The organism is Niveispirillum sp. KHB5.9, from assembly GCF_048066115.1.
GTDB lineage: Bacteria > Pseudomonadota > Alphaproteobacteria > Azospirillales > Azospirillaceae > Niveispirillum.
This window is the reverse complement of the sequence record NZ_JBLTYX010000016.1, coordinates 1-54,804: the sequence shown is the minus strand read 5'-3', so window position 1 is coordinate 54,804 and position 54,804 is coordinate 1. Positions and strand designations below refer to the sequence as shown.

Genomic DNA, 54,804 nt, shown 5'->3' with positions numbered 1-54,804 from the left:
TGCTGAAAATGACCCCCAGAAACATGCCGGGACCCAAGGGTGTGGCACCGGATGAGAGGTGCCTGTGGATGTCGGCGATATAGGGATGGCTGTGGGGGGCCAGGGCATTGGCGACCGCCAGGACAAGCACAAGACCCCAGCCCGAGCGGGCTTCCCGCACGTGCCCGGCCACCAGCAACGCCACACCGACCATTGCCAGCCCGACCAGGAAATAGGTGATCTTGGTGTAGAACAAGGCGATCAGCAGCAGCAGGGCCAGCAGAAGATCAGGCCAGACCCCGGTCCGGCGTCCGCGCGGCGGGATGAACAGGACCAGTGCAAGGATGCCGATCGCTCCCCACCCATAGCGGTTGTAGGCCACGGCGAAGGAATAGCTGTTGAGACGCTCCCCCATGTTGAATGGCATGATCGCCGGCAAGGCCGCGAACAGCACGAAGATCACGGCCGGGACCAGGGCCAATCTCCGCCCGGCGGCGAGCATTGCCGCCACCGACAGCATGGCGCAGGCGATGGTCTCGCCGACCACCATGGCGAACGGCGTCGGGCCGACCACGTGGTAACCCAGGGCGGTCAGCCAGAATGTGACCGGGCCGACCGGTTCGTGGAAATCGATATGCTGGATGCGTCCGTTCAGGACCTGCCAGCCACCCGCCAGGTTGAACAGGAAATCGGTAACGCCGAATTCCATGACGACACGCCCCGGTGCCAGCAGCAGCCATGCCGCCAGCGCGACGGGAAGTCCGGCCGCCAGGGTGAGGATGGCCCAGCCCGGTTCGCCGTCGCGCAGAAGATCGAGCGCCCGTTTCCCATCGCCCCGCGCCGCACGTGGCGCCTCCGCCGCATCCATTCAGCCCACCAAACCTGTGAAGGCCCGCATCCTAACCAGCCGACGGGATTTCCGCCATGCGGACGCCACCGGCGACTGTCAACCCTTCAGGTCCCGCAATCATAGCCGAGCTGTCGCATCCGCTGGCCGTGATCGGCGACGATGCGTGCGGCCTGTATCGCTGTCAGTTCATGGCGCCAGCCGCCGGCCATGCCCTGCCGGAAGAAGGGTGCGGTGGAACCCTCCTGCCGCTCCCTGAAACCATGCGTCTGTTCCTGTGCCTGCAACAGATCGAACCGCGTGGCATCGACGGCCGCATTCAGGCTGCTTGCATCATGGGTTATGCCCAGATGGTCCGCCGCCAACCGTAGCCCCCGTACAGGGTCGGACACCATGTCCTCGTACCGCAGCAGCAGGACGGGAATGTCCTTCTGCTCCAGCCAGGATCCGACATGGCCCGACCAATTGCCCAGGGGCTGTGCCAGTTGCCGCCGGTACTTTTCCTGCGGTGCCGACAGGGTCACGGTCGGATCGGCCATGATGGTGATGATATGGTCCGTCGTCTCACCGCGATGATGGGCAAAGGACATGGCGATGTCGCGCGGATCACGCACCATGTATACGGCACCCCGGCTGACCGAGGCGGGAAACACCGCCTCGCCGGCAGGCGTCCGCCAGTAGCGGTCATGAACCTTGCGCAGCTTCAGCCCGTCACCCGTTTCGGCGGCGATGGCCCGGTTCAAGGCAGGCTGCACGGCGATCTGTTCCTGCGGGAACAACTCACCCGCTTCCACCACGAGCAACTCGTCAATCTCGAACTGACTGGCCAGCCCGGCATCGTTGCCCAACCGGTTTATATCAACCGCCGCTCCGCCCCGCATCAGGCTCAGCAGCATCAGGCGCAACCAGGTATTTCCTGATTTCGGATACGAAACAATCCAGCCGATTGTCCCCGCCTCAGCCATCGGCCCCGTCCCGCCCCCCGCCCCCCACTGTCGAGGCCACAAGGTCGACCAGCAGGGATGGATCGACAATGCCTTCCGGCCGGACCATCTGGTAGATGGGAACCAGGGTCGCGAGCCGGGCCATATCCTGGAAAAGCCCGATCCGGCGATCCAGGCGGCGGCCCAGGCGGGCGCGATACACCAGTTCCTCGACCGGCGTGATGGCAGCGGGGCCGGCCAGCCGACGGATGACGGGTGCCTGCAGCCGCCGGTCGATGCCGAGACGGACAAGGGCGCCCAGCGGCTTGGTGGCCGCATCCGTGCCACGGGCGGCCAGGACACGCTTGGGGTGGTTGGGCCGCGCCGTCTGCAACCCGTCATGCGACAGGCCGAGCAATTCCGCCGCGTCGGGCCAGAGCCGGACACGCGGCGGACCGGGCGCGACAAATGCCCTGCCGCCATGGAAGCCGATCGCGCAGATGTCATCGCAGACGACCTCATGCCCGCGCAGCGACATGATGCCGGCCAATGTGGATTTCCCCCTGCCGGAGACGCCGGCCATGGCAACGGCGATATCGCCGACCATCACGCAGCTCGCATGCAGCGGCAGGATGCCGCGCTGATGCAGCACGGCACCGGCGACCGCGCCGAACAGGAAAGTTTCGATGACGCTTGTTTCGGCATCGCTGTCCTGGTCCAGGATCAGCTGGCATCCACCACGGACCAGGAAGCCCACGACATTGGGTATGCGGACCAGGACGGTCCCGTCGATCGCGATCTCCACGAAGGGGCTGGCCCAGACGGCATCGGGCAACCGGTCCGGCACCACGCCGCGCCGCAGCGTCAGATCCGGCACACCGTCTCCCGCCAATGCCGGCAGGGACGGCAGCGGCACCGACGTCCGCAGCCGGAAGCCATAGTACAAGCGGTCTTCGCCCTCGGCGGGCGGGGGGGGTGTCGATGGCGGATACATGGTGCCAGCCTTGCGCGCCTTACGGGTTGGCCGTAGGGTCAACCACTTGGATCAGGTCCAGACCCCGCAGTTCGTCCAGATAGAACAGGACGTCGGTGATGATCACGTCGGGGTCGCCCCGGTACCGGCGTCCCAACTCCCCGCAAAGCTGACGAACCGTCTGCGGCTGTTCCAGAAGTTTCCACAGCACCGACCCGATATCGTCAAGCCCGACATACTGGCCCCGGATCAACCCCATCACAATCACCTCGCCGTCGATCGCGGCCGTGATCTGCTCGGGATGCCACGCCACCATTGTGTCTGGCGTCAATGTCTGTGGATTCATCGCGGACAAGGGGTCTGCCTTCTGGGTTGGAACTTGACGCATGCCTTTGTATGTATCAGCAGGCGCTCACCGATGTATCCACATGTTTACGGCGAACCGCCGGTCGGCGAAAGCATTGCTTGGACAGGTCAGGAGCTGCACCGAGTGCGGGGCGATGGACGGGAAGGCCGCCAGCCGGTTGTGGTCGGGCGCGATGTCCCGCGAGGCGGTGCCGCCCAAGGCATGGAAGCGCAGGGCGCCGCCGGTGAAGACCCGCGGCCGGCGGTGCAGATAGAGGACAAGGGTCAGGACACGGGGATTGGGTCGGTTGTGCACCACAACGAACGTGTCGATATGCTGTTGGAAATGGGCCCCGTCGCCATGGGCCGCCATTTCAATTTCGACCTGGCTGGCTTTGAAGGGCGGCAGTCCGAACAGCGTCTCCAGCATGGGCTTGGCGGCCAGCGCGGCCGCCGCCACACGATCCTGGAACGGCCCCAGATGGTCCAGGACCGATACCTGCCGGATGGCCTCGTCCACCACCACCTCGCCGTTGTACAGGATCGAACCCGACCGGAACCGCCCCTCGTTCGCGATGGCATATTCCAGCAGATCGTCCGCCATCGCCGCAGGCAGCCAGTCCGTCTGCGTATGATGCGGCAACATCCGGCCCGTCCCGGCCGGCTGTTCCATTGCGGGAGAGGAGGAGGTCATGTGACGAACACCGAAATCGGTTGGTATTGGGGCATCTGCCGCCCGCCGGTGACCAGCCGGCCCTGGCACCGGCTCCAGGCATGCGCGATCATGTTCCCGTTCCCGTCTTTCGCCACACCGAAATGGACTTCGGTCGCATGGCCGCGACGGCGCAGCATGAGGGCGGCCGTCACCGCCTGCTGCAGGCAAACGGCCCGGAACGGCGCGATGGCGGCGGCACGGCATACCGCCTCCCCGACCAGGGGAACGACGGGTGCCGGCACGTTCCCCTCTTCCCCCGGCCCGGCCCCGTGCACCAACCGCAGGCCCAGCCAGTCCATGGCCACCCGGAAGGGCAGCAGGGCCAGCATGACACGGCTGACCGCCAGCAGGATGAACGCCTCGACGGCCAGCCGCCGTTCGGCCGCCGGCAGGGCCAGGCCGCGACGGAACCACCCGGCCCTCATGACACCCCGCCCTCTGATGAATGTTGCGCGTCGTACCGGACGGCAGCGGGATAGAGCCGGCGCCCTCCGGTGAAGTCCAGATAGCTGTCGTCTCCAAGGCGATAGGCTTCCCTGATCCAATGGGCCAGGGTCTGCTGCACCCGGATGCGGCTGTACGGCTTCGATGGTTCCAGGCGTATATGGACGAAGACCGCCGCCTCCAGTTCGGCCTGTTCCGGTTGGAAGGTGAAGCGATCGGAAGGCCCGCAATGGATCTCATACTCCGTGCAGCCGCGCTTGATGAACACCGTCACGTCGGTGCCCAGCCCGGAATGCCCGTCCACCGCTTCCCGGACCACGCGATGGGCGTCACGCGCCGCATCCAGCCCATGCACGTAGAAATAGCCGCCATAGAGACCGGACGTATGGGCGGTCCCGGCATCCAGCCCGCACTTGTACGTATATGGCAGATCGTGGCCGACATCGCGCAGGGCCACAAGCTCCCGCAGGTTGCGTGGCACCACCTTCACCTTGAAGCAGGTGGCGCAGCCGGCCGGCACCTGACGCTTGCCATAGACGTGATTGAACATGACGCCCATGTAGAAGCGGCAATGCCGGCTGGCATCACGATGTTCCCGGACCCAATCGGACGGCGTGCCATCGGTATCGGGACGCAGCCAGGTACCCTCATCCAGCGGACGCAGGGCGCCCACGGCCACGGCCTGTTGAAGGCTGTCAGCCACGGTACGGCCGGCAACGACACGGGTCAGCACATCCCCTGCATCGGTCATCGGAGGACGGCCCTTGCCCGGGGCGGTGCCGTTGTCGGCATGAAACGTCCCCTGTGCATCTCGTCAGGCTTCATCCTGGAAAGCATCGTCCGTGCGGACCACCACATCATGATCCATGCCGGAATATGGTACAATGGCCGGCGGGGTTGTGGCAAGTTGCGCCCCTGTTGCCGGAGGGGACGGGATTTCTGGTTCATGAGGGGGCGTGTAGTGACACCGGCCGCAGCCACGACCCGATGGGCGGGACGCAAGGTCCTGATCACCGGGGGCATGGGTTTCATCGGATCGACCCTGGCGCACCGGCTGGCCGATCTTGCCGCCAATGTCACGATCCTGGACAATCTGACGCCGTCCCATGGGGCCAACCCGCTCAACATCGCCGGGATCGAGGATCGTCTGCGCGTTGAAATCGCCGACCTGCGCCATGCCGGCCATCTCGATCATCTGGTCCGGGATTGCGAGATCATCTTCAATCTTGCCGGCCAAACCTCGCACCTGGAATCCATGGTCGATCCGTTCACCGACCTGGATATCAATTGTGCTGGGCAGTTGCGGTTGCTGGAGGCCTGCCGCCTCCACAATCCCGGCGTCAAACTGGTCTATTCCTCGACCCGCCAGATTTATGGTCGGCCCGACAGCCTGCCCGTTGATGAAAAGCATCCGCCACATCCCGTCGACATCAATGGCATCAACAAGATGGCGGCCGAATGGTATCATCGGCTCTATCATCGCGTGTACGGGTTGCGCACAATTGTGCTGCGCCTGACCAACACCTACGGCCCGCGCATGCGCATCAGGGATGCCCACCAGACCTTCCTTGGACTTTGGATAAGGCTGGTGCTGGAGGGTCATCCGCTGGCGGTCTGGGGCGGTGCGCAATTGCGTGACTTCACCTATGTCGATGATTGCGTCGATGCCCTGCTGATGGCGGCCGACAATCCGGCTGTGGAGGGCGGGGTCTTCAATATCGGCGGGGATCGGGCGATCAGTCTGGCCGAGCTGGCGGGTCTCCTGATCTCCGCCAACGGGTCCGGCAACCTCATGGAAGCCGATTTCCCCCCCGAGCAGGCCCGTATCCATATCGGCGACTACCAGGCTGACGACGGCGCGTTCCGTGCGGCGACGGGCTGGACCCCGTCGGTCCCGCTGGAGGTCGGGTTGCGGCGCAGCCTCGACTATTTCCGCAGCCACCATGCCGGATATGTCTGAGCGGGGGAGCACCATGGACCTGCCGATCCCGCAAACCGATCCAGGGGCCGCCTGCCAGGCGATGCGGGCGGAAATCGACAAGGCCATTGCCCGTGTGCTGACCAGCGGCCGCTACATTCTGGGCGAGGAGGTCGACGCCTTCGAACGGGAATTCGCCTCTTGGCTGGGAACGGACGGTGCCGTCGGCGTGGCCAGCGGCACCGACGCCCTGGTACTGGGCCTGAAAGCGCTGGGTGTCGGGGCCGGCGACTGGGTTGCGACGGTGTCCCATACGGCCGTGGCCACCGTCGCCGCCATTGAGCAGACCGGGGCACGGCCGGTCCTGGTCGATATCGACCGGGGGTATGGGATGGACATGGACCATCTGGATGCCACGCTGCGGCTGTTCCCGGTGAAGGTGGTGGTGCCGGTGCATCTTTATGGCCAGCCGGTGGCGCTGGACCGGTTGCAACAGTTCACCCGCGACCGCGGCATCGCGGTACTGGAGGATTGCAGCCAAGCTCACGGCGCCCGCTTCGCCGGCCGGCCGGTCGGGCGTTTCGGCGCGCTGGCCGCCTACAGCCTCTATCCCACGAAGAACCTGGGTGGCATCGGCGATGGCGGTGTGATCGCCATGGACGATGCCGGGCTGGCCCGAACGCTGCGTGCGTTGCGCCAGTATGGCTGGGACGAGACACGCAGCAGCCGCCAGCCCGGATACAACAGCCGTCTGGACGAGATCCAGGCAGCGATATTGCGGGTCAGACTGCCCCGGCTGGAAGCGGACAATACAAGACGGCGCGCCATCGCCGCCGCCTATGACGCGGGGTTGGTGGACGTACCCGGACTGGCCCTGCCCTGGCGTCGGCCGGAGACGGAACATGTGTTCCACCAATATGTCGTCGCCCATCCGGCACGCGACATGGTGCAGACACGATTGCGCGACCGGGGCGTGCTGACCAGCATACATTATCCCTGCCCGGTCCACAGTCAGCCGGCCTACCGGGACCGGGTTGCGCTGGGACCCGGCGGCCTGCCGGAAACCGAACGGGCCGCCGCCACCATCCTCTCGCTGCCGATGTTCCCACAGATGACGGATCCGCAGGTCTCCCGCGTGATCGCTGCGGTCACCGCCTGTTGCACGATGGCTTGATACCGTCGGTATGAAAGATTGCCCTTCGGTCGACCTTCATACCGACGGGGGCTGCCCGGGGCTGCGCAGTTGGGAGCGCACGACGAATTGTGGTTTGCCGCCCAGTGCCACCGCCAAACGGCCGACATATTCCCCGATCAGGCCAAGCATACAGAATTGTGCGGCGGCGAGGATCAGCAGCAGCGCGGGCAGCCCTCCGCCCACCAACGCCGTCAACAATCCCGCAATACCCGAGATCAGGCCCAGTACCATGCCGATACGCAGCGGCGCTGCGGAGAAATTGATGACTAGCGACACCCACAGCCGCGCCAGACGGCGCAATGTGTAGTTGGACCGGCCGGCCGCACGGGCATGATGTACGACGCGCAGCGTGCCGATACGGTTGGTGACCTGCAACAGCAGCCCGTCGACATGCGGATGCGGGCCGCGATAGGCCAGGATGGCCTGCACAGCGAAGGCTGACAGGCACCGGAAACTGGACAGGTACAGTCCGGCCGGCTTGTCCAGCAGCCGGTCGGCACACCAGTTGGCGAACCCGCTGCCTAGGTTCCGCCAGGGCGCATGCCGCTTCTGCGCGAAATGGGTGTAGATGATGTCGTGACCCGTCCGGCGGGCCTCCTCATGCAGCCGGACCACCTCCTCCGGTGGGTTCTGGAGGTCGTCATCCATGGTGATCACATGCTCGCCGCGCGCCTGGGCCAGCCCGGCCATCACCGCATTGTGCTCACCGAAATTGCGTGCCAGATCGATGATCGTCAGCGGCACCGGACAATACCGGGCCAGTGCCGTGCAGACGGCCAGCGACCCGTCGGAACTGCCGTCATTCACCAGGATGATTTCCAGGCCACCGGCAACCGGCAGCCCGGCCAGCGCCTCGACCAGCAACCCGATGGAAGCGGCCCCGTTATAGACGGGCACGACGATGGACAATCCGAACCGCTCGCTCACGGCTTCACCGCCACAGCCAGGATCGAGCTGCCCAGGGGAAAATCGCCACCATAGCGGATGATCCAGCGTTCAAGGTCCAACAGTCGCCGCAGGCAAAGGTCGATGATCGGGGGATATGGCCTGACATCGCTGGTCTTGGCGGACCCCGCCAAGCGCCAGAGTACCAGCAGCGGCAACAGGAAGGCATTCCAATAGGTGGCACGGCGCAGAAGCAGGCCAGATCGCGCCAGCAGCGCTGCAATGTCGCGGCGGATGAAGCGGCGGATATTATGCACTCTGTGGTCGTGGGTCGATTTCATCCATTCATAGGCTGGCAGGTTCAGGATGAGGACGCCGCCCGGCATCAGGGTGCGCGCGCTTTCGGCCAAGGCGACACCCGGATCGACGTTCCGGTGGCAGAGGACATCTGCCGACATGATGGCGGCCAGACTGGCATTAGCGAAGGGCAGATTGTTGACGGAGCCGCCGACCAGACAAGCCCCCTCCCGTCGCCTGGCGTGGTGCAGGGCGGCAGGCGCCATGTCCAGCCCGACGCACAGCCGGTCGGGCATGGCATCCCTCAGCCATTGCAACAGCCCGCCGGTGCCGCAGCCCGCGTCAAGCACCGGCCCCGGCGGCGGCCCGGCATCCCGCAAGGCCCATGTCATCAGGCTGCGGGCGCCAAAGAACCACCACATCCGATCCTCAACAGCCGCCAGCCGCGCATATTCGCCGTCTTCCACCTGATCCCCCGCCCGCCAGGCCGCGATAACAGCATAGAGGCGGCATTCACGCAAACCATGGAAAAGTTCTGCGCAATGCGGTTCGAGACGAATGGGAAAACGGATCAGGCCGGATGTCCGCTGGCGTGGCAAGGTCCGGAACAGACAGGGCGGAAGAGGGCACCATGATCCGCTAACGCCTTGTCGGAAAAGAGGATACAGGATATCCCGTGATGTCGGGAGGGACAGGGATGCAGCCTGTTGAATGACCGGTGCCGGAACGGCGGAAGGGTGTGGCATGGGGGACGGGACGGGGATGGAGAGGAAACGCAGCCCATCCCGCTGCCGGCGCTGCGCCGCCTGCTGACGCTGCTGTCCGCCTCCTATGGCCGGCGTGATCTGACGCTCATGCTGGGCCTGGGCGCCGCGGTTTCCCTGGCCGAAGGGGCGGGATTGCTGCTGCTGGTGCCCGTGCTGGATCTGGTAGGGGTCGGTGGGGCGACCTCTCCGTCTGCGGGCGCCCTGCTGACCGGCCTCGGGCTTTATCTGTTGCTGGTGACCGCTGCCGCCGGTCTGGTCGCGGCCCGCAGCATCCTCAGCCAGGACCAGCGCACGCGCTTCGTGGACCGGCTGCGCGGCACCCTGCATCAGGCCCTGCTGCGAAACTGGCTGCGCCACCGTGGCGGTATTGACCGCCTGGGGGTGCTTGGTGATCTACGGTCGGCAGGTGGCCTTGCGGCCATGGCGGTGCTGTTCGCCCGTGCCCGCCGCCAGGGCAGGGTGCTGCATCTCTGGGGACATTCCTGGGAACCTGAGGAACGGGATTTGTGGCAGGCGTTCGATGATATCATGGTCATGGCCGCCGACCTGGTGCCGGTCGATTGCCGCATGGTGAATGAAGGGGTTGCACGATGATCCGGTTCCTGGCCAAGGTTGCGGTCCAGCACCTGCTGGGGGCCATCCCCTTCGGACCCGGCCTTTACCAGCGCCTTCAGACCCGGGCGGTCCTGCGGACGTCCGATATCCTGCCCAATGTCGACAGCAAGCATGCCGTGGCGCTCAATCACCTGTCGCTGTTGCGCAATGTGGGGGGTGTGGCGGCGTCGGATGTGAAGGCCCATCTGGAGATCGGTGCCGGCTGGATGCCGGTGCTGCCGCTGACCTTCCGGCGCCACGGCATGGGACACCAGGTCCTGACCGACATTACCCGCCTGCTGTGTCATGATAGGGTGCCGGAGATCGCCCGCCGGCTGGCCGCCATCGATACGCAAGCCCTCAATCCCGATGTTGGCATGAGAGGTGGGGCCGATCCGCTGGCGGATGAGGACATGGTCTACCATGCGCCGGTCCAGGTGCCGTACGCGGTGCCGTCGGGTGCGTTCGACCTGGTGACCTGCATCCAGGTCCTTATCTATCCGCCACCGCCGGCGGTCCGGGCGATCCATGAGGAGGCGGCGCGCTGTCTGCGGCCGGGCGGCCTCTACCTGGCGACGATCCGGCTCGACGATCTCTACGCCCTGGCGGACCCCAAACTGTCGCGCTTCAATTTCCTGCGTTATTCAAGCGCCACCTGGAACCGCTGGTTCGACAACCGCTTCACCCCGCTGAACCGCCTGCGTCCCGGTGATCATGCGCGCCTGCTGGATGGGCTGCCGTTCGAACGGCTGGCATGGCGGATCAGCGGTGGCGGTCCGCGGGAACTGGAACAGCTGGCCCGTATCCGCCTCCATGCCGAATTCGCCCACTTGCCGCCCTCTGAACTGGCCGCCACCAACCTGACCTTCCTTCTGCGGCGGGTCTAGGCATGCGCATCCTGCTCTCCGCCTATTCCTGCGTCCGAAACCGGTGTGGGCCGGGGCTGGGCCACCGCCCTGGCCGATGCCGGTCACCAGATCGATATCCTGACCCAGGCCGGCAATCGTCCCGCGATAGAGGCGGAACTGGCCGTCAGGCCCCGCCCGCTTCTGCGGTTCCATTGGCATCAGCTGCCGCCGGCGGTCTGGCTCGTCACCGTGCCGTAGGAGTTGGCTATGGCCTGCACGGCGGTGGCCGGCGCCGTCTGATAGACGACGGGGTTCGAGACGACCTGGGTCACGGTGGTCGCGACCGATGCGGCGGGGGCCGGATTGACGCTCACAATCTGTTCGGCGACGCTGACGGCCTGGGTGGCGACGGTCGGGTTGCCGGTGGCCTGGGCCACCTGCACCGCGGTGCTTGCATAACCGGCCACCTGGGTCTGGGCGGTCTGGATGGCGATCGGGTTGACGAAGATACGGGCAGCGGTCGTCACCACGGTTTCCGTCTGGGTTGGCGCACTGGTCTGGACCGGTGTGCTGCGGACAATCTCCAGTGCGGCGGCACGCTGCGTGTTGCCGCCCGACAATGTCTGGATGAGCTCCTGCACGCGGCCGCCATTGCCGGTCTGTACCGCAGAGCGGAGTTGCACGGGCAGTGCTGCAATCGCGGCGGCAATGGAACCCGGCTGCTGGGCGAAAGCCGGCACCGGCACCGCGATGGCTGAAGCCATCAGGGCGGTCGTCAGCAGGAAGGTGCGGGCCAGACGCATGGCTTCAACCTTTGATAAATTCATTTTCAACCAATTTACGCTTTCAGCCATGGGCTCAAGCAAAGGGTTGGGTCCATGACGAAGGCTATGCATGGCGGTCAGAAGCGCCGTTCCAGCACCTTGATGATGTCGCCCGGCAGGATCGGCGTGCGTTCATTGGCACGGTATTCGACCTGCTTGCCATCGATCATGCGGACCAGGACAACCTCCTCGATACGGGCGCGGTAATCATAGCCGCCGGCCTGGGCAATGGCGCTCAGCACCGTCATGCCGGAATTGTACTGGAACTCACCGGGCTGCCGGACTTCTCCCATCACATGGAAGGGGCGGAAGGTCTGGACTCCACGGAGACATTGGGTGTCTGCACGAACCGGTTGCGGGAGAGATATTTCTCCACACGGACCGCCAGCTGCTTGCCCGTCAGGCCGGCGGAGGGGACGTTGCCGACCGGGGGCATATTGATGTTGCCGACGGGGTCCAGCGTGAAATCGCCGCTCAGCGACGGTTCGTTGAACACGGTCACGCGGACACGGTTGCCGGGTTCGAGCTGATAACCCTCGGTAGCGTTGATGGTGCTGCCGGGAGCCATCTCATCGGGGAAGCTTCCCACCGTCTGCTGGCAGCCGGCCAGGAACAGCTAAGTGACGGTCAGGCCAGCAAGGATGCTGAAATTCCTGCGGCGAGCGGGCATCAGGCACAAAATCCCAGGTTGACGAGATGGCGGGTTGATGGTGGCATCCGCCCGCCTGCAACCGCTCTATGCTGAAAGCCACCATACCGGGGTGGCGCCTGTCAAATCAATGAGGCATGGCACAGCAGGGCATACTCGGTCACGGAGTCCATTGATGCGTCCGGCATCCTGGGAGGATGATGCTTTCCAATCCCTGTGCGGATTGATCGGCTGTGAGCTGAAGGGGGCGGCCCCCCCGGAAATCACGGATACCTCTGCCCTTGTCCCCATGGCCCGCCGGCACCGGCTGCTGGATATTCTGGGCAGGGTTCCAGGCGCGTCGCCCGATGTGAAGGCGGCATTGCAATCACAGGTTCGGGCGGGGTTGCGGCAGGTGGCTGCCCTGGCCGCCATCATCAGGGCGGCGCAGAAGCGCGGGCTGCCGGTCATCGTCGTGAAGGGGGTGGCTCTTTCCATGCTGCTGCATGGCGACCCCTGCAGGCGGGCGGCGGGCGATATCGATCTGCTGGTGCCGCCCGGCCGGTTCATGGCGGCAGCTGAATTGCTCATGGAGCTGGGTTATACCCTGGACCCCGACGGCCCCCCGCTATCCGCCATGGAGGGGGGCAACCAGCATATCCGCGACCTGACCTTCATCGGCCATGGCCAGCGCATCGAGCTTCACCGCCGGCTGTACGAACTGAGCACAAGGCTGCCGGGCGATTTCGATATTCTGTGGTCGCACCGCAGCGACCTGACGGTGGGGCCGGTGACAATCCCGACGATCGGTCCAGTGCATCTCGCCCTTTATCTCCTGGTCCATGGCCATGGCCATGATTGGGAACGGCTGCGCTGGCTGCTGGATCTGGCCCTGCTGTTGCGGCAGCCCGGCTTGATGGAGATGTTGCAACAGCAGGCCCGGCAATACCGGGTCGAACGCGCCCACGGACAGGCACTGGCCCTGATCGGCCATCTGTTCGGACCGCTGCCGGCCTTTCCCGTGGCAGGCGCCGTTCCGGCCCGGCCGGTGCGGATGATGATGGTCTATGGCATGGGCATGGAACCGTCTCCCAAAACCACCACCTGGTTCATCCACCGTCTAGGGCATAAATGGCGGGATTACCGCCTGCATGACGGTCTTGGTGATTTCCTGTCGGCCATGTCGCGGGATTTGGGGACCAGTGTCGGGGATATGGCACTGTTCAAGCTTCCCCCCGGTTTGGCCTGGCTTTATCCGTTTCTGCGGCCCGTCGGTTTCCTGTGGCGCAACTTCCGGCCAGGCCGGCGAGAAAGACATCCTCCTTGACCGGTGTCGGGCTGGGTCATTGGTGATATGTACATTCATTAATATTGCCGGAATATGTTTTACGGGGAATCCAAAGAAACACTTGATGTTACTGGCGAGTGGTGCGCCCATTTGTTCATGATTTTTTATGGCTCACAGGAGTGAGATGGCGCATAAACTGTTCATAACGCCTGTTTATAGCAAAAGATCCATCCGAATTTTCATGTTAGGATGCTCTTTTATTTGGAATAAAATATAAGACGTTCAAGAGTTTGCTGAAGCGGCGTCGCATCTGGCCTTACCTTTCTCCAGGTGCGTCAACATGCTGAGGTTGAGGAGACGGATGCCTGTCGATTTGCCGACCCGGTCCGATAGCGGCCGGCCTGTTGAAGGAGCGGACGATCCGGGCCGGTGGCACCGGCGGTGCGGCGGTGGCGGTGCACGCGCCGGCGACTATCTCTGGGCCGAACCGGCAAAGTTCGACAAGGATGGCTACAGGATGCTGAGAACGCCGTCAGACCGCTTCACGACCTGATGTTCTCCATTTGTCCGCTTAGCGTGGTTTTTCGCCCCTTCAATGTCGTGACCCCTGCGGAAGGGATCTGCATGCATCGCACGCAACGTTTCCCTCCCGCGGACGTTGCCTGGCAAGGCACCAACCCGGGAGAAGGATAATGAGGAAGACAATGATGCGCCTGGTGGCGGCGACGGTACTGGCGGGATTGCTGGCCGGTTGCGTGGCGGTGGTACCGCTGGGGGAAACCCGATCGGAGACCAAGACGGCAACCAAGGGAAAATCCTGAGGTCCAGGACCTTGTAATTTCCATAATTATCATTAGCACGCAAATGTGGCCCACCAGGGCAGAACCCGTTTTGTACCCTATGCCACCGCACCGATGGCCAGTTCCGCTTCCAGCTGCTGACGCAGCTTGTATTTCTGTATCTTGCTGGCCGACATCGGCCAGGCGGTCACGAAGCGCACATGGCGCGGCACCTTGAAGCTGGAGATTTTGCCCCGGCAGAAATCCACCACCTCCTGCGCCGTCAGGCCGGTACCGGGATGCAGTTCGATGAAGGCGGCCGCCACCTCCGTCAGGCGGGGGTCGGGCACGCCCACCACCTGGCACAGCTTCACCGCCGGGTGCCCGCCGATATAGGCTTCGATCTCCGCCGCCGCGACATTCTCCCCGCCGACCTTCAGCATGTCCTTGGTGCGGCCGTGGAACATGATGTTGCCATCCGCATCCAGCGACCCGACATCGCCGGAATGCAGCCAGCCGTCGCGCAGGGCATCGGCCGTCTTGACAGGGTCCTTATAGTACCCATCCAGCAGGCCGGGGCCGCGCACCAGGATTTCCCCCTTCTGCCCCGCCGGCAGGTCGTTGCCCAGCGCATCGACGATCCGCACCTGGATACCGGGCAGCGGCCGGCCCAGCCTGGTCGTCCGCACCTCGTAACTATCGTCCAGGCGGCTGGTGCAGACCGTTCCCGCCGCTTCCGACAGACCATAGGTGCCGACCTGGATGCAGTTGGGCATCGCCTTGGCCAGCATCTCCTTAATCGCCCCTGTCTGCACCGCCAGCGATGAATTCATCAGCCGCATCGAAGACAGGTCGGTCTTCACGAAATCGGGATGGTGGATCAGGTCCACCATGATCGGCGCGAAGCAGGGATATGTCGCGGTGACCTTGTATGTCTCCAGCATCTTCAGCGCCACACCGGCATCGAAATGCTGCATGGAGAGATAGGTGCCGCCCACCGCATAGATCGCCACCAGCGGCAGGATGGCCGCGATATGGAACAAGGGCAGCGGCGACCAGAACCGGTCGCGGCCGGTCAACTCGTACCGTTCGGCCAGGGCCTGCGACGTGCGCACGATGGCCTCATGGCTGATCAGGCAGCCCTTGGGGTTGGACGTGGTGCCGGAGGTGTAGAGCACGATGCCCGGATCACGCACGCGGGCGAAGGCGCGGCGTTCATGCACGGCCTCATCGCTCACCGTCCCGGCCAGCGCGTCGAACCGCGCGGCCTCCACCGTGAAGCCCCGCCCCCCTTCGCCCAGCAGCACGATGGACCGCAGGCGCGGGCAGCCGGGCAGGCGCAGGTCCATCGGGTCCGCTTGGGTCGCCAGCCCCTCCAGCCCTTCGCACAGGCGGTCGACGAAGTTCAGCTGGTCGGCCACCTGTTCGGTGGTGACGATGGTGACCAGATCGGCGTTTTCCACCACATAGGCCAGCTCGTGCGCGCGGTACCGGGCATTGATCGGCACGGTCACGGCACCGGCCAGCGACACGCCGAACAGGACGTCGACGAAATCGATGCAGGAGGGCAGCAGCACGCCGACATGGTCCCCCGGCCGCACGCCAAGCGCCATCAGCCCCTTGGCATAGCGCAGGGCCCGGCTGGCCAGATCGCGATAGGTCAGCTTCTCCATGGGGAAGATCAGCGCGTCCGTGTCGGGCCAGCGGTATGCTGCGGACAGAAGCAGGTCGCCCAGGGTGGTGGCATGGATGAACTGGTCGGCCTTGCTCATCAGGGATCGAACCTTTCAGGCGGCTTGGGATTCTTCTGGGGGACCATCGCCCCGGTACCTCCCCGCTTCACAGGAGAGGGTGAACGGCTGATCACGTCGTGTTGTTTCAAAAAATATACACACAAGGCCATTTCTGTGTAAAATCAAAAAGTCGAAGCCGCCTATTTTTGCTGCGCTGCGACATACGCTCTTGTGCAATGCCGGGAAAACCCGCAGGAAGCATAGGTTTATGCGGCATTGCCGGTTTATGCTCGCTGACGATATTCTGTATGCAGAGCAACAGACCGGGACGGCCCCGGCCAGGGAGGAATACCGGTGGGACAGGTGCTGGACGGGGTGCGGGTGCTGGATTTCGGCCGCTATGTGGCCGGCCCCTATTGCGCCACCCTGCTGGGCTATTTCGGCGCCGAGGTGATCCGCATCGAAAGGCCGGGCGGGGGGGAGGACCGGTTCATCACCCCCGTGACGGAGGCCGGCGAAGGGGCCGGCTGGCTGCAGATGGGTGTCAATAAACGCTCCCTGACCCTGAACCCGACCAAGCCGGAGGGGCGGGAGGTGGTGCGAAGGCTGGTCGCCACAGCCGATGTCGTGGTGGCCAATCTGCCGCCGCCTTCCCTGGTCGCCATGGGCCTGGACGAGGCTTCCTTGCGTGCCATCAAACCCGACATCATCCCCGTGCTGATCTCCAGCTTTGGTGCCGATGGCCCCTGGGCGGCACGCGGCGGGTTCGACGGGGTGGGACAGGCCATGTCGGGTGCCATGTATTTCTCCGGCACGCCGGAACAGCCGATGAAGGCCGGCGCCCCTTATGTGGATTTCGGCACGGGCATGTTCGCGGCCCTGGGCGCCATGGCAGCGTTGATGGAAAGGCGCGCATCGGGCCGGGGACAGACGGTGCAGGCCAGCCTGCTCTCCACCGGCCTGACCCTGTTCAACGCCTTCCTGATCGAACAGGCGGTGACGGGGATCGGCCGGGTGGGCACCGGCAACCGGGTGCAGACATCGGCCCCGTCGGACGTGTTCACCACCCTGGATGGTCATGTCCTGATCCATACGGTGGGTGACGGCCTGTTCGCGCGCTGGTGCGACATGGTGGGGGAACCGGATTGGAAGACCGATCCGCGCTTTGCCGGTGATCAGGCGCGCGGCGACAACAACGCCGTGCTGTGCGCCCGCATGGCGGATTGGTGCGCGACACGGACGGTGGATGAAGCGGTGACGGCGCTGGCGGCGGCCGGCATTCCCGGCGGGCCGGTCCTGTCACCGCAACAGGCGCTGGACCATGAGCAGGTACGGGCCACCGGCCTGTTCCAGCCCGTGGATTATCCGGGCCTGCCCCGCCCCGCCCCCGTGGCCGGCCCGCCCGTCACCCTGTCGGCGACACCTGGAACCATCCGTTCCCGCCCGCCCCTGGTGGGGGAACAGACGGACGCGATCCTGGCCGAACTGGGCTATGGCACCGACGCCATCCAAGCGCTGCGGGATGCCCGCATCGTTTGATGTACACAATTTATCGACTTTCTGTATGCATAATGATCTGGTAGATATGCATCAGAGAGACGAAGCTGGCAGCCAAGCCGGCACCATCCGATCGAGATGAGAGGGGAGAAGAACCATGGACGCCCTGGAGATCGACCGTATCAAGGCCGGCATGCAATATGAGTCCACGCGTGTGGGCCCGCCGGATGATTTCCCGGAAATGCCGGAAATCCCCGCCGGCCGCTATGTCGACCCGGACTTCTATGAACTGGAGCGGCAGTCGCTGTGGCGTAAGACTTGGATATACGCGATCCATGGCGACGAGGTGCCGGAGATCGGGTCGTACCTGAAATGGGACCGGCTGGGTGACCCCCTGTTCTTCGTGCGCGGCGACGACAACAGGGTACGCTGCTTTTATAATACCTGCCGCCATCGCGGCGCGCCGGTGGTGACGGAGGACAAGGGCAAGGGCCGCGGCATGGTCTGCGGCTACCATGGCTGGACCTATAATCTGAAGGGCGACCTGATCAATCTGCGCGACAAGCGCGACTTCGTCGGCCTGAACATGAAGTGCAAGTCGCTGATCGAGGTGCGGTGCGAGAATTTCGGCAACTGGCATTTCATCAACATGGACGCCGATGCCGGACCGCTGATGGACTATCTGGCCCCCGTCGTGCCCGACCTGTCGGAATTCCAGCCGCAAAATCTGCGCCTGGCCGACCGGCATGGGGTGGTGGTGGAATGCAATGTCAAGGTGCTGCTGGATGCGTTCCTGGAGGTCTATCACCTGAAATCCATCCACCAGAACACGGTGGACCGGTTCCTGGACCATCGCGGATCGCACATGACCCTGTGGCCGGGCGGCCATTCGCGCATGGTCACCCCCAACCGCCGCCCCGACTGGCAGGACCCCGGCACCAAGGGTCTGCCCGACATCCCCACCGTGGGCGAAATCCCGCGCACGGCCAATGTGTCGATCAATGTCTATCCCAACATCGTGGTGCCGCCGGCCCCCACCGGCATGCCGTTCATACTGTTCTGGCCGATCGATATCAGGCGCATGTATATCGAGGTCTGCTGGTTCTCCCCCGACTGGGGTGACGGTCCGCGTCCGGAGATCTGGGACACCCGCATCTCCAATTTCGACCGTATCCTGGAAGAGGATACGCAGTTCGCCGACAGCATCCAGAAATCGGTGGAAAGCGGCGGCTTCACCGGCATTTCGCTGAACTATCAGGAACGCCGCATCTATCACTGGCATGAGGAACTGGACCGCCGCATCGGGGCGGAGAACCTGCCCGACCATCTGCGGGTGGCGCAGGTGCTGGCGCGGTTTGTCGAGGCGGCGTGAGGGGACCCTCGCTTGCCGGCTCTCCCATAGAAGTCTGGGCACCGAGGTCTAACCAAACTCTACCGTCACCCCGGCGAAGGCCGGGGTGACGGTAGTGAGGGCGATAGCGACGGTACCCCAATCCGAGAGGTCCAACTCCCGTGACCCAATCCCCCATCGGCATCACCGGCTTCGGCGCCTACATCCCCCGCCTGCGCCTGTCGCGCAAGGCGATGGCCGAGGCACTCAACTGGCTGGACCCCAACCTTGCCGCCAATGCCAAGGGCGAGCGCGCCGTCGCCAATTGGGACGAGGACAGTTTGACCATGGCGGTGGAGGCGGCGCGCGACCTGCTGGCCGCCCGTCCCACCGCACCCGAGCGGCTGGTCTTCGCCTCCACCACCCTGCCCTTCCAGGACCGGTCCAATGCCGGACTGCTGGCCGATGCGCTGGGCCTGGACGAGACCACGCGACCGGCAGACGCCACGGGCAGCCTGCGGGCGGCCACCACCGCATTACTGTCCGCCTTCGACCAGACGGGAAGCAGCCTGATCGTCGCAGCCGACCGGCGGCTGGCCCGGCCGGGCAGCGTGCAGGATTTCACCTATGGCCATGGGGCCGCCGCCATCAGTGTGGGCAGCGGGGCGGCGGTGATCGCCGAATTTCTGGCCGGACACGCCATCTTCCGCGATCTGGTGGACCATTACCGGGCGGAGGGCGAGACGGCGGATTACGTGCTGGAGGAACGCTGGGGCCGGGATGAAGGCTATCTGAAGATCGTGCCCGCCGCCGTGAAGGGTGCCCTGGCCAGAGCCGGGCTGGAACCCACACAGGTGGATCATTTCATCCTGCCCGGCACCATCGCCAAGATCCAGGCGACGCTCGCCGCCAAACTCGGTCTGCGCGCCGACAGCGTCGTCGACCCGCTGGGGGCCAGCGTCGGGGATACCGGTGCCGCCCATCCGTTGCTGATGCTGGCCAACCTGCTGGGCCGCACGCAGCCGGGGCGGGTGATCCTGCTGGTCGGGTTCGGCCAGGGCGCGGACGCCATCCTGCTGCGTACCACTCCGGCGCTGGCCGATTTCGCCCCCGCCACGGGGGTGGCCGGATGGCTGGCGCGCCGTCAGGTGGAGAACAACTATCTGAAGCACCTGTCCTTTTCCGGCATGGTCGATATCCATTTCGGCATGCGGGCGGAGCATGACAAGCGCACGGCCCATTCCGTGGCCTTCCGCAAACGCGACATGATCAACGGCCTGACCGGCGGGCGCTGCGGCGCGTGTGATTGCGTGCAGTTCCCGCGCACCCGCGTCTGCGTGAACCCCGCCTGCGCCGCCGTGGACACGCAAAAGCCGGTGCGGCTGGCCGACGAGCCCGCGTCGGTGAAAACCTTCACGGAGGATTGGCTGGGTTTCACCCCCTGCCCGCCGCTGGCCTATGGCAATGTCCAGTTCGCCAATGGCGCCAACGTGATGATGGAATTCACCGATATCCAGGCGGGACAGCTGTCGGTGGGTCTGCCCGTGCGGCTGGTCTTCCGGTTGAAGGATGATGACGAGAAGCGCGGCTTCCGCCGGTATTTCTGGAAGGCGACGCCAGCCGTCGCCGCGAAGACATGAGGCCAGGTCTCTTTGCGAGACCTGGCACGCCGGCGCCTGAGGCCGATGATCGGTACCGATCATCGGAACATGAAAGGGAGGCCTGAACCATGGCCAAGGGTATCCGCGACAAGGTGGCGATCATCGGCATGGGCTGTTCGCGCTTCGGCGAACGCTGGGATGCCGGGCCGGATGATCTGATGCTGGAGGCGTTCCAGGAATGCATTGCCGATGCCGGCATCGACAAGTCGGAGATCCAGGCCGGCTGGATGGGCGTGTTCTTCGATGAACAATCGGTGGGCAAGTCGGCCCTGCCGCTGTCCATGGCTTTACGACTGCCCAACATCCCCGTGACACGGGTGGAAAACCTGTGCGCCACGGGGACGGAGGCGCTGCGCGGGGCCGTCTATGCCGTGGCGGCGGGGGCGTGCGACATCGCCATCGCCATGGGCGTGGAGAAACTGAAGGATACCGGCTTCGGCGGCCTGCCGGAGCGCACCAAGGGCAGCTTCGAGGATCTCTGGCTGCCGCAGAACACGGCACCCGGCGGCTTCGCGCAACTGGGTGCCGCCTATGCTGCGCGCACCGGCACCCCCATGGCCGACCTGAAGCGCGCCATGGCCCATATCTCGGTGAAAAGCCATGCCAATGGCGCGCTCAACCCCAAGGCGCATCTGCGCAACCCGATCACCAAGCAACAGGTGCTGGATGCCCGCATGGTGGCCTATCCGCTGGGCCTGTTCGATTGCGCCGGCGTGTCGGACGGGGCGGCCTGTGCCATCGTCACCACACCGGAAATCGCCAAATCGCTGGGCAAGATGAACCCCGTCACGGTGAAGGCACTGCAGCTGGCACCCAGCAACGGGGTGGAACTGGCGCACGGGTCCTGGGATGGGTCCTACACCCTGACCACCCGCATCGCGGCGAAGCGGGCCTATGAGGAGGCGGGGATACGGGACCCGCGCGCCGAGCTGTCGCTGATCGAGGTGCATGATTGTTTCTCCGTTACCGAACTGGTGGTGATGGAGGATCTGGGCCTGTCGCCGGAGGGTGGTGCCGTGCGCGACGTCATGGACGGGTTCTACGACCGCGATGGCAAAATCCCCTGCCAGATCGATGGCGGCCTGAAATGTTTCGGTCATCCGATCGGGGCCACCGGCCTGCGCATGGTCTATGAGATCTACCTACAGCTTCAGGGCCGCGCGGGGGAGCGGCAATTGCCCGACCCGCGCTATGGCCTGACCCATAATCTGGGCGGCCTGCCCAACCGCAACATCACGTCGGTCGCCATCATCGGGCGGCTGGGGGACTGAACCCATGACCGAACCCAAACAATGGGGCCATAGCGACGAACAGCTTGCCGGCCTGCCCACCGTCTATCGTTCCGACCTGCTGGCGGGACAGGTGATCGTGCTGTCGGGCGGAGGCAGCGGCATGGGGCGCGCCATGGCCTATCTGTTTGCCCGGCTGGGCGCACAGGTGATGATCTGCGGTCGGCGGGAGGAAAAGCTGGCGGAAACCCGCGACGGCATCCGCCACCATCTGGGCCTGGACATCGCCTATACGCCGATGACCATCCGCGAGCCCGATCAGGTGGACGCGCTGATGGACCGCACCATCGCGGAATTCGGGCGCATCGACCATGTGGTGAATAATGGCGGCGGGCAGTATCCGCAGGCGGCCATCGATTTTTCCAAGAAGGGCTGGAACGCCGTCATCGACACCAACCTGAACGGCACCTGGCATATGATGCAGGCAGCCGCACAGCGCTGGCGCGACCGGGGAGAGGCCGGGTCGATCGTCAATATCGTCGCCTATATCGAACGCGGCATGCCCCAGGCCGCCCATACCTGTGCGGCGCGCGCCGGGGTGATCTATCTGTCCAAAAGCGTGGCGGTGGAGTGGGCGCCGCTGAACATCCGCGTCAATTGCGTGGCGCCGGGATCGATCGCCACCGACGGCATGAATGTCTATCCACCGGAAGCCAGCGCACGTTTCGGCAATTCCAACCCGATGCGACGGCTGGGCGACGGCTGGGACATCGCGGAGGGCGTGGTCTATCTGCTGGCACCCTCGGGCAAGTTCATCACCGGCGAGATGATCACCATCGATGGCGGCATGCAGATGTGGGGCACGGTCTGGCCCGGCGGCGTACCGGACCATTTCAATGTGGTTTAAAATCCGACCGTTTTTGATTTTATGTTTTTATTCCTATATCCTGTATCTCCACACATCAGGGGGATCACGGGATGTTGACCAAGCTGCTGCAAACCGTCATTGGCGGCGGGGTCCAGGCGGTGGCCAGCGCCATCACGCCCTTTACCGGCGACAAGGTCCAGGATGAACAGGGCCGCCACGCGGAGATGCTGGCCCGGTTCCAGCAATTCGGCGCGGAATTCGCCGACCGCCAGGCCCGCACCTGGTGGGACAGTTTCATCGATGGCCTGAACCGCCTGCCCCGGCCCGCCATGGCGCTGGGGGTGATCGGCATCTTCGTCTGGGCCTCGGCCGACCCGGTGGGTTTCGCCGCCGCCGCCCAGGCCTGGGCGTTGATCCCGGAAGAGATGTGGATCGTGCTGGGAGCGGTGATCACCTTCTTCTTCGGCGACCGCACCCTGCTGGCCAGCCGCCGGTCACGAGGGCCGACGATGGAACAGGTGCAGGCGGTGCTGGACACGCAGCGGAAGATCGCGGCGATGCGTCCCGTCGCACCCGTCGATCCCGACCGCTACGCACGGGAGATGGCGGACAGGGACACGCCCCTATCCGACGACGTGATCCGCGAATGGAACCGCCGGCATGGGGCGAACGGGGCGGGCTGATACCAATGACATGAGTTTTTTACTCATGTCATTGGGGGCCGGCGACCGCCGGCCCGGCGCTCGAGCGCCGATAGCCAGATCCTATTTCAGAACGGCCAACACCGACATACAAGGGAAAACGAAACAGCAGGTCCTGCCGCCGCCCTGTGCTGGATCGGTGCCTCACGCCGTGTTGCCCCGCCTATCCTGCCCGCCTTCTAACGGCCGGGGATTGGCGACATGGAACGGGTATTCAGCTTCATAGACCTGCGTGCCTTCGCGGCCGATGCCTTGGCGCAAGGGGCGGCCGGCGGTTCCTGGCTGGAAGGGCGGGTGGAATTGCCGTTGGCCCCCGGTCCCGTCACCCTGTCCGCCCTGCGTCTGGCGCCCGGCCGGGGCGAGGTGCCGGCGCTGGCGGGGGATGAATTCGTGCTGGTCCTGACCGGGTCGCTGACCCTGGCGGCGGGCGGGGTGGCGGTGACCCTGGGTCCGGATGGTTCCGCCGTCGTGCCGCGCGGATTGCCGCTGTCCTGGTTGGCGCCGGCCGGTGCCACCGCGCTGGTCATGCGCAGCGCGGAGGAAGGCGGGGCCGGGGCCGATGCGCTGGTGGCAATCGATAATGACGCGCCGCTGTCGCCGTCCGGTGCACCCCTGGCCGAACTGCTGCTGACACCCACGCCTGCCTGCCGCAACAACACGCTCTACACCTCCGCCAGCGGCACCTATATGGCCGGCATCTGGGACAGCACGCCCTATCACCGCCGCGCCATGCGCTATCGCCATTTCGAGCTGATGTTGCTGCTGGAAGGGTCCGTCACCTTCGTGGACGGGGCCGGGCGTGAAGCCACCTTCGCCAAGGGCGATATCTTCCTGGTCGAACAGGGGGCCGACTGTTCCTGGGAAAGCCGGGAGCAGGTGAAGAAGGTGTTCGCCATCTACCGGCCCGCCTGAATAAAAAAATGGCGCCGTCGCGTGAGCAACGGCGCCAAGGCCTTGAGGAGAGAAGTGAACTCGAAAATCAGTAGGTGAAGCGCAGGACCGCGGTGATGCGGCGGTCATTCATGTACCAGCCGCGCGGCACCTCGACATTCTCGCCATCCGGGCCCGTCACCACCGCCGAGGTCTTGGTGACCTCGTTCAGCAGGTTCGCACCCTGCACACCCAGCTTTATCTGATCGTTCAAGCTGTAGAAGAACGAGGCGTCCCACTGGCCCGATGATTTGTTGATGATCGGGTCATAGGGGAAGATCACGTCGCGGATGGTCAGCACGAAGTCCGACCGCCAGGAATAGGAGACGCGGGCGGAGATCGGACCGTAATCCCAGAAGGGCGTGATGTTGAACTGATGCTTGGACAGGCCCTGCAGGGGCAGCTTGGTCATATCCACCGTCGTCACACGGCCTGCCCCCACATCGGGGTCGGTTTCCGACAGGGTGCTTTGCGGCACGCCCTTGGAATGGACATAGGTGTAGTTGGCCTGCAAGCCCAGACCGGAGAAGAAGCTGGGCAGGAAATCGTAGGTCTGCTGATAGGCGACTTCGAAGCCCTTGATCTTGCCCACCTGATCGGAATTAACCGACGTGTTGACAATGGCATCGAAGGTGGAGCCGTTGTTGGTCAGTGACTGGCGGACCGTATTGTTGGTCAACACGCCCTTCAGCCGCTTGTAGAACAGCGACCCCGTCAATTGTCCGACATTGGAGAAGTACCATTCCGCCGTCAGGTCGAAATTGTCGGCGGTCGTGGGCCGCAGATAGGGGTTACCGGCTTCAAACCGCCCCTGCATGCGGAAGGAACCGGGAATGGCGTTGCCATTGGCATCGACATTCTGCACCGGCTCCAGATTGACATTGTAGTAGTTGCGCACCAGCCCGATGGCAGGCGGGGCCACACCTTTGAAATAGCTGCCGCGGAACTGGACACCATCCCCCACTTCCAACTTCACATTCAGGTTGGGCAGCCAGTAATCATAGTTGATCTTGACTTCGGTCGGGTTCAGCGCGTTGTTCATGAAGGCACGGGCCTGTGCCCGAACCGCGGGCGACAGGGTACAGAAGGCCGGCAACGTCACGCCCGCCTCACCAGCGTCAATCGCCGCCTGCGTTTGCGCACAGGACGCGTCGGTGACAAAGGTACCGCGGCTCGCCGGGAAGGACTGGAAGCCCGAAGAAGTGCGGTCGGTCGTGGTGTAGCGCACGCCGACATTACCGGCCAGGTTCCAGCCATTGGCGAAGTCGGTGTCGAACCGCGTCAACAGATAGGCGGCGTTGTTCTCCTCCCGGATCGGGTTGATCTCACCCGGCAGGAAGGGCGTGCCGGCGATGACACCCTCGCGGTTGGCCAGCGCATTCCAGCCGCCATTGCGCACCACCCCGTCGGCCCCTGTTACCGTCGGTTCCCACTCCCGGTTGATGGACGTGGCATAGGCGATGTAGTCGGCATAATTCTTGGCGGAATTGCCGCTATAGAACAGGCGGCCCTGGCCCAGCAGCGGGTCGGGGAACTTGCCGCGGAAGAAGTTGGGATAGGTATATTGCTCATAGGCCGTGCCGGGAGAGCCGCCGGGCAGGGCCGGGTTGCCATTCAACGGATCATCCAGCCAGACCGGACCGTTATTGCCCCATTGTTCGGACAGGCGGCCCCAATTGTAGGTGGAGAAGCGCGCCGTCTGGCGACGGTCGGCATAGCGGTAACCGGTCTGCACCGACTTGAAGAAGTCGCTGTCCTCGACCTTGTAATCGAGGTCGATGCGGGCGGCGTCAGAATTGCCGTCGCTATCCTCGATATGGTCCATCGCCGACCGGTAGAAGCTGTTATAGGGATCGGCGAAGCTGTTATGGCCGGCACCGTAATAGGTGGGGCTGCCGGTGGCACCGTCGCCGCAGGTCCAGTTCCTCGAGGGTCCGGTACAGACCTGGGGCGGGCGGAATTCCACCGTCGGATACCCCTTGCCGCCATTCATGTCGATGAAAACATTCTGGTAGGTCGAAGCCCAAAGGCCGTTATCGATGATCCAGGTCTTCGACTTCACATGCTGATAGTCGAAATTGACACCCAGATTTTCCGTCGCGTCCCAGCGGAAGTTGAAGCCGTAATCGTCGGTCGTCAGCTTCTCGTCATGGTCACGGCGGATATTGTTGCTTTGCAGACCATATTCGGTGATGCGCGGAATATTGGGGTTGCCATTGCTGTCCGTGGGGCTGCGATTATCGTCACGCCAGCCGTTGGGGCCGGTGATGAAACCGCTCTCGAACAGGCCGGATGCGTCGAACTCCAGCGTCGTGCCCGGCACGCGCCGGCTGTCGCCATTGTTGGCCACATTGTCGGTGGCGATTTCCACCGCATGCTCGGTCCAGGCCTGCCGGCTGTCCGACCGCAGGAAGGTGAAGACGGCTTCCATGCTATTGTCGGGGCTGCGCCACTGCGCGGCACCGGCATAGCCATAGCGCTTGCGGTCGAACTCCTGGTTGCCCATCACCGCGCCGCGCGGAAACAGCACCTGGTCGGTGATGGTCGCCGGCGGTTGCCCGTCCGGGTTCTGGACGACGTCGCCATTGGAATAGAGATTGCGGACGCGGAAGCTGGAGAGCTGGAACCGGTCGGCGCGGGTCTTCAGCTGCGAACCCACGAAACTGCCCAGCAGACCCACCTCACCGATGCCCGTCTCCCAGCGGTTGGACAGCAGTACGGAGCCGGTGGGTGCCCATTTCTTCACGAAATCGCCGTAGGATGCCTCGGCGGAAGCCGACGCGACCAGCCCTTCGCCGTCGAACGGCTTGCGCGTGCGCAGGTTGACGACGCCGGCGATACCACCCTCGATCCGGTCGGCGGTGGGCGACTTGAACACGTCGACGCCACCCATCAGTTCGGCCGGCACGTCGGCAAAGCCCAGCGCACGGCCGTTATTGGCGCTGAACGCCTCGCGCCCGTTGAATTCCGACCGCACATAGGTCAGGCCGCGCACCACCACGCCCGAGCCTTCGGCCGAGAAATGGTCGGGATCGATGCCGGCAGCGAAACGGTTGATCGACACGCCGGGAATACGCTGCAACGCCTCGGTCACCGACCGGTCGGGCAGGGCACCGATATCTTCGGCCGTCACACTGTCGACGATGCTTTCAGCGTTGCGCTTGATCTCCTGCGCGCTTTCCAGCGACTTGCGGAAGCCGGTGACGATGATCTCTTCCAGCGTGCTGGAATCGGCCGCTGTGTTCGCCTGGGCCACCAGAACAGCGCTGTCATTGCCGGCAACCGACGCTGCGACCGGGGCCGCGGCCTGGCCACCGACGGGCTTATCATCTTGTTTCTGCTGGGCTTGTGCCGGCAGGACCGTCGCAATGGCGCACAGCGCCGCGACGGAGACCCCGCCTTGCAGCGTCCGGCCGATAGAATGCCGACCCCGCCGCAACCCCTTTCGGGGGCGTTCCAAAACACCCATCCCCATTCCTCCCATGTTAGCGCTAGCATTTTTAGATTTGCGCCTTGAACAAGAATAATTGGTAATCACGACCCGCCCCAACGTCAAGCACCCTTATGTTAGGGCTAACAAAAAAGTGTTTTCTTCTGTTGCGATGCAGCAAATCCCTTTGCGCGGCGCACACTCATTGACGACCAGGAGAAGTGAGCGTTAACATTTTCAGTAACGGGAGGAACAATGAAAATAAATAATACAAATACACCACCCAAGGTTCGCGTGCTGATCGTAGGGGGTGGTACGTCCGGATGGATGGCTGCGTCAGCGCTGTCAGCGAAGCTTGCGGGCACGGGCGTGTCGATCCGGCTGGTGGAATCGGCGGAGATCGGCACGGTCGGGGTGGGGGAGGCCACGGTGCCCCATATCCGGCATTTCAATGCCAGCCTGGGGTTGGACGAGGCCGATTTCATGTCGCGCACGGAGGCCACCTTCAAGCTGGGGATCGAGTTCCGCGACTGGGGCCGCAAGGGTGACGCCTATGTCCACCCCTTCGCCGCCTTCGGGCGCGATATCGGCGGGGTGCCCTTCCATCACCATTGGACCCGCGCACACCGCGCCGGCCGCACCCCGGCGGGCGGTCTGGACGATGTGTCCCTGCCCATCCAGGCGCTGCGCATGGGCCGATTCGGCCACCCCTCCCCCGATCCCTCCAATTTCTTCTCCACCTTCTCCTATGCCTACCAGTTCGATGCCGGGCTCTATGCCGCCTATCTGCGCAGCTACGCCGAAGCGCGCGGCGTGGTGCGGACGGAGGGCAAAGTGCGCGAGGTGGCGCTGCGCGACGACGGGCATGTCGATGCCGTGGTCATGGAAAGCGGGGAGCGGATCGAGGCCGACCTGTTCGTCGATTGCTCAGGTTTCCGTGGTCTGATCATCGAAGGGGCGCTGAAGACCGGGTATGAGGATTGGACCCGCTGGCTGCCCTGCGACCGGGCCGTCGCCGTGCCGTGCGCCAATGACGGGCCGCCATCGCCCTATACCCGCGCCACGTCGCGCGAATCCGGCTGGATGTGGCGCATCCCGTTGCAGCACCGGGCCGGCAACGGCCATGTCTATTGCAGCGGCTTCATCGATGATGACGCTGCCGAAGCCGCCTTGCTGGCTCAGTTGGAGAACCCGGCCCAGGCGGCACCCCGCCGTCTGCGCTTCACCACCGGCAAGCGCAAACGGCAATGGGTGGGCAATTGCGTGTCCATCGGTCTGGCGGCCGGGTTCCTGGAACCGCTGGAAAGCACGTCGATCCATCTGATCCAGCTGGGTATCGGCCGGCTGCTGGACCTGTTCCCCACCAGCCCCGTCATGGACCCGCTGGACGCGGCGGAGTTCAACCGGCTGATGGCCCTGGAATATGAACGGGTGCGGGATTTCATCGTCCTGCATTATGTGGCGACCCAGCGCGACGACACGCCGTTCTGGAACCATTGCCGCACCATGGCGATCCCCGACAGCCTGGCCACCAAGATGGAACTGTTCAAGCAGCGCGGCGTGGTCACGCTCTATCGCGACGGCATGTTCCTGGAACCCAGCTGGCTGGCCGTCTATCTGGGCCAGAACATCCTGCCCGATCAGGTGGACCCCCGCGCCGCCCTGGTCGCGGATGCCGACGTGGACCGGGTGATCGCGGCGGAGATCGAAAGCTGCCGCCGGGCCGCCTCCAGCATGCCCCTGCAAAGCGAGATCCTGTCCCGTTACCGTATGCAGGTGCCGGCATGAACCCGCTGCACGATATCACCATCGCCGGGGCCGGCGTCACCGGCTGGCTGGCAGCCGCCGCCCTGGCCCGCAACCATGCCGGGCGCGGCGGGTCGGTCACCGTCGTTCCCCTGCCCGGCGCAGATGACAGCCTGGACCCGTTCGGCCCCGTCGCCCAGGCATTGCCCGGCAATGTCGAGGATCTGGCGAGCCTGCTGGGCCTCAGCCCGGCCGACATCATGCGCGCCGGCGGGGGCGGGTTCAGCCTGGGTACCGCCTTTCGCGGCTGGGCCGGCACAGGCTCCGTCAGCTTCCTGCCCTTCGGGGAGACGGGGGCCGATCTGAACGGGGTGGCGTTCCCGCATCTGGTCTGGCGGGCACGCGCCGCCGGGGCCCAGGTGCGGATGACCGATTATTCGCTGGCCACCCTGGCCGCACAGGCCGAGCGGTTCGCCCTGCCCTCGCCCGACATGCGCTCCGTCCTTTCCACCCTGGCACCGGGTGCCTTCATCGATCTGCGCGGGCTGGCGGCGCTGGCCAGGGCGCAGGCGCTGGCGGCGGGGGCGCGGCTGGCCCCTGCCCCGTTGTCGCATGTCCGGCGCAACGAGGATGGCGGGGTGGCCGCTCTGGTTCTGGCCGATGATAATGAGGTTTCCGGCGGCTGGTATATCGATGCCACCGGCCCCCGTGCCCTGCTGGCCACCCAAGGCAATGGCTGGGTAGACTGGCAGCACTGGCTGCCCTGCGATCGCTACATTGTGGAACAGGCGGCGGCCGAGGGCACGCCACCGCCCTATGCGCTGCATGGCGCCGACAGCGCCGGCTGGACCCGACGCCTGCCGCTGCGTCAGGGGGCCTGGGTCACGAAGCTGGGGATCGAGGGTGGACAGGGCTTCACCAGCGGCCGGCGGGAACGGGCCTGGCATGGCAATGTCCTGGCGCTGGGTGCCGCCTCATGCCTGATGGACCCGGTGGGCGGTACGGCCCTGGCCCTGCTGATCTCATCCATCCGCCGCATGCTGGCGCTCTATCCCGTAGCGCCGGGTGAAGGGCCGGAGGCGGGTGATTTCAACCGCCAGGCCGTCGATGAGACGGAACGGGCACGCGACTTCCTGATCCAGCGCTTCCGGTGCAATGGCAAGCTGGGCGAGCCCTTCTGGGATGCCGCCCGCCGCATCGAACCGCCGGAGCCGCTGGCCCACAAGCTGGCACTCTATGAAAGCCGGGGCCGCATTCCGCTTTATGACGGGGAGCTGTTCGGGCGGGCCGACTGGATGAACATGCTGGACGCCGCCGGCATCCATGCCCGGCGCTGCGACGCGCAGGCGGCTGCTTTGTCGGACACGGATATCATGGCGCATCTGGAAAAGCTGCGGGGGGTATTGCTGCGGGCGGCCGGCAATCTGCCCAGCCATGCCCAGGCGCTGGCCCGGCTGCTGGGAGACGCGGCATGACGCGAGCCCCCGATCCCATCCGCAATGTCGTCATCGTCGGTGGCGGCACCGCCGGCTGGATGGCGGCCGCCGCCCTGTCACGCCTGGCCGGCAACGGCGTCACCCGCGTCACCCTGGTGGAAAGCGACGAGATCGCCACGGTCGGCGTGGGCGAGGCCACCATCCCGCCCATCCGGCAGTTCAACGCGCTGCTGGGCCTGGACGAGAACGACTTCATCGCCCACACCCAGGGCAGCATCAAGCTGGGCATCGTCTTCGACGGCTGGACCCGGCCGGACCACCGCTATCAGCACCCGTTCGGGTCCTTCGGCTTCGATATGGAGGCGGTGAAGTTCCACCAGTTCTGGCTGAAACTGCATTCCCAAGGCTTGGCGTCCGGCATCGACGATTACAATCTGTGCGCCACGATGGTGAACAAGGAGAAGTTCACCCGGCCGGTGCCGGACCCGTCATCGGTCCTGTCCCAGATCACCTATGCCTTTCATTTCGATGCCGGGCTTTATGCCGCCTACCTGCGCCGCTATGCCGAGGCGCGCGGCGTTACCCGGATCGAGGGCAAGGTGGCCCAGGTCCCCCTGGACCCGGAGAGCGGGTTCATCCAGTCCGTGGTGCTGGAAAGCGGCAAGCGGATCGAGGGCGACCTGTTCATCGACTGTTCGGGCTTCCGCGGCCTGCTGATCGAAGGGGCGCTGCAGACCGGGTATGAGGATTGGACCCATTGGCTGCCGTGCGATCGGGCGCTGGCGGTGCCATCGGCCAATGTCACCCCGCCCAAACCCTATACAAGGGCCATGGCCCGGCCCGCCGGCTGGCAATGGCGCATCCCGTTGCAGCACCGCACCGGCAACGGCCATGTCTATTGCAGCCAGTTCACCACCGATGAGCAGGCGGCCGACATTCTGATGTCCAATCTGGAGGGGCCGGCGCTGGCCGATCCCAAGCCGCTGCGCTTCACCACCGGCCGGCGCCGCAAGATGTGGAACCGCAATTGCGTGGCCCTGGGGCTGGCCTCGGGTTTTCTGGAGCCGCTGGAAAGCACGTCGATCCACCTGATCCAAGCCGGCATCTCCAAGCTGCTGGCCCTGTTCCCCGACCGGTCCTTCAACCCGGTGAACGAGGAAGCCTTCAACCGCCTGTCCCAGATGCAGTTCGAACAGGTCCGCGACTTCATCATCTTGCATTACAAGGCCAATGGCCGCCCGGAACCGTTCTGGCAACGGGCAGCATCCATGTCGGTCCCCGATAGTCTGCGGCACAAGATGGAACTGTTCCGCGCCTGCGGTCGGCTGTTCCGGCATGAGGATGATCTGTTCGCCGAAAGCAGCTGGATCGCCGTGTTGCTGGGCCAGGGGGTGACGCCGGAACGCTGGGACCCGCTGGCCGACACGATCGATCCCGGCCTGGTCCGCCACAACCTGGACCGGCTGCGCACCGTCTTCACCCGTGCCGCCGATGCCATGCCAAGCCATGGCGAATTCCTGGCCCGCACCTGTCCCGCGCCGAGGCAATCATGAGCGACCGCCGCATCCGCCGCATCACCATCGTCGGCGGTGGCACCGCCGGCTGGATGAGTGCCGCCACCCTGGCCCGCGTCCTGGGCCCCGATTATGCCGAGATCACCGTCGTGGAAAGCGACGAGATCGGCACGGTCGGCGTGGGTGAGGCCACGATCCCGCAGATGGCCACCTTCAACCGCATGCTGGGCATCGACGAGGACGAGTTCCTGCGCGCCACCAGGGGCAGCATCAAGCTGGGCATCCAGTTCGTGAACTGGGGCAAGCTGGGTCACACCTATTTCCACCCGTTCGGCCATATCGGGGTGAATATGGAGGGCGTGTCCTTCCATGCCTTCTGGCTGCGCCTGAAACATCTGGGGCTGGTGGACAGGATCGAGGATTGGTCGCTGCAATCCACGGCCGGCGCGCGCGGCAAATTCATGCGCGCCATCAATGCCGGCCGCTCGCCCTTGTCGGAAATCGCCTATGCCTTCCATTTCGATGCCAGCCTCTATGCCCGCTATCTGCGCCAATATGCCGAGGCCCGCGGCGTGGTGCGACGGGAGGGGCGGATCGTGCGCGTCCATCAGCATCCGGAAACGGGCTTCATCAATTCCGTCGAGCTGGCCGATGGCGGACAGGTCGGGGGCGAACTGTTCATCGATTGCTCCGGCTTCCGCGGGCTGCTGATCGAGGACACGCTGAAGGCCGGTTTCACCGACTGGTCGCACCATCTGCCCTGCGACCGGGCCGTGGCCGTACCATGCGAGGGGATCGAAGGGATCGAACCCTATACCCGCGCCACCGCCCACAAGGCCGGCTGGCAATGGCGCATCCCGTTGCAGCACCGCATCGGCAACGGCCATGTCTTCTGCTCGCAATATATCAGCGATGACGAGGCGATTTCGGTGCTGCTGTCCAACCTGGATGGCAAGCCCACGGCCGACCCGCGCATCCTGCGCTTCAAGGCCGGGCACCGCAAACAGGTGTGGATCAAGAACTGCGTGTCGATCGGTTTGGCGTCGGGCTTCCTGGAACCGCTGGAAAGCACGTCGATCTGGCTGATCCAGAGCGGCTTGTCCCGGCTGATGGCCATGTTCCCCGACCGGGATTTCGACCCGGCCACCATCGCCCGCTACAACCGCATCCTGACCACCGAATACACGGAAATCCGCGACTTCATCATCCTGCATTACAAGGCCACGCAGCGCACCGACAGCCCGTTCTGGGATTATTGCCGGGAAATGCCGGTGCCGGAACGGCTGGCGGAGAAGATGGCCGTGTTCATGGACCATGGCCGTACCTTTCGGGAGAATGAGGAACTGTTCAACGACACCAGCTGGTTCGCCGTCATGCTGGGCCAGCTGATGATGCCCAAGGGATACGACCCCGTCGCCGATGTGCTGAGCCTGGAGGAGACCAAGGCGCGGCTGGCCCAGATCAAGGACGCGGTCAGCAATTCCGCCGATTACATGCCCACTCACCGGGAATTCCTGCGCCAGAATTGCCGGGCGGATTGAGGGGGCATTCGGAGTTGGCGCGGGGCGAACTCCGGCCATGTGCAACGTTGCGCAACGGAATTTACGGGGTGTTTCAGAGGTGGGAGCGGTCGGAGTCTGAACTGGGCCCGCTCCGAATGCTCTCGCCCGAACTGTCGGCACGGGTGATGCGGACATGGGAATGGCATTGATGGACACAGCATAGCAAACCATGCTGGAAAAGTCAGCTTTCCCCTGCCCCTCACCCTTGGCTTTTGTGCGCTTGCCCGAACCCGGAACCTCGGGCAATCTTGAATCCATTACCGGCAGCGTCGAACGTCGCCCATATGATCCATGACCACAGATCGGGAGATGCCCCCATGTTCATGACGATAGCCGAGCGTAACAAGCGGATCCTGGAAGCCATCGAGGCCGGAAACGAGCGTATGCTGGCCACCAAGGGACTGGCCCGCAAGACCCTTATCGAAGAAGGAATTTATACGGAGGAAGGCGAGCTGACGCCCGAATATGGCGGCCCGCCCCGCAAGGATGGCGGCAAGGGCAAGGATGCCGCGTGAGCCGGCTGGCCACTTCCTTCGTCCTGGGATATCACGGCTGCGACGCTGCCGTTGCCTGCAAGGCCGTGCTGGAAGGGGCCCGTATCCTGCAAAGCGATCGGGACTATGACTGGCTGGGTCCTGGCGCCTATTTTTGGGAGTCCGACCCAGTACGAGCTTTGGAATGGGCCAAATGGAAAGCATCACGCGGCGATTATAGTAATCCAACCGTTATCGGGGCCGTGATCGACCTTGGGAACTGTCTCGACATGGTTGCCAGGGAGAGTATCGAACTGTTCAAGGCAGCCCATAGATCCTTCATTGGGTACCATGAACTAGCGGGTCTCCCTGTACCGGAAAATAAGAGCCCCAAGGGCAGCAAAGATAATGACCACCTGTTGCGTTATCTTGATTGTGCCGTATTTCGGCATTTACATGAGATGATCAGTATGAAGGCGAATACTCCTGCCTTTGATACGGTCCGGGGCATGTTCGTAGAGGGTGGGAAGGTCTTTCCCGGCAGCGGGCTACACTATAGAAGTCATGTACAGATCGCCGTCCGCAATCCGGACTGTATCAAGGGCATCTTCTATCCGCTGGAACTGGGTGTGCCCGCCACGTCCGCCGGTCCTTCCTACCCCCAAACCGCACTGCCCAGCGTATAGAGCCCCAGTGCCGCCAGCAGCACACCCGTGCCGACATTGATCCAGTGCACCGTCCGGCCGGTAACCCGGCTGCGCAGCAGGGTGATGCCGCCGCACAGCACCACCCACCAGAGCAGCGATCCCAGGAAGATGCCGCCGACCAGCGTGCCATCCTCCACCGGCCCCTTCGTGTTGCCGAAGCCGACGACCAGCGTGCTCATGCCCAGGATGGTGACGGGGTTGGTGGCGGTCAGGAACAGGCCGGAGAACACCGCCGCCGGCAGGTTGCCGGCCACGGGCTCGGCGGCCAGCGGCTTGGGTTCCCGCGTCAGGCTGTGCCCGGCCACGATCAGCAGGAAGGTGCCGCCCACCAGCTGCAACAGCCTTATATTGGCGGTGATCATGTCGATCACGGCGGTGATGCCGAAGGCGGCGATGCCGCTGAAGAACGCATCGGCCAATGCCGCCCCCAGGCCGGTGGCCAGCCCGGTGGACAGCCCGCGTTCCAGTGACCGGCGGATGCAGAGCAGGCCGATCGGTCCCACCGGGGCCGCGATGATCACGCCCAGCACCACGCCCCGCCAGAAAATCCCGATATCGTCCAGCAAATCCAGACCCTTCCAACCTCAACCCGTTGGCGACGGCGCCGACATCCGGTTAGGATGGCGCCACGATGCCAGACCGCGCCCCTTCCCCCCTCGACCTTCTCGACGAGATCGGCCTGCACCTGCTGCGTGAATTGCAGCGCGATGCACGGGCCTCATTCGCCGACCTGGCCCGCCAGGTGGGGCTGACAGCCCCCGCCGTCGCCGAGCGCGTGCGGCGGCTGGAAGCCACCGGCCTGATACAGGGCTACCGGGCGGAGGTCAACCGCGCCGCCCTGGGGCTGAAGATGACCGCCTTCGTGCGGCTGCGCACCTTTCCCGGCCGCGATCCGGCGCTGGAGCTGTTCCTGACCGACCGGCGCGAGGTGCTGGAATGCCATCTGGTGGCGGGGGAGGACAGCTATCTGCTGAAGGTCGGCGCCACCGACGTGCAGCATCTGGACCGGCTGCTGACCGCGATGTCGAAATTCGGCACCACCCATTCCACCATGGTCCTGTCCACCCGCATCGCCACCCGAGAGCTGGAGCCCTTCGCATGAGCGCCGTGAGCGCGGACACCAGCCCCGCCGCCATCCGCCGGGCCACGCTGGTCGGGGGTACCGCCATCCTGATGTGGTCGACCCTGGCGCTGCTGACCGCGCTGGCCGGACCCGTGCCGCCCTTCCTGCTGGTTTCCCTGTCTTTCGGGCTGGGCGGGCTGGTCAGCGTTGCCGTGCTGGCCGCCACCGGCCGGCCGCTGCTGGCGGTCCTGCGCCAGCCGCCCCAGGTCTGGGCGCTGGGGATCGGCGGCCTGTTCGGCTACCATTTCCTCTATTTCCTGGCATTGCAGACGGCACCGGCGGCGGAAGCCAACCTGATCAACTATCTGTGGCCGCTGCTGATCGTGCTGTTCGCCGGCCTGCTGCCGGGGGAAAAGCTGGGCAAGGCACAGCTGGCCGGCACGGGGGCAGGGCTGGCCGGAACCCTGCTGCTGGTCACCGGGGGCAAGGGCGTGTCGGTGGAGGCGGCATATCTGCCGGGCTACCTCGCGGCGCTGGCGGCATCCGTCACCTGGGCCGGCTATTCGGTGCTGTCGCGCCGGTTCGGCAAGGTGCCGACGGAGATCGTGGCCTTCTTCTGTCTGGCCACGGCGGCGCTCGCCGTACCCTGCCACCTGCTGTTCGAACAGACGGTGTGGCCGCAAGGCGCGGTGGGCTGGGGCATCATTCTTTCCATGGGGCTGGGTCCGGTGGGCCTGGCCTTCCTGGTCTGGGACCATGGGGTCAAGCGCGGGGACATCCAGACGCTGGGTGCTCTGTCCTACACCACACCCTTGCTGTCCACCGGCCTGCTGATCGCGGCGGGCCGGGCGGAACTGAGCCTGCCCGTCATCGGCGCCTGTTTGCTGATCGTCGGCGGGGCGGTGGTGGCCAGCCGGGGGTTGCGTTAGAGCGATTTTCCTTTGACTGGAAAACCGCTCCGGCGGCGACTGCCGCCGCGGCGCACATGCGCCGTCAAGCCAAGCCGCGGAGCGGCGCCGGCGCTTGAGGAACTGAAAAGCTAGAGCGTGTTTCCGGTCAACGGAAACACGCTCTAAGCGCGGCTGAGGGATTGCGTAACTTGCCAATTGGCATGAAACTGCTATCCTGATGCCAAAGGAGAGCGGAGATGCGGTTCGCGACCATCCAATCGACCCAGGCCAGCCCCCAGCTTCCCGCCATCACGGATGAGGAGGCGGCCGCCCTGGGGCGCACGATCGTGAACCTGTTCCGGGCCTGGGCCCTCAGCGATGGGGAGGCGCGGACCCTGCTGGGCGACATGGCTCCGCGGACCTGGGCCCGCTGGAAGCTTGGCGATATCGGCCGCATCGATCGGGACCTGCGGGCCCGGATGGCCATCCTGATGGGCATCCACAAGGCCCTGCGCTATCTGTTCGCCGAGCCGGCCCGCGGCTATGCCTGGATACGCAAACCCAACGAGGCCTTCGCCGGCCAAAGCGCGCTCGACATCATGATGCGCGGCGAGATCACCGACCTGCTCGACCTGCGCTTCTATCTGGATGCCGAAAGGGGCGCCTGGTGACGGTGCCGGTCCGCCGCGTCGTCTGGCCCCGCACCGTCCGCGTCATCCGATCCATCCATCCGCCCATCGACCTGTTCGAGGATATCGCCGACCCGGCGGACTGGGAGGCCCTGGCGTCTGCCGAAGCCAAGTTCAACCCGCGCATCCGCGATGGTATCGGTGACCTTTCCAAGGTGCCGGTGGCCCGGCGCGTCACTGGTCCCGGGGCCAGCTGGGTCATGGCCCCCTTTGTCCATTGCTCGACCCTGCGGCCCGGCCGCTTTTCCGACGGTGCCTTCGGCCTTTATTATGCCGGCGACCGGACGGAGGTGGCGATCGCCGAGACCGTCCACCACCATGCGCGGTTCATGCGGGCCACCGCCGAACCGCCGGGCTGGACCTCGCAGTTCCGTGAACTGATCGGTTCGGTGGATGCCGATCTCGACGATGTCGCAGGCCGGGCCGACCTGCTCGACCCCGTGGATTACGGCCCGTCCCAGGCATTCGGCGCCACGCGCCGCGCCGCGGGGTCCAACGGCATCACCTGGCCCAGCGTGCGGTATCAAGACGGCCAGTGCATCGCCCTGTTCTGGCCGGACGTGATCCCGATCCCCACACAGGGCGCCCATTTCGCCTATCACTGGAATGGCGGCGAGGTGGATTATGTCAAGAAACTGGATACGGGCGAGGTGTGGCGGGTCATCGGCCGGGAACCTGCCTGAACAAGGAAAAGGGGGCGCCGCCTGCGCGACGCCCCCTTTTCCATTACTGGAGAACTGCTTAGACGATTACCGTCTCGACCGCGATATTGCCCTTGGTGGCATGGCTGTAGGGGCAGACCTTGTGAGCGCGGGCCACCAGGTCCTCGGCCACCGCCTTGTCCAGGCCCGGCAGGCTGACATTCAGCTTCACGGCCAGGGCGAAGCCCTCATCCGCACGCGGGCCGATGCTGACATTGGCGGTCACGGAAACATCAGCCGGCACGGCGATCTTGTCGCGGCCACCCACGAACTTCATGGCGCCGATGAAACAGGCCGTATAGCCGGCGGCGAACAGCTGCTCCGGATTGGTGGCGCCACCGCCGCCACCCAGCTCCTTCGGCGGGGCCAGCTTGACGTTCAGCAGGCCGTCATCGGACTTGGCATGGCCGTCACGGCCACCGGTGGAGGTCACATTGGCGGTATAGAGAACCTTCATGATCATCACTCCTGTCTGGACGGCTTGGCATCAGCGCCGGGTCCGTCGATTTCGTGAGGGAAAGATCGCGCACAATTTGATCGTACGCAATCTATTATTTTGTGCACGATTAAATCGCTTGCCATGCAATTTCAGCATTTGACGGGGTTGACCGATCCGCACCGGCGGTGCTGGCATGGCGCGACCAACAGCCTGCCGCCGACGGACTCGTGACCCTTTCCCCCTCTCCACACGCCACCCCCCGCCTTTTCATCGCCGGCCTGGGCATCGCGCAGATCATCGCCTGGGGCAGTTTGCTCTATGCCTTCCCGCTGCTGGCCGTGCCGATGGCGGCGGAACTGGGCTGGACCAAGATGCAGGCCTATCTGCTGGCCTCCCTGGCGCTGGGATCGGCGGGGCTGGCCGCATATCCGGTAGGCAGGGCCATCGACCGGGGGCAGGGGCGACTGGTCCTGGCCGGCGGGGCCGGGCTGGGGGCGCTGTCGCTGGTGCTGTGGGGCCTGTCGGGCAGTCTCTGGACCCTGGTGCCGGCCTTCATCGGCATCGGCGTGGCCCAGGCCATGACGCTCTATGAACCGGCCTTCGCGGTCATCGCCCGCCGGTTCGGCACCGGCACCCGCGACGCCATCACCGGACTGACCCTGTGGGGCGGTTTCGCCAGCACGGTGTTCATCCCCGTCACACAGCTGCTGCTGGACCATCTGGGCTGGCGCGGCACCACCCTGGCCCTGGCCGGTTTCAACCTGCTGCTGGCATTGCCGCTGCTGCTATGGCTGTTGCGGGGGGAGGTGCCGACAGCGGCAACGGCGGAGGCAGCGGCCTCCGACAGGGCTGTCGCGTCCTGGGCCCTGCGGCAATGGTCCTTCTGGGGGCTGGCCCTGTCCTTCATGTTGTATTTCGCGGCCTTCACCGGCGTGACCTTCCACCTTTACCCGCTGCTGGCCGAACGCGGGGTGGCGACGGCGGACATCGTCATCATCATGGCCATCGTCGGGCCGGCACAGGTGGCGGGCCGGGTGCTGGTCATGGGGCTGGCGCGCGGGGCCTCCATCGCGCTGGTGGGCAGCCTCACCACCCTGACGCTGGCCCTGTCGCTGCTGGGGCTGGCCATGGCGGGCACGGGCATGGCGGCGCTTGCCGGTTTCGCCCTGGTCTATGGCGCGGCCAACGGTATCCTGACCATCGTACGCGGTGCTGCCGTGCCGGAAATGCTGACGCGGCGCGCCTATGGCGCCATCAACGGGCTGCTGACCACGCCCATCGGCATCGTCCGCGCCCTGGCCCCGTTCCTGGCCGCCCTGATCCATGAGGCGACGGGCGGCTATGGCGGGGTGCTGGCCGCCTTCATCATCATGGCGGCGCTGATGACGCTGGTCTTCTGGCTGGTGGCGATCCGGCCGAAGCCGACTGTTGAGGGGCAATGAAAAGCGGCCGCCCTGGTTAAAAGGCGGCCGCGGGCGCGCGGGCCGAGACAGGGGAGTCGGCCCGCGGGTTGGATGCCCGCGGCCGCAAGGGAATTACGCTGCCTGGCCGGGCATCCCGACCTGGAAGCCGGGCTGGTTCAGCGGGTGGTTCTTGTCCACGAACACCGAACGGTCGTTCTTCAGCATGATCACCTCGAAATAGGGGCGGAACTGCTCGTCGGTGATACCGAAGGCCTTCTGCACCTTGTCGAAGAAGTCACGCTCCTCCTGCTCCGCCTCGCCATCGGCGAGCGCGCTGTCGACCAGATTCATCATGATGCACAAACGTTGCGCAGTGGTCAGGACCGGCGTCGCCTCGGCCAGGAACTGCTCATGGCTATGGCTGCGGACGTACTTCATCGCGGAGTTCAGCAGGGCCTGGTTGTTGGCCCCCACGCCGATGGAACCACCCGACCGCTCGCCGCCGATGACCGCCAGCAGGTGGCCCACCTCCTCGGCATCCATCTCGCCATCGGCGGCCATCGTATAGAGCAGGGCGATGGCGAAGGCCTTGTGGGCCGTCATCGCCTCGCCCTTGTCGCTCTTGAACATATTGAACAGGCTCATATCAGGTCCTTTACTGCCAAGACTTTGTTTTGTTTGGAATTATCGCGGATTTTTATCCGTCGATGATCCCGCCGCGCCCATGCCGGCGCTGACGGAAAGGGTGTTTGCCGTCCAGATGACGGCGCAGAAGCTCGACATTCCGGTCATTGGCCCGGAAGAACAGGTCGCCCAGCCAGCCCACGACGGGGATGGCGCTGATCAGGCTGTCGATGACGACATTGCCCGCCATGCGGGTGACCAGCCGCTTGGGCGCGCCCAGGCGGGAGCCTTCCCAGACCAGCCAGGCGGCGACACCCGTGGACAGGGCCAGACCGGCACCGGGGATCAGGTTCAACGGCGCGTCCAGACCCACGCGCCAGCCAACCACGGGCAGGCGTACGGCACTGTCCAGCAGGCGCGCCACCCGGTCCAGCCGGCGGCGCACGCGCCAATGGCTGTCGGTATGGGTCTCAAAACGCGGGGAATAATGGTCCAACGGGTGCGACATGTAAGACAGGCTCCTTCACGACCAAGCCACGGCTTCGCCCAAGGAGTCCGACATCGCGTGCGGCTGTCGCCATCACGCCAGAGGGGCCCGGACCCAGGATACCACCGATGTATGCAGCCCCCCGCCGCCGTTCAAGACCGGCAGGGCTGATTTTTCCGCCCTTTTCCCGGCACCCCCCCCTCCCCTACCCTGCGCCCCGATCCCAAGGAGGCCCCATGACAGCCATCACCATCTGGCACAATCCCGCCTGCAGCACCTCGCGCAACACGCTGGCCCTGATCCGTGAGCACGGGGTGGAGCCGACCATCATCGAGTATCTGAAGACCCCGCCCGACCGCGCCACCCTGCGGCACCTGATCGCCGCCACTGGCCGGCCGGTGCGCGACATCGTGCGGGCCAAGGAAGCGTTGTTCAAGGAACTGGGCCTGGATGATCCGGCGGTGAGCGATGACACCCTGATCGACGCCATGCTGGCCCATCCGATCCTGATCAACCGGCCGATCGTGGAGACGGAACGGGGCACACGCCTGTGCCGGCCGTCGGAGACAGTGGCGGAGTTGCTGGCGGGGGGGTGAGGCTGCCCTTACCACCGTCATCCTCGCGCATGCGAGGCCTCTGCGAAACTCTTGGGCACCAACGTTGCCATCCTTACTACCGTCACCCCGGAGAAGGCCGGGGCCCAGATCGTAGAGCAAAGCGATTGTGACTTGGGCCCCGGCCTTCGCCGGGGTGACGGTAGACATTGCGGGACCCTCACAGCACAGACTTACGCGAGGATGACGGTAGAGAGGGTGGCAACGAAGCACCCCCATTCCACATCTTGCCTCTGGAAAATCCCCGTCCATCCATGCACCCTGTCGGCCATCATCAAGGCTCGGGGGCGCCATGTGGGTTCTGTTGGGGGTGGGGGTTGTGGTGGTCGGGTTCGTGGCCCGCATCAACCCCCTGCTGGTCATCGCGGCGGCGGCCATCACCACGGGTTTGGCGGCGGGGATGGAGCCACTGGCACTGATCGCCGCCTTGGGCAAGGCGTTCAACGACAACCGCTATGTCAGCCTGATCTGGATCGTGCTGCCCGTCATCGGGCTGCTGGAGCGTGAAGGGTTGCAGGAACTGGCGCGCGGCCTGATCAGCCGGGTGCGGGCGGCCACGCCGGGCCGGCTGCTGCTGGGCTATTTCATGGTGCGCCAGGCCCTGGCCGCCGTCGGCTTGACCTCCGTCGGTGGTCATCCGCAGACGGTGCGCCCGCTGCTGGCCCCCATGGCGGAGGCCGCCACCGAACAGCGGCGTGGTAAACCCCTGGATGAGGAAACGCGCAACTTGGTGCGCGCCCATTCGGCGGCGGTGGACAATATCGCCCTGTTCTTCGGGGAGGATATTTTCCTGGCCATCGCCTCGATCCTGCTGATCAAGGGCTTCCTGGAACAGAACGGCATCCTGGTGGAACCGTTGCAGCTGTCGCTGTGGGCCATCCCGTCGGCACTGGCGGCCCTGGGCGTGCATGCGGTGCGGCTGCGCGCCCTGGACCGCCGCCTGGGCATGAAAGGGTTCGAGGCATGATCGGCCTGCACGAGATCTATATCGTCGGCGGCCTGTTCTTCGCCGCCTGCGCCCTGTTCGGGGCCTTCGACCGGGGCAATCCCAGACGCTGGCTGAACTTCCTGTTCTGGGGCGGGCTTGCCACCTCCTTCCTGGCCGGGGATCATCTGGGCGATGTCGGCAACGGCGTGCTGGTCCTGGGGCTGGTGGCGGTCGGCGCCATCGGCCTGGGGCGTGGCACGCCCAAGACCACCAGCCCGGAAGAACGCCGGGAGCGGGCGGAACGGCGCGGGGCCAGGCTGCTGATCCCCGCCCTGGTCATCCCGGCCACGGTGCTGGTCGGCACGCTGCTGTTCAAGCATCTGACCATCGGTGACGTGCCCCTGGTGGAAAGCCGGCATGCCACGCTCGTTTCCCTGACGCTCGGCGTGCTGCTGGCCCTGGCGCTCTGTTACGCCTGGCTGCGGCCCGGGTCGGTGGCACCGTTGCAGGAGGGGCGGCGCCTGCTGGACGCTGTGGGCTGGGCCGCCATCCTGCCGCAGATGCTGGCCTCCCTTGGTGCGGTCTTCGCGCTGGGCGGGGTGGGTCAGGCGGTGGGCACGCTGATCGGGGAATGGCTGCCGCTGGACGGGCCATTCCTGGCGGTGCTGGCCTATTGCGTGGGCATGGCCCTGTTCACCATCATCATGGGCAATGCCTATGCCGCCTTCCCGGTGATGACGGCGGCGGTGGGATTGCCACTGGTCGTGCTGAAATTCGGCGGCGACCCGGCGGTGATGGGGGCCATCGGCATGCTGTCGGGCTTCTGCGGCACGCTGATGACGCCCATGGCCGCCAATTTCAACATCGTGCCGGCGGTGCTGCTGGAACTGAAGGACCGCAACGGGGTGATCAAGGCCCAGATCCCCACCGCCCTGCCGCTCTTGGCCATCAACATCGCCCTGATGTATCTGCTGGCGTTCCGGTGAGGGGTGGGACCGCCGCCGCCTGAAAATTCCCCTGGATGAAAATCGGCCCGTCCGCGTTTATGCTGTTTATCCGCGGATGAGACACCCATGCATGACGATCCCTTCCACCAGGAACTGACCCTGCACCTGACGGCGCTGCGCCGTTACGCCTTCGTGCTGACGCGGTCGGCGGAGGAGGCGGAGGATCTGTTGCAGGATTGCCTGGCCAAGGCGGTGGCGGCGGCCGGGCAATGGCGGCCGGGCAGCGATCTGAAGGCCTGGCTGTTCCGCATCCTCTACACCACCCATATCAGCCGGCGCCGGCGGCAACAGGTGCGGATGCGCAACGTCACCAGCCTGGAGGACGAGACGGTCGAACCCGCCCAGCCGCCGGACCAGCTGGCGCGCCTGGAAGCCGCCCGTGTGGTGGAAAAGCTGGAGACCCTGCCGGAGGGGCAAAGGCAGGCCATCCTGATGGTGGCGGTCGAGGATTTGAAATATGAAGAGGCGGCCAAGCGCCTGGGCGTGCCCATCGGCACCTTCATGTCGCGCATCGCGCGGGGACGGGAAGCCCTGCGCCGCGCGCTGGAGGGTGAAGAGCGCGCCGGCCCGTCGCTGCGCCTGCTGAAGGGGGGCAAAAATGGTCGATGAGGCATCACCATCATTACCCGACGGGATCGAGGAAAGCGACCTGCACGCTTTCCTGGACGGGGAACTGGAACCCGCGCGCGAGGCCATGGTCCGCGCCTGGCTGCTGGAAAACCCGGACGCCCATGAGCGCCTGTCGCGCTATGCCGAACAGCAGCTGGCCCTGGCAGCCGCGGCGCATGAGCCATCCTGGCCGGCATTGCCCGCCCCGCTGGTCCAGGACCTGGAACGCGGCCTGCGCCGCGGCCTGTGGCGCCAGCGCCTGTCGCGGGTGGCGGCCACGGTGCTGCTGGTGGCCCTTGGCTGGGGCGCCAACGACGTGCTGCGCCGGCCGGTCTTTGCCAGCCTGCCCGACTATGCCCAGCAGGCGCTGGACGCGCATGAGATCTTCGCCAACGACCCTACCCGACCCGTGGAGATCCCCGGCAGCAGCCCCGACGAGATCCGCCGCTGGCTGTCCACCAAGCTGGGGGAACGGGTGGCCGTGCCCGACCTGAAGCGCCTGGGCCTGACCCTGGTCGGCGCCCGCGTCCTGGGCACGGACGAGGGTGCGGCCGGACAGCTGCTGTATGAGGATGCGATCGGCCGCCGCATGACCCTGTCGCTGGCCCCGGACGAGGCACTGGCACCCGACAGCCCGGTGCTGGAGGAGTTCCAGGGGCTGGAGGTGGGCATGTGGCGCAGTGAGGATTTCGCCCTGGCCGCCATCTCCAGCGACATGCCCGTCGAACTGGACAGCCTGATGAACGCCGTGGACCGCGACCTGCAGACGGGCACCGTCAGCAAATAGGCCGATTATCCTATATGGGAATATTTTCTTGATATAAATCCCATCAGGCCCTATAGTCCGCCTCTTGAACCGATGCCGGCGACAGGGGTGGTGATGGGTGGTGAGATGCTGGCGGGTGCCGGTCTGGCCTTGGCGGCGGCAGGCGCCCTGGCCGGGGTGCGGTGGCTGGTCCGGGACAAGGCGCGGCAGATCGACGGGATGCCCGATCTGGTGCAATCCCTGCAGCTGGAACTGGTGCGGCTCGCCGCCCGGCTGGACCGGGCGGAGGCCGATATCGCCAATGACAAGGCCGGGCGGCGCGCCTTTGGCGCCGTGGAAATCCTGGTCACCAAGATCAGTGCCGATATCGGCCATCTGTCGGCCGATCTGGCAAAACTGTCCGACCGGCACGAACGTGGCAACCAGGAGGTTTGGGTCGCCATCGACCGCCTGCGCGCGGCCGGCCGGGACAGCGCCTGAGGGTAAATTACGATGTCGGCTTGCCCTCGGCATTGCCGTCCGCCTTGGTGGGCGGAACGTTGGATTCCGGGGCCGGTGCCGGGGCCGTCAACGGCACGAGCGTCAGGTTAACGGGGCTGGTATACTTGTTGTCGGCGCCGGAGATGCTGTCCACCGCCCAGCCGATACCACCACCAGCCACGATATTGCCCCAGGTGGCACCGGCCACGCCGGAATGGTTCAGATAGGTGGCGGTGTGGAAGCCCGTCTTGTCGCACAGGATGGTGATATCATGCTTGGTCTTCTGCACGGTCAGGGCGCTGGGGGTCGTGTGGATCGACCCGATCACCTGGCCTTCCCGCATGAACTTGCACTGCGCGTCGGACGGGTTGGTGACGATCTGGATTTCCTGGCTGGTGCCTTCGATGATCGATGAGCAACCGGTGGCGAACAGGGCCGTGCCAGCCAGGATGGCGAACTGGGCAACATTCAAGCGCATAGAAGTATATCCCCCGTATCGAGCTAAGATGTTTCATATTAGTCACATCCGCAGTGCCACCGAAGGGTTATCCCGGAAGGGGTCATAATCTTTTCAGGTTGTGTGACGGCCGACACCATACACTGGTGTGCGGTATCGGCCACCTCAGCGCAGCGCCGACCGCGCCGTGGGCGCCAGGCGCAACACCTGTGGTGCCCGTTCCAGCCAGTCCGCCGCCGCCGCCCAGGCGGGCGATGCCACCAGTGCCGCCAGCGCCCGCCGGCCGGCCCCTTCGTCCGCCACGCGGGAGAAGCAGACGAACAGCTTGTCCTCGCCCCGCACCGGCAGGCGGGGGAAATTGTTGGGTGCTGCTTCCGGCACATAGGCGCCGACCACCGCCATCCCGGCCGCCGCGAAGGCCGGCATCAGTTCCGCCCGGAACCAGTCGGTGAACCCTTCTCCCGGCGGACGCCAGAGATAGAGGATATGGGCCATGACCAGCCCCGCCACCGCCGGTTCGCTCCCCGCCGGCGCGCGCGGTTCCCGTGGTGGGGGCAGGCCCGCCCCGTCCCAGGCGGCCGCCAGCAGCAGGACATTGTCATTATCCTCCAGCAGCGGGTTGGCCGCCCCCCGGTGCGCCTGCCAGACGGGGCCGGTATAGAAATCGGTCAGCGCCTTGGCCCGCGCCGGCATGTCGGTGAAACCGCGCAGCCAGGTGAAGCGGCTGGCATCGTCCAGGTCACGGAACTGCCCGAACAGCCGCATCCCCAGCGCCTCCTGCGGTTCCACGAATTCCCGCTCGAACAGGGTGATCAGCGCATCCCGCCGCCCCTTCACGATCTTGTATTGCCGCAGTTCCAGCACCGGCCAGCCCATCTTCCCCTCCATCGCCTTCACGCGCCCCGCCATGGCCAGACCCGACAGTCCGCCCAGTACCATCCGCCGCGTCGGTTCCCTGCCCGCCATCGTCCCCTCCCGGCTTGCCTTCCTTAAAACAGACCGGTTGACCTGTTTTGTCAATGGCGATTTCCATCCGGGATGGTTAGGATGGGGGCATGAGCCCTGTCCGCACCCGCACCAATGATCCGCAAGCCATGCGCGGCCGCATCCTGGATGCCGCCGGCGACCTGTTCCAGGCCCAGGGCTATGGATCAACCACGACACAGCAGATCGCGGCGGCCGCCGGCGTGACCGCCGGTGCCATGCACCACCATTTCCCCACCAAGAAGGCCCTGGGCCTGGCCGTGATCCGCGAACGGGTGACGGCGGAGGTGGAGACGGCCTGGCTGGCGCCCGTGCGCGAGGCGGCCAGCGCGCGGGCCGGCATCCAGGCGGTGTTCAGCACCGTCCAGGCCTGGCTGGATGCGCGCGGCCGGGTCATGGGCTGCCCCGTCAGCAATCTCAGCCTGGAACTGGCCTATGCCGACCCGGATTTCCGGGAGGAGTTGCGGCGCATCTTCGACCTGTGGCGCCGCACGCTGGCCGACCGCATGCGCCAGGACGTGGCGGCCGGGCTGGAGAGTGAGCCCGACCCGGAAGGCTTCGCCACCTTCGTGATCTCGGCCTATTCCGGCGCCATGGCCATCGCCAAGGCCGACCAGAAAAGCGACGCCCTGCGCCGCACCGCCGACAGGCTGGCGGCCTGGCCGCGATAGGGGGGAGTTGCCCTTTCCCGTGAAGCGGAACCTCTGCGAAACTCTTGGGCACCGTCGTCGCCGCTCTCTCCACCGTCACCCCGGCGAAAGCCGGGGCCCAAGTGACAAGCGCTTCGCTCTACGATCTGGGCCCCGGTTTTCGCCGGGGTGACGGTGGAGATTGCTAAAACCCTCGCGGCCCAGACTTCCATAGAAACTCGCCAACCAACAGGGGACGGTATCCAACCTCCCACCCAAAACAGACCGGTCAACCTGTATTGACCGGATGTTCACTTTTTGTTACCTCTACCCACAACAGGGGAGGGAAAGAAAATGGCGGATGCGGGAATGCTGCTGGCCTTCATGGCGGCGGCCTTGGCCATCACCATCGTGCCGGGGGCCGACATGGCGCTGGTGATGGGCAGTGCGGTCGGTGGCGGGCACCGGGCCGGGCTGGCGGCGGTGGCCGGCATCACGCTGGGTGCCGCCGCACATGTGCTGGCCAGCGCCGTGGGCCTGACCGCCCTGGTCGTGGCCAGCCCCGCCCTGCTGTCGGCGCTCGGCTGGGCGGGGGCCGCCTATCTGATCTGGATCGGCATCGCCATCCTGCGCAGCCGGGGTGGCACCCTGCCCGGCGGGCCGACCGCGCGCATCCTGCAAATAAACGCCGCGCGCATCCTGCAAATAAACGCCGCGCGCATCCTGCGCGACGCGCTGGCCACCAACCTTCTGAACCCCAAGGCCTATCTGTTCATGCTGGCCGTGTTCCCGCAATTCATCCGGCCCGATGGCTGGGCGCCCTGGGTACAGACAGGGGTGTTGGGGCTGATGATGCTGTCGGTGTCGGTACCGGTCTATACCTGCATCGCCCTGGTCGCGGCCCGCGCCGGCACGGGGCTGGCGGGCCGGCCCAAGGCTTTGACCTGGCTGAACCGCATCTCCGGCCTGCTGCTGGTCGCGGTGGGGGCAAGCGCGCTATGGTCCATGGCCGCGCCGCTGCTGGCCCGCGGCTGAACGGAGGGAACGGGGAAGATGGAACAGACTTATCAGGGCGGATGCCAGTGCGGCGCCGTGGCGTTCACCGCGGTGCTGGACCTGGACCGGACGATTACCTGCAACTGCTCGCGCTGCCAGAGGCTGGGGGCCGTGCTGGCCTTCACCCCGCGCGACCGTTTCACCCTGGAAAAGGGCGCGGATGCGCTGACCGAGTACCGGTTCAACCGCAACCAGATCGTCCACCAGTTCTGCCGTACCTGTGGCATCCAGGGCTTCGCCTTTGCCAACGGCCCCGATGGCACGCCCATGGCCGCCGTCAATGTCAATGCGCTGGAGGGGGTGGAGCCGCGCAGCCTGACCCCGCACCCGGTGGACGGGCGGTCGTTCTGACCCCCGCCGGGCGGCCCCTTCCCCTGTCGGAAAGGGGCCCCCGCCGTCACGCCGCCATCGGCCCGACATAACGCGAGGCCGGGCGCATCAGCCGTCCCGTCGCCTCCTGCTCCATGACATGGGCGGTCCAGCCGGCCACCCGGCCCATGGCGAAAACCGGCGTGAACAGGTCGCGGTCCAGCTCGACCGCATCCAGCAGCAGGGCCGTATAGAACTCGACATTCGTTTCCAGCGGCCGGTCGGGCCGGTGCCGGGCCAGGGCCGTCAATGCCGCTTTCTCCACCTGTTCGGCCAAGTCGATGCGCGGGCTGGACAGATGCGCCACGGCGCGCTTCAGCACCTCCGCCCTGGGGTCGCGCACGCGGTAGATGCGGTGGCCGAACCCCATCAGCCGCCGCCCGGCCGCCAGTTCCGCCGCCAGCCAGGCCGGTGCCGCGTCTTGCGTGCCGATGGCGTCCAGCATGTCCAGCACCGGTCCCGGCGCCCCGCCATGCAGCGGGCCCTTCAGCGCGCACAGCCCCGCCACCACGCTGCTGGCCATGCCGGCGCGGGTCGATGCCACGATGCGCGCCGCGAAGGTCGATGCGTTCAGCCCATGGTCGCTGATCGTCACCAGATAGGTGTCCAGCGCCCGCGAAAGCATCGGCGCCGCCGGCACCCCCGTCATCATGCGCAGGAAATCCGCAGCATGCCCGGCCGCCGCATCGGGTGCCACCGGGTCTAGCCCCTGTCCATGACGTACGCGGGCGGCGATGAAGACCGGCACGGCGGCGACGGCCATCACCGCGTCATCGGCCGGGTTGCCGTCGGGCAATGCGGCCAGCATCAGGCGCAGCGCCTCCACGGCATTCAGGCCCGCGATGGCGGGCAGCAGCGCCGGCAACCGCACGGCCACCTGCACCCGCGCCCGGCCGATGGCGGCGCGCAGTTCCTCCGGCCGGCCGCCCAGCGGGTGGAACCCCTGCCACAGCAGGGCGGTGATCCCTTCGAAATCCAGGCTTTCCGCCGCCCGCTCCACCGGCAGCCCGCGCAGCACCAGATGCCCCGCCTGGCCATCGACATGGCTCAGCACGGTTTCCGCGGCGACGATCCCATCCAATCCGGCCGACATGTCCGGCTCCCTTCCAGCAATGTTTCATCGCTGGTCAGGCTGCGCCGGGGCTGATATACGGTCAATATTGATTCAATAAATCAATATATCATACCCATGTCCGCGCCCCTTACCCTGTCCGCCAAGGAAGCCGCCGCCGAACTGGGCGTCAGCCTGGCCACGCTCTATGCCTATGTCAGCCGTGGGCTGATCCGGTCGGAAGCGCCGGCCGGCGGCCGCACGCGGCTTTACCGGGCCGACGATGTGCGGACCCTGGTGGCCAAGCGCGACCGCCCCGCCGATACCGCCGGCGACCGGGCGCTGGATTGGGGTGCACCCGTCCTGGAAAGTGCCATCACCCTGATCAATGCCGACGGGCTCTACTACCGGGGTCGGGATGCCGGCGATCTGGCGGCCAGCGCCACCCTGGAAGCGGTATCCACCCTGCTGTGGGACGGGACCGAGGATCCGTTCGCCGAGGATCCGCCCACCCTGCCCGCCTTCGCCAGCCTTCCACCAGGGCTGGACCCGCTGGACCGGCTGCTGGCGTTGCTGCCCCTGGCGGCGGCGGCCGACCTGCGCGCGGTCAACCGCACCCCGGCCGGGCTGGCCCGCACCGGGGCGCGCATCCTGCGCCTGACGGCGGCGATCCTGGCCGGCACCACCCCCTCATCCCTGCCCCTGCACCAGCTTCTTTGCCAGGCCTGGGGCGTGGCCGGGCCGGGGGCGGAACTGATCCGCGCCTCCCTGGTGCTGTGCGCCGATCATGAACTGAACGCATCCGCCTTCACCGTGCGCTGCGTGGCGTCAACCGGGGCCAATCCCTATGCCGCCCTGTCGGCCGGCATCGGCGCCCTGCGCGGGCCCCGGCATGGGGGGATGACGGCACGGGTGGCGGCCTTGCTGCCCGGCCTGCTGGATGCGCCCGACCCCGTCGCCGCCTTGTCTGCCTTCCTGGCACGCGGCGATGAACTGCCGGGCTTCGGCCACCCGCTCTATCCCAGGGGCGATGTGCGGGCGGCCTGGCTGCTGAAGCGGATGGCGGCGGCCTGGGGCGGGGACGCGCGGCTGCGCCGGGCATTGTCGCTGGCAAGGGCCGCAACGGAGATGGCGGGAACCCCGCCCACCATAGATTTCGCCCTGGTGCTGCTGGCCGACCGTCTGGGCCTGCCCGCCCATGCGCCGATCACGATCTTCACCCTGGGCCGCAGTGCGGGGTGGGTGGCGCATCTGTTGGAGCAAGTGCGGTCGAGCGTGCTGATCCGGCCACGGGCGCGGTACACGGGGCTGCGGCCGGGATAAAACAAAACGGCCGGCACCCTTGGCGAGTGCCGGCCGTCCCATAGCCACATCACGTCGCGCCGATCAGTCCTTGATCTGCGCCGGCTCCAGCCGCGGGCTCAGCAGATGCACGACGCCGAGCGCCAGCAGATACGCCGACGCCGCGACCACGAAGATCGGCGTATAGCTGCCGATCTGGTCCAGCACATAGCCGGCATATTTGGCCATGGCCATGCCGCCGAAGGCACCGACCATGCCGCCGATACCGACCACCGACCCCACCGCCGCGCGCGGGAACACGTCCGACGGCAGGGTATAGAGGTTGGCGGAGAAGCCCTGGTGTGCGGCCGTCGCGATGCCGATGATCAGCACCGCCACCCACAGCTGGTCGGCGAACGCCGCGAAGCCCACGGGGATGGCGAACAGCGCGCAGATCAGCATGGTCAGCTTGCGCGCCCGGTTCAGGCTGGCGCCGTTCTGCATCATCTTCGACGACATCCAGCCGCCGGCCACGGAGCCGACATCGGACAAGAGATAGATGATGACCAGCGGGATGCCGAAGCTCTTCAGGTCCAGCCCATGGCGCTTGCCCAGGAAATCGGGCAGCCAGAACAGGAACATCCACCAGATCGGATCGATCAGGAACTTGCCCAGCGCATAGGCCCATGTCTCCTTGACCCGCAGCAGGCGCAGCCAGCCGATCTTCTCGCCCGTATCCGGCGGATCGCTCTCGATATGCGCCAGCTCGGCCGCACCGACATTCTTGTTCTGGCGCGGATGGCGGTAATAGATCAGCCACAGCGGCAGCCAGACCAGGCTGGCCAGGCCGGTGATGATGAAGGCCATCTCCCAGCCATAGGCGATGGTAATCGCCGGCACGACCAGGGGCGTGACGATGGCGCCGATATTGGTGCCGGCGTTGAACAGGCCCGTGGCGAACGCGCGTTCCTTCTTGGGGAACCATTCGGCCACGGCCTTGACGCCGCCGGGGAAGCCACCGCCCTCACCCACGCCCAGCACCATGCGGGCCATGATGAAGCCGGTCAGCGACTTGGCACCGGCATGGGCGAAATGGCCCACGGTCCAGATGGTGAAGGCCAGCGCATAGCCCCAGCGGGCACCCAGCCGGTCCACGATGCGCCCGAAGGCGACATAGGCCAGCGCATAGGTGAACTGGAACCAGAAGATGATGTCGGCATAATCGGTTTCGGTCCAGCCGAACTCCGCCGACAGGGTCGGCTTCAGCACGCCGATCATCTGCCGGTCGACATAATTGATGACCATGGCGGTGAACAGCAGCGCCACCACGATCCAGCGGACCCGACCGACCTTTACGCCGTCGGCCCCGGCCGTTTCACTTCCCATTCGTGTCCCCCGATATTGTAAGAGGATTCCGGTCAACGGCCATCTGGTGCGGCCTTCATTCAAGCGCGACCGACCCTAATGGAAACCGGTGTCAATTGCAACGCCACCCAGTTCACAGAGCATTCTTGCCGCGTCCAGGCCGGCGACCGCCGGCCCGCCGCACATGCGGCGTAAGCCAAGCCGCCGGATGGCGGCGCCCGGCGCCTGAAGGCGCAAGCATAAATCGTTTCAAATGAAACCATATATTCTTGCTCCGGATGCGGTTAACACATAGAAAGTGTGCATAAACAGCAGACCTCAGGGGTCATAATGTCGGACAGTGGGGATCATCGCAGCGGCCTGTTGCCGGCCTTGGGGCCGGTACAGCTGGTGCTTCTGGGGGTCGGTTGCATTATCGGCGCCGGCATTTTCGTTATCACGGGCTCGGCCGCCGCGGACTATGCGGGTCCGGCCGTGTCGCTCTCCTTCCTTCTGGCGGCGTTTGCATGCGCCTGCGCCGGCCTGTGCTATTCGGAACTGGCGGCGACATCGAAGGAATCGGGTGGCGCCTACAGCTATACCCGCGATGCGCTGGGGCCGCGCATCGGCTGGCTGGTCGGCTGGAACCTGATCATGGAATATCTGGTCGCGGCCAGCTTCGTGGCGGTCGGCTGGTCCGGGTACCTGTCGGCCCTGTGCCAGAGTGTGGGCATCAACCTGCCGACATCCTTCACCAGCGCGCCGTTCGCGCTGGAGCATGGCAAACTGGTGACAACGGGCGCCATCATCAACCTGCCGGCCGCCCTGATCATCGGCCTGGCCACGCTGTGCGCCGTGATCGGGGTAAAGCGCTCGTCGGCGGCCAACATGGTGGTGGTTCTGATCAAGGTCACCGTCATCCTGGTGGTGATCGCGGTCGGCGCCTTCCATGTCGATCCCACCCTGTGGACCCCCTTCATCCCCCCGGTCACGCCGGAAGGCCAGTATGGCATCGGCGGCGTGATGAAGGCGGCGGGCGTGGTGTTCATCGCCTATATCGGCTTCGACGCCGTGGCCACCACGGCGCTGGAGGCCCGCAAGCCGCAGCGCGACGTGCCCATCGGCATCATGGGCTCGCTGGCCGTCTGCACCGTGCTCTATATCGCCATGTCGCTGGTCCTGACTGGCACCGTGCCCTATACGCAGCTGTCGGTGCCCTCCCCGGTCGCCCTGGCCGTGCAGAACATGGGCGAGGGCGTGTCCTGGATCCTGCCGCTGGTATCGCTGGGGGCCATCGCCGGCCTGACCTCGGTCATCCTGGTGCTGCTGGTGGCGCAGCCGCGCGTGTTCTTCGCCATGGCGCAGCACCGCATCCTGCCGTCGACCTTCGCCAAGGTGCATCCGCGCTACCGCACCCCGCATGTCAGCACCATCATCACCGGTGGTGTTGCGGCGGCCCTGGCCAGCCTGTTCCCCATCGATTTCCTGGCGGAACTGGTGTCCTCGGGCACCCTGCTGGCCTTCATGATGGTGTCGCTCAGCGTCCTGGTCCTGCGCAAGACCCGGCCCGACGCACCGCGGCCCTTCCGCGTGCCGTGGGTGCCGCTGGTGCCGATCGTGTCGATCCTGGTCTGCGGCTACCTGATCTATACCCTGGGCTGGCACGCCTATATCCGCCTGGGCATCTGGCTGGCCATCGGCTGGGTGATCTACGAGGTCCGCAAGAAGCACGCGGCGGCGGTCGGCGTGGCGTGAGCCGGGCTTGATCCTTGACCGGTCGAGACGGAAAAGGCGGGGGTGACCCCGCCTTTTTTGTTGGCTGGCACTCGGAGGATTGGATCGACCTGCTCCGAACGCGCATCAAACC

The 54,804-nt window shown here is 65.6% G+C and carries 57 protein-coding genes and 1 pseudogene (1 of these 58 only partly in view); 36 read left to right on the top strand and 22 right to left on the bottom strand.

Going from position 1 to position 54,804, the window contains the following annotated elements; genetic code table 11:
* From ACM9HJ_RS22330 to ACM9HJ_RS22300, 7 genes are all read right to left on the bottom strand, one after another.
* Positions 1 to 847, bottom strand: the 5' portion of a protein-coding gene (locus tag ACM9HJ_RS22330) for a hypothetical protein (RefSeq protein WP_416573979.1). Its footprint begins 752 nt before the window's first position; only the first 847 of its 1,599 coding nucleotides appear in the window; the start codon lies at positions 845 to 847; its stop codon lies off the left edge, out of view.
* Between the two features lie 86 nt (positions 848 to 933).
* Entirely contained in the window at positions 934 to 1,791 is an 858-nt protein-coding gene (locus ACM9HJ_RS22325; protein ID WP_416573978.1) for a sulfotransferase domain-containing protein, read from the bottom strand.
* On the bottom strand, positions 1,784 to 2,695 hold the full coding sequence (locus ACM9HJ_RS22320) for a serine kinase (RefSeq protein WP_416573977.1): 912 nt from the start codon (positions 2,693 to 2,695) through the stop codon (positions 1,784 to 1,786). Before ACM9HJ_RS22320 ends, ACM9HJ_RS22325 begins: the two co-directional genes overlap by 8 nt.
* Before the next feature lie 67 nt (positions 2,696 to 2,762).
* Entirely contained in the window at positions 2,763 to 2,981 is a 219-nt protein-coding gene (locus ACM9HJ_RS22315; RefSeq protein WP_416573976.1) for a PqqD family protein, read from the bottom strand.
* Positions 2,982 to 3,134: 153 nt separating this feature from the next.
* Positions 3,135 to 3,713, bottom strand: coding sequence for a 2OG-Fe(II) oxygenase (locus ACM9HJ_RS22310; RefSeq protein WP_416573975.1), 579 nt, complete (start codon positions 3,711 to 3,713; stop codon positions 3,135 to 3,137).
* Positions 3,714 to 3,757: 44 nt separating this feature from the next.
* Positions 3,758 to 4,207 (bottom strand): lasso peptide biosynthesis B2 protein, encoded by a 450-nt coding sequence (locus ACM9HJ_RS22305; protein WP_416573974.1) that lies wholly within the window; start codon positions 4,205 to 4,207, stop codon positions 3,758 to 3,760.
* The gene (locus ACM9HJ_RS22300; protein WP_416573973.1) at positions 4,204 to 4,977 is read right to left on the bottom strand and encodes a hypothetical protein; all 774 of its coding nucleotides are present in this window, start codon (positions 4,975 to 4,977) and stop codon (positions 4,204 to 4,206) included. The genes ACM9HJ_RS22305 and ACM9HJ_RS22300 overlap by 4 nt, the downstream gene beginning before the upstream one ends.
* Positions 4,978 to 5,172: 195 nt before the next feature.
* Between ACM9HJ_RS22300 and ACM9HJ_RS22295 the strand changes: the two genes are divergently transcribed.
* Both ACM9HJ_RS22295 and ACM9HJ_RS22290 read left to right on the top strand, forming a co-directional pair.
* The gene (locus ACM9HJ_RS22295) at positions 5,173 to 6,186 is read left to right on the top strand and encodes an NAD-dependent epimerase/dehydratase family protein (protein ID WP_416573972.1); all 1,014 of its coding nucleotides are present in this window, start codon (positions 5,173 to 5,175) and stop codon (positions 6,184 to 6,186) included.
* Between the two features lie 13 nt (positions 6,187 to 6,199).
* Positions 6,200 to 7,318: a DegT/DnrJ/EryC1/StrS family aminotransferase gene (locus tag ACM9HJ_RS22290; RefSeq protein ID WP_416573971.1), complete on the top strand. Its 1,119-nt coding sequence runs from the start codon at positions 6,200 to 6,202 to the stop codon at positions 7,316 to 7,318.
* Between the two features lie 36 nt (positions 7,319 to 7,354).
* On the opposite strand, the gene ACM9HJ_RS22285 is transcribed toward ACM9HJ_RS22290, so the two are convergent.
* Both ACM9HJ_RS22285 and ACM9HJ_RS22280 read right to left on the bottom strand, forming a co-directional pair.
* Complete coding sequence (locus ACM9HJ_RS22285) at positions 7,355 to 8,266, bottom strand: glycosyltransferase family 2 protein (RefSeq protein WP_416573970.1); 912 nt, start codon at positions 8,264 to 8,266, stop codon at positions 7,355 to 7,357.
* On the bottom strand, positions 8,263 to 9,042 hold the full coding sequence (locus ACM9HJ_RS22280) for a class I SAM-dependent methyltransferase (protein WP_416573969.1): 780 nt from the start codon (positions 9,040 to 9,042) through the stop codon (positions 8,263 to 8,265). Before ACM9HJ_RS22280 ends, ACM9HJ_RS22285 begins: the two co-directional genes overlap by 4 nt.
* A gap of 186 nt (positions 9,043 to 9,228) precedes the next feature.
* Here ACM9HJ_RS22280 and ACM9HJ_RS22275 point away from each other — a divergent pair, with 186 nt between their 5' ends.
* The 3 genes from ACM9HJ_RS22275 to ACM9HJ_RS22265 are packed head-to-tail and all read left to right on the top strand — an operon-like array spanning position 9,229 to position 10,988.
* Positions 9,229 to 9,882, top strand: a complete 654-nt coding sequence (locus tag ACM9HJ_RS22275; protein WP_416573968.1) for a hypothetical protein — start codon at positions 9,229 to 9,231, stop codon at positions 9,880 to 9,882.
* On the top strand, positions 9,879 to 10,769 hold the full coding sequence (locus ACM9HJ_RS22270; protein ID WP_416573967.1) for a class I SAM-dependent methyltransferase: 891 nt from the start codon (positions 9,879 to 9,881) through the stop codon (positions 10,767 to 10,769). Before ACM9HJ_RS22275 ends, ACM9HJ_RS22270 begins: the two co-directional genes overlap by 4 nt.
* A gap of 45 nt (positions 10,770 to 10,814) precedes the next feature.
* Positions 10,815 to 10,988, top strand: a complete 174-nt coding sequence (locus ACM9HJ_RS22265) for a hypothetical protein (RefSeq protein ID WP_416573966.1) — start codon at positions 10,815 to 10,817, stop codon at positions 10,986 to 10,988.
* Here the strand turns inward: ACM9HJ_RS22265 and ACM9HJ_RS22260 are convergent.
* From ACM9HJ_RS22260 to ACM9HJ_RS22250, 3 genes are all read right to left on the bottom strand, one after another.
* Positions 10,949 to 11,557, bottom strand: coding sequence for a hypothetical protein (locus ACM9HJ_RS22260; RefSeq protein WP_416573965.1), 609 nt, complete (start codon positions 11,555 to 11,557; stop codon positions 10,949 to 10,951). The genes ACM9HJ_RS22265 and ACM9HJ_RS22260 overlap by 40 nt on opposite strands.
* A 74-nt stretch (positions 11,558 to 11,631) precedes the next feature.
* Entirely contained in the window at positions 11,632 to 11,847 is a 216-nt protein-coding gene (locus tag ACM9HJ_RS22255; protein ID WP_416573964.1) for an SLBB domain-containing protein, read from the bottom strand.
* Complete coding sequence (locus ACM9HJ_RS22250) at positions 11,847 to 12,122, bottom strand: polysaccharide biosynthesis/export family protein (protein WP_416573963.1); 276 nt, start codon at positions 12,120 to 12,122, stop codon at positions 11,847 to 11,849. The genes ACM9HJ_RS22255 and ACM9HJ_RS22250 overlap by 1 nt, the downstream gene beginning before the upstream one ends.
* A 256-nt stretch (positions 12,123 to 12,378) precedes the next feature.
* Here ACM9HJ_RS22250 and ACM9HJ_RS22245 point away from each other — a divergent pair, with 256 nt between their 5' ends.
* Complete coding sequence (locus tag ACM9HJ_RS22245) at positions 12,379 to 13,509, top strand: nucleotidyltransferase family protein (protein ID WP_416573962.1); 1,131 nt, start codon at positions 12,379 to 12,381, stop codon at positions 13,507 to 13,509.
* A gap of 653 nt (positions 13,510 to 14,162) precedes the next feature.
* Complete coding sequence (locus tag ACM9HJ_RS22240; RefSeq protein WP_416573961.1) at positions 14,163 to 14,291, top strand: hypothetical protein; 129 nt, start codon at positions 14,163 to 14,165, stop codon at positions 14,289 to 14,291.
* 77 nt (positions 14,292 to 14,368) lie between these two features.
* On the opposite strand, the gene ACM9HJ_RS22235 is transcribed toward ACM9HJ_RS22240, so the two are convergent.
* Complete coding sequence (locus tag ACM9HJ_RS22235) at positions 14,369 to 16,021, bottom strand: class I adenylate-forming enzyme family protein (RefSeq protein WP_416573960.1); 1,653 nt, start codon at positions 16,019 to 16,021, stop codon at positions 14,369 to 14,371.
* Positions 16,022 to 16,336: 315 nt separating this feature from the next.
* Here ACM9HJ_RS22235 and ACM9HJ_RS22230 point away from each other — a divergent pair, with 315 nt between their 5' ends.
* The 7 genes from ACM9HJ_RS22230 (at position 16,337) to ACM9HJ_RS22200 (ending at position 24,180) form a co-directional block, all read left to right on the top strand.
* Positions 16,337 to 17,521, top strand: coding sequence for a CaiB/BaiF CoA transferase family protein (locus ACM9HJ_RS22230; RefSeq protein WP_416573959.1), 1,185 nt, complete (start codon positions 16,337 to 16,339; stop codon positions 17,519 to 17,521).
* Between the two features lie 115 nt (positions 17,522 to 17,636).
* Positions 17,637 to 18,851 (top strand): aromatic ring-hydroxylating oxygenase subunit alpha, encoded by a 1,215-nt coding sequence (locus tag ACM9HJ_RS22225; protein WP_416573958.1) that lies wholly within the window; start codon positions 17,637 to 17,639, stop codon positions 18,849 to 18,851.
* Positions 18,852 to 18,991: 140 nt separating this feature from the next.
* Positions 18,992 to 20,449 carry a 3-oxoacyl-[acyl-carrier-protein] synthase III C-terminal domain-containing protein gene (locus ACM9HJ_RS22220; RefSeq protein ID WP_416573957.1) on the top strand — a complete coding sequence of 486 codons (1,458 nt, stop codon included), beginning with the start codon at positions 18,992 to 18,994 and terminating at the stop codon, positions 20,447 to 20,449.
* 89 nt (positions 20,450 to 20,538) lie between these two features.
* Positions 20,539 to 21,741 (top strand): acetyl-CoA acetyltransferase, encoded by a 1,203-nt coding sequence (locus ACM9HJ_RS22215; protein ID WP_416573956.1) that lies wholly within the window; start codon positions 20,539 to 20,541, stop codon positions 21,739 to 21,741.
* Positions 21,742 to 21,745: 4 nt separating this feature from the next.
* Positions 21,746 to 22,606 carry an SDR family oxidoreductase gene (locus ACM9HJ_RS22210; RefSeq protein WP_416573955.1) on the top strand — a complete coding sequence of 287 codons (861 nt, stop codon included), beginning with the start codon at positions 21,746 to 21,748 and terminating at the stop codon, positions 22,604 to 22,606.
* A gap of 71 nt (positions 22,607 to 22,677) precedes the next feature.
* Positions 22,678 to 23,250 carry a 3TM-type holin gene (locus ACM9HJ_RS22205; protein WP_416573954.1) on the top strand — a complete coding sequence of 191 codons (573 nt, stop codon included), beginning with the start codon at positions 22,678 to 22,680 and terminating at the stop codon, positions 23,248 to 23,250.
* A 219-nt stretch (positions 23,251 to 23,469) separates the two neighbouring features.
* Positions 23,470 to 24,180: a cupin domain-containing protein gene (locus tag ACM9HJ_RS22200; protein WP_416573953.1), complete on the top strand. Its 711-nt coding sequence runs from the start codon at positions 23,470 to 23,472 to the stop codon at positions 24,178 to 24,180.
* Positions 24,181 to 24,247: 67 nt separating this feature from the next.
* Here ACM9HJ_RS22200 and ACM9HJ_RS22195 read toward each other — a convergent pair whose 3' ends face one another.
* Complete coding sequence (locus ACM9HJ_RS22195) at positions 24,248 to 27,667, bottom strand: TonB-dependent receptor (RefSeq protein ID WP_416573952.1); 3,420 nt, start codon at positions 27,665 to 27,667, stop codon at positions 24,248 to 24,250.
* Between the two features lie 216 nt (positions 27,668 to 27,883).
* On the opposite strand from ACM9HJ_RS22195, the gene ACM9HJ_RS22190 reads away from it, so the two are divergent.
* From ACM9HJ_RS22190 to ACM9HJ_RS22165, 6 genes are all read left to right on the top strand, one after another.
* Positions 27,884 to 29,416 (top strand): tryptophan halogenase family protein, encoded by a 1,533-nt coding sequence (locus ACM9HJ_RS22190; protein WP_416573951.1) that lies wholly within the window; start codon positions 27,884 to 27,886, stop codon positions 29,414 to 29,416.
* Complete coding sequence (locus ACM9HJ_RS22185) at positions 29,413 to 30,849, top strand: tryptophan 7-halogenase (protein ID WP_416573950.1); 1,437 nt, start codon at positions 29,413 to 29,415, stop codon at positions 30,847 to 30,849. Before ACM9HJ_RS22190 ends, ACM9HJ_RS22185 begins: the two co-directional genes overlap by 4 nt.
* A complete protein-coding gene (locus tag ACM9HJ_RS22180) occupies positions 30,846 to 32,363 on the top strand; it encodes a tryptophan halogenase family protein (RefSeq protein WP_416573949.1) in 1,518 nt (505 codons plus the stop codon). Before ACM9HJ_RS22185 ends, ACM9HJ_RS22180 begins: the two co-directional genes overlap by 4 nt.
* A complete protein-coding gene (locus ACM9HJ_RS22175; RefSeq protein WP_416573948.1) occupies positions 32,360 to 33,865 on the top strand; it encodes a tryptophan halogenase family protein in 1,506 nt (501 codons plus the stop codon). Before ACM9HJ_RS22180 ends, ACM9HJ_RS22175 begins: the two co-directional genes overlap by 4 nt.
* 338 nt (positions 33,866 to 34,203) lie before the next feature.
* Positions 34,204 to 34,401, top strand: a complete 198-nt coding sequence (locus ACM9HJ_RS22170) for a hypothetical protein (RefSeq protein WP_416573947.1) — start codon at positions 34,204 to 34,206, stop codon at positions 34,399 to 34,401.
* Positions 34,398 to 35,045, top strand: coding sequence for a hypothetical protein (locus ACM9HJ_RS22165; RefSeq protein WP_416573946.1), 648 nt, complete (start codon positions 34,398 to 34,400; stop codon positions 35,043 to 35,045). The genes ACM9HJ_RS22170 and ACM9HJ_RS22165 overlap by 4 nt, the downstream gene beginning before the upstream one ends.
* Here the strand turns inward: ACM9HJ_RS22165 and ACM9HJ_RS22160 are convergent.
* Positions 35,015 to 35,632, bottom strand: coding sequence for a LysE/ArgO family amino acid transporter (locus ACM9HJ_RS22160; RefSeq protein ID WP_416573945.1), 618 nt, complete (start codon positions 35,630 to 35,632; stop codon positions 35,015 to 35,017). The two genes, ACM9HJ_RS22165 and ACM9HJ_RS22160, sit on opposite strands and share 31 nt — an antisense overlap.
* A gap of 65 nt (positions 35,633 to 35,697) precedes the next feature.
* On the opposite strand from ACM9HJ_RS22160, the gene ACM9HJ_RS22155 reads away from it, so the two are divergent.
* The 4 genes from ACM9HJ_RS22155 to ACM9HJ_RS22140 all read left to right on the top strand — a co-directional run bounded on the left by ACM9HJ_RS22155 (position 35,698) and on the right by ACM9HJ_RS22140 (position 38,391).
* Entirely contained in the window at positions 35,698 to 36,168 is a 471-nt protein-coding gene (locus ACM9HJ_RS22155) for an Lrp/AsnC family transcriptional regulator (protein WP_416573944.1), read from the top strand.
* The gene (locus tag ACM9HJ_RS22150) at positions 36,165 to 37,058 is read left to right on the top strand and encodes a DMT family transporter (RefSeq protein ID WP_416573943.1); all 894 of its coding nucleotides are present in this window, start codon (positions 36,165 to 36,167) and stop codon (positions 37,056 to 37,058) included. The genes ACM9HJ_RS22155 and ACM9HJ_RS22150 overlap by 4 nt, the downstream gene beginning before the upstream one ends.
* Before the next feature lie 218 nt (positions 37,059 to 37,276).
* On the top strand, positions 37,277 to 37,690 hold the full coding sequence (locus ACM9HJ_RS22145) for an MbcA/ParS/Xre antitoxin family protein (RefSeq protein WP_416573942.1): 414 nt from the start codon (positions 37,277 to 37,279) through the stop codon (positions 37,688 to 37,690).
* The gene (locus ACM9HJ_RS22140) at positions 37,687 to 38,391 is read left to right on the top strand and encodes an RES family NAD+ phosphorylase (RefSeq protein ID WP_416573941.1); all 705 of its coding nucleotides are present in this window, start codon (positions 37,687 to 37,689) and stop codon (positions 38,389 to 38,391) included. The genes ACM9HJ_RS22145 and ACM9HJ_RS22140 overlap by 4 nt, the downstream gene beginning before the upstream one ends.
* 58 nt (positions 38,392 to 38,449) lie before the next feature.
* On the opposite strand, the gene ACM9HJ_RS22135 is transcribed toward ACM9HJ_RS22140, so the two are convergent.
* A complete protein-coding gene (locus tag ACM9HJ_RS22135; RefSeq protein ID WP_416573940.1) occupies positions 38,450 to 38,866 on the bottom strand; it encodes an organic hydroperoxide resistance protein in 417 nt (138 codons plus the stop codon).
* Positions 38,867 to 39,075: 209 nt separating this feature from the next.
* Between ACM9HJ_RS22135 and ACM9HJ_RS22130 the strand changes: the two genes are divergently transcribed.
* Positions 39,076 to 40,290: an MFS transporter gene (locus ACM9HJ_RS22130; protein ID WP_416573939.1), complete on the top strand. Its 1,215-nt coding sequence runs from the start codon at positions 39,076 to 39,078 to the stop codon at positions 40,288 to 40,290.
* Between the two features lie 93 nt (positions 40,291 to 40,383).
* On the opposite strand, the gene ACM9HJ_RS22125 is transcribed toward ACM9HJ_RS22130, so the two are convergent.
* Positions 40,384 to 40,896, bottom strand: a complete 513-nt coding sequence (locus ACM9HJ_RS22125) for a TerB family tellurite resistance protein (protein WP_416573938.1) — start codon at positions 40,894 to 40,896, stop codon at positions 40,384 to 40,386.
* A gap of 52 nt (positions 40,897 to 40,948) precedes the next feature.
* Positions 40,949 to 41,383 carry a DUF4112 domain-containing protein gene (locus ACM9HJ_RS22120; RefSeq protein WP_416573937.1) on the bottom strand — a complete coding sequence of 145 codons (435 nt, stop codon included), beginning with the start codon at positions 41,381 to 41,383 and terminating at the stop codon, positions 40,949 to 40,951.
* A gap of 215 nt (positions 41,384 to 41,598) precedes the next feature.
* Between ACM9HJ_RS22120 and arsC the strand changes: the two are divergent.
* The 6 genes and pseudogenes from arsC to ACM9HJ_RS22090 form a co-directional block, all read left to right on the top strand.
* Positions 41,599 to 41,946 (top strand): annotated as a pseudogene (gene arsC / locus ACM9HJ_RS22115) (arsenate reductase (glutaredoxin)); the annotation flags it as partial.
* Between the two features lie 322 nt (positions 41,947 to 42,268).
* Positions 42,269 to 42,943: a DUF969 domain-containing protein gene (locus ACM9HJ_RS22110; protein ID WP_416573936.1), complete on the top strand. Its 675-nt coding sequence runs from the start codon at positions 42,269 to 42,271 to the stop codon at positions 42,941 to 42,943.
* Positions 42,940 to 43,890: a DUF979 domain-containing protein gene (locus tag ACM9HJ_RS22105; protein ID WP_416573935.1), complete on the top strand. Its 951-nt coding sequence runs from the start codon at positions 42,940 to 42,942 to the stop codon at positions 43,888 to 43,890. Before ACM9HJ_RS22110 ends, ACM9HJ_RS22105 begins: the two co-directional genes overlap by 4 nt.
* Positions 43,891 to 43,977: 87 nt before the next feature.
* Positions 43,978 to 44,520, top strand: a complete 543-nt coding sequence (locus ACM9HJ_RS22100; RefSeq protein ID WP_416573934.1) for a sigma-70 family RNA polymerase sigma factor — start codon at positions 43,978 to 43,980, stop codon at positions 44,518 to 44,520.
* Positions 44,510 to 45,307, top strand: a complete 798-nt coding sequence (locus ACM9HJ_RS22095) for an anti-sigma factor family protein (RefSeq protein ID WP_416573933.1) — start codon at positions 44,510 to 44,512, stop codon at positions 45,305 to 45,307. The genes ACM9HJ_RS22100 and ACM9HJ_RS22095 overlap by 11 nt, the downstream gene beginning before the upstream one ends.
* Before the next feature lie 93 nt (positions 45,308 to 45,400).
* Entirely contained in the window at positions 45,401 to 45,766 is a 366-nt protein-coding gene (locus tag ACM9HJ_RS22090; RefSeq protein ID WP_416573932.1) for a hypothetical protein, read from the top strand.
* Between the two features lie 7 nt (positions 45,767 to 45,773).
* Here ACM9HJ_RS22090 and ACM9HJ_RS22085 read toward each other — a convergent pair whose 3' ends face one another.
* Complete coding sequence (locus ACM9HJ_RS22085) at positions 45,774 to 46,244, bottom strand: hypothetical protein (RefSeq protein ID WP_416573931.1); 471 nt, start codon at positions 46,242 to 46,244, stop codon at positions 45,774 to 45,776.
* Positions 46,245 to 46,388: 144 nt separating this feature from the next.
* Positions 46,389 to 47,189, bottom strand: a complete 801-nt coding sequence (locus ACM9HJ_RS22080) for an NIPSNAP family protein (protein ID WP_416573930.1) — start codon at positions 47,187 to 47,189, stop codon at positions 46,389 to 46,391.
* Between the two features lie 89 nt (positions 47,190 to 47,278).
* Between ACM9HJ_RS22080 and ACM9HJ_RS22075 the strand changes: the two genes are divergently transcribed.
* From ACM9HJ_RS22075 to ACM9HJ_RS22065, 3 genes are all read left to right on the top strand, one after another.
* Positions 47,279 to 47,878 carry a TetR/AcrR family transcriptional regulator gene (locus ACM9HJ_RS22075; RefSeq protein WP_416573929.1) on the top strand — a complete coding sequence of 200 codons (600 nt, stop codon included), beginning with the start codon at positions 47,279 to 47,281 and terminating at the stop codon, positions 47,876 to 47,878.
* 312 nt (positions 47,879 to 48,190) lie between these two features.
* On the top strand, positions 48,191 to 48,871 hold the full coding sequence (locus tag ACM9HJ_RS22070) for a LysE family translocator (protein ID WP_416573928.1): 681 nt from the start codon (positions 48,191 to 48,193) through the stop codon (positions 48,869 to 48,871).
* Positions 48,872 to 48,889: 18 nt separating this feature from the next.
* Positions 48,890 to 49,243, top strand: a complete 354-nt coding sequence (locus ACM9HJ_RS22065; protein WP_416573927.1) for a GFA family protein — start codon at positions 48,890 to 48,892, stop codon at positions 49,241 to 49,243.
* Between the two features lie 46 nt (positions 49,244 to 49,289).
* On the opposite strand, the gene ACM9HJ_RS22060 is transcribed toward ACM9HJ_RS22065, so the two are convergent.
* Positions 49,290 to 50,354 carry a citrate synthase gene (locus tag ACM9HJ_RS22060; RefSeq protein WP_416573926.1) on the bottom strand — a complete coding sequence of 355 codons (1,065 nt, stop codon included), beginning with the start codon at positions 50,352 to 50,354 and terminating at the stop codon, positions 49,290 to 49,292.
* A 96-nt stretch (positions 50,355 to 50,450) separates the two neighbouring features.
* Between ACM9HJ_RS22060 and ACM9HJ_RS22055 the strand changes: the two genes are divergently transcribed.
* Positions 50,451 to 51,635 carry a citrate/2-methylcitrate synthase gene (locus ACM9HJ_RS22055; RefSeq protein WP_416573925.1) on the top strand — a complete coding sequence of 395 codons (1,185 nt, stop codon included), beginning with the start codon at positions 50,451 to 50,453 and terminating at the stop codon, positions 51,633 to 51,635.
* Between the two features lie 63 nt (positions 51,636 to 51,698).
* Here ACM9HJ_RS22055 and ACM9HJ_RS22050 read toward each other — a convergent pair whose 3' ends face one another.
* Positions 51,699 to 52,979, bottom strand: a complete 1,281-nt coding sequence (locus tag ACM9HJ_RS22050) for an MFS transporter (RefSeq protein WP_416573924.1) — start codon at positions 52,977 to 52,979, stop codon at positions 51,699 to 51,701.
* A 309-nt stretch (positions 52,980 to 53,288) separates the two neighbouring features.
* On the opposite strand from ACM9HJ_RS22050, the gene ACM9HJ_RS22045 reads away from it, so the two are divergent.
* Positions 53,289 to 54,692 carry an amino acid permease gene (locus ACM9HJ_RS22045; protein WP_416573923.1) on the top strand — a complete coding sequence of 468 codons (1,404 nt, stop codon included), beginning with the start codon at positions 53,289 to 53,291 and terminating at the stop codon, positions 54,690 to 54,692.
* Positions 54,693 to 54,804: the final 112 nt, after the last annotated feature.

Excerpts from the sequence above, each read along its gene's own strand:
- ACM9HJ_RS22325 (WP_416573978.1), bottom strand. The coding sequence starts at position 1,791 with ATGGCTGAGGCGGGGACAATCGGCTGGATTGTTTCGTATCCGAAATCA.
- ACM9HJ_RS22315 (WP_416573976.1), bottom strand. The coding sequence starts at position 2,981 with ATGGGGTTGATCCGGGGCCAGTATGTCGGGCTTGACGATATCGGGTCG.
- ACM9HJ_RS22310 (WP_416573975.1), bottom strand. The coding sequence starts at position 3,713 with ATGTTGCCGCATCATACGCAGACGGACTGGCTGCCTGCGGCGATGGCG.
- ACM9HJ_RS22305 (WP_416573974.1), bottom strand. The coding sequence starts at position 4,207 with ATGAGGGCCGGGTGGTTCCGTCGCGGCCTGGCCCTGCCGGCGGCCGAA.
- ACM9HJ_RS22300 (WP_416573973.1), bottom strand. The coding sequence starts at position 4,977 with ATGACCGATGCAGGGGATGTGCTGACCCGTGTCGTTGCCGGCCGTACC.
- ACM9HJ_RS22295 (WP_416573972.1), top strand. The coding sequence starts at position 5,173 with ATGAGGGGGCGTGTAGTGACACCGGCCGCAGCCACGACCCGATGGGCG.
- ACM9HJ_RS22290 (WP_416573971.1), top strand. The coding sequence starts at position 6,200 with ATGGACCTGCCGATCCCGCAAACCGATCCAGGGGCCGCCTGCCAGGCG.
- ACM9HJ_RS22270 (WP_416573967.1), top strand. The coding sequence starts at position 9,879 with ATGATCCGGTTCCTGGCCAAGGTTGCGGTCCAGCACCTGCTGGGGGCC.
- ACM9HJ_RS22260 (WP_416573965.1), bottom strand. The coding sequence starts at position 11,557 with ATGAATTTATCAAAGGTTGAAGCCATGCGTCTGGCCCGCACCTTCCTG.
- ACM9HJ_RS22255 (WP_416573964.1), bottom strand. The coding sequence starts at position 11,847 with ATGGGAGAAGTCCGGCAGCCCGGTGAGTTCCAGTACAATTCCGGCATG.
- ACM9HJ_RS22250 (WP_416573963.1), bottom strand. The coding sequence starts at position 12,122 with ATGGCTCCCGGCAGCACCATCAACGCTACCGAGGGTTATCAGCTCGAA.
- ACM9HJ_RS22245 (WP_416573962.1), top strand. The coding sequence starts at position 12,379 with ATGCGTCCGGCATCCTGGGAGGATGATGCTTTCCAATCCCTGTGCGGA.
- ACM9HJ_RS22240 (WP_416573961.1), top strand. The coding sequence starts at position 14,163 with ATGAGGAAGACAATGATGCGCCTGGTGGCGGCGACGGTACTGGCGGGA.
- ACM9HJ_RS22235 (WP_416573960.1), bottom strand. The coding sequence starts at position 16,021 with ATGAGCAAGGCCGACCAGTTCATCCATGCCACCACCCTGGGCGACCTG.
- ACM9HJ_RS22225 (WP_416573958.1), top strand. The coding sequence starts at position 17,637 with ATGGACGCCCTGGAGATCGACCGTATCAAGGCCGGCATGCAATATGAG.
- ACM9HJ_RS22215 (WP_416573956.1), top strand. The coding sequence starts at position 20,539 with ATGGCCAAGGGTATCCGCGACAAGGTGGCGATCATCGGCATGGGCTGT.
- ACM9HJ_RS22210 (WP_416573955.1), top strand. The coding sequence starts at position 21,746 with ATGACCGAACCCAAACAATGGGGCCATAGCGACGAACAGCTTGCCGGC.
- ACM9HJ_RS22205 (WP_416573954.1), top strand. The coding sequence starts at position 22,678 with ATGTTGACCAAGCTGCTGCAAACCGTCATTGGCGGCGGGGTCCAGGCG.
- ACM9HJ_RS22200 (WP_416573953.1), top strand. The coding sequence starts at position 23,470 with ATGGAACGGGTATTCAGCTTCATAGACCTGCGTGCCTTCGCGGCCGAT.
- ACM9HJ_RS22195 (WP_416573952.1), bottom strand. The coding sequence starts at position 27,667 with ATGGGTGTTTTGGAACGCCCCCGAAAGGGGTTGCGGCGGGGTCGGCAT.
- ACM9HJ_RS22190 (WP_416573951.1), top strand. The coding sequence starts at position 27,884 with ATGAAAATAAATAATACAAATACACCACCCAAGGTTCGCGTGCTGATC.
- ACM9HJ_RS22185 (WP_416573950.1), top strand. The coding sequence starts at position 29,413 with ATGAACCCGCTGCACGATATCACCATCGCCGGGGCCGGCGTCACCGGC.
- ACM9HJ_RS22180 (WP_416573949.1), top strand. The coding sequence starts at position 30,846 with ATGACGCGAGCCCCCGATCCCATCCGCAATGTCGTCATCGTCGGTGGC.
- ACM9HJ_RS22175 (WP_416573948.1), top strand. The coding sequence starts at position 32,360 with ATGAGCGACCGCCGCATCCGCCGCATCACCATCGTCGGCGGTGGCACC.
- ACM9HJ_RS22170 (WP_416573947.1), top strand. The coding sequence starts at position 34,204 with ATGTTCATGACGATAGCCGAGCGTAACAAGCGGATCCTGGAAGCCATC.
- ACM9HJ_RS22155 (WP_416573944.1), top strand. The coding sequence starts at position 35,698 with ATGCCAGACCGCGCCCCTTCCCCCCTCGACCTTCTCGACGAGATCGGC.
- ACM9HJ_RS22150 (WP_416573943.1), top strand. The coding sequence starts at position 36,165 with ATGAGCGCCGTGAGCGCGGACACCAGCCCCGCCGCCATCCGCCGGGCC.
- ACM9HJ_RS22145 (WP_416573942.1), top strand. The coding sequence starts at position 37,277 with ATGCGGTTCGCGACCATCCAATCGACCCAGGCCAGCCCCCAGCTTCCC.
- ACM9HJ_RS22135 (WP_416573940.1), bottom strand. The coding sequence starts at position 38,866 with ATGAAGGTTCTCTATACCGCCAATGTGACCTCCACCGGTGGCCGTGAC.
- ACM9HJ_RS22125 (WP_416573938.1), bottom strand. The coding sequence starts at position 40,896 with ATGAGCCTGTTCAATATGTTCAAGAGCGACAAGGGCGAGGCGATGACG.
- ACM9HJ_RS22120 (WP_416573937.1), bottom strand. The coding sequence starts at position 41,383 with ATGTCGCACCCGTTGGACCATTATTCCCCGCGTTTTGAGACCCATACC.
- ACM9HJ_RS22110 (WP_416573936.1), top strand. The coding sequence starts at position 42,269 with ATGTGGGTTCTGTTGGGGGTGGGGGTTGTGGTGGTCGGGTTCGTGGCC.
- ACM9HJ_RS22105 (WP_416573935.1), top strand. The coding sequence starts at position 42,940 with ATGATCGGCCTGCACGAGATCTATATCGTCGGCGGCCTGTTCTTCGCC.
- ACM9HJ_RS22100 (WP_416573934.1), top strand. The coding sequence starts at position 43,978 with ATGCATGACGATCCCTTCCACCAGGAACTGACCCTGCACCTGACGGCG.
- ACM9HJ_RS22095 (WP_416573933.1), top strand. The coding sequence starts at position 44,510 with ATGGTCGATGAGGCATCACCATCATTACCCGACGGGATCGAGGAAAGC.
- ACM9HJ_RS22090 (WP_416573932.1), top strand. The coding sequence starts at position 45,401 with ATGGGTGGTGAGATGCTGGCGGGTGCCGGTCTGGCCTTGGCGGCGGCA.
- ACM9HJ_RS22085 (WP_416573931.1), bottom strand. The coding sequence starts at position 46,244 with ATGCGCTTGAATGTTGCCCAGTTCGCCATCCTGGCTGGCACGGCCCTG.
- ACM9HJ_RS22080 (WP_416573930.1), bottom strand. The coding sequence starts at position 47,189 with ATGGCGGGCAGGGAACCGACGCGGCGGATGGTACTGGGCGGACTGTCG.
- ACM9HJ_RS22075 (WP_416573929.1), top strand. The coding sequence starts at position 47,279 with ATGAGCCCTGTCCGCACCCGCACCAATGATCCGCAAGCCATGCGCGGC.
- ACM9HJ_RS22070 (WP_416573928.1), top strand. The coding sequence starts at position 48,191 with ATGGCGGATGCGGGAATGCTGCTGGCCTTCATGGCGGCGGCCTTGGCC.
- ACM9HJ_RS22065 (WP_416573927.1), top strand. The coding sequence starts at position 48,890 with ATGGAACAGACTTATCAGGGCGGATGCCAGTGCGGCGCCGTGGCGTTC.
- ACM9HJ_RS22060 (WP_416573926.1), bottom strand. The coding sequence starts at position 50,354 with ATGTCGGCCGGATTGGATGGGATCGTCGCCGCGGAAACCGTGCTGAGC.
- ACM9HJ_RS22055 (WP_416573925.1), top strand. The coding sequence starts at position 50,451 with ATGTCCGCGCCCCTTACCCTGTCCGCCAAGGAAGCCGCCGCCGAACTG.
- ACM9HJ_RS22050 (WP_416573924.1), bottom strand. The coding sequence starts at position 52,979 with ATGGGAAGTGAAACGGCCGGGGCCGACGGCGTAAAGGTCGGTCGGGTC.
- ACM9HJ_RS22045 (WP_416573923.1), top strand. The coding sequence starts at position 53,289 with ATGTCGGACAGTGGGGATCATCGCAGCGGCCTGTTGCCGGCCTTGGGG.